Origin of the sequence: Marinobacter sp. MMG032 (assembly GCF_040112695.1) — a bacterium.
In the GTDB taxonomy this organism is placed as follows: Bacteria; Pseudomonadota; Gammaproteobacteria; order Pseudomonadales; family Oleiphilaceae; genus Marinobacter; species Marinobacter salsuginis.
The window spans coordinates 4,178,298-4,227,153 of the sequence record NZ_CP157802.1 but is presented as its reverse complement, the minus strand read 5'-3'; the positions used below and the strand labels follow the sequence as shown (position 1 = coordinate 4,227,153).

Genomic DNA, 48,856 nt, shown 5'->3' with positions numbered 1-48,856 from the left:
ATCGGAGTGATTCCCCGTATTTTAACAGTTTACAATTCATTTTTTTCCACATGGAAATTGAATCCAAATTACTCTAAAAATGATCATGTATTTTACAAAAGTTGTTTAAGTAAGCTTGATTATTTGGATGACGAGAATCTAGCGGGCAAGTATTATTCCAGCGCTTGGCTAGTCGCTGAAATATATCGACCTTTTTATTTCTTCAGTGCATTCAAGAAAAATCCAAAATCACTAAAATACATCAAAGCATTGATTAACAGCATCGCAAGAGTGGCATTCGTTACCCTACTAAATGACCGAACCAAAATAAAAAAAAGCCCGAAGTTAAAATAATAGTCGTAGCACCCGATATACAAATGCAATTCGTAACTATTAAAACTGTTATTTTTCAAAAGGCTATTCAATCTACGAAAAGTCATCGTCCACAGGGACGAACATTGAAGTAAAAATAGAACGGACTCAGTATGATGATAATTATAAACTTCAGACTTAAAAATGACTTGAGCGCGACTGCTAACCCACTCTAAAACCCGGCAAAGGACCGAATTAAGTAGTTAGGCAGCTGCCCAACCTAAAAACCGCACTGACAACGTAAAGGACCGTACAAACAGTCACTTCCTACACATTTTAATAACCTATGCCAAGCCCTTTCAGCCGTTAGAACAGACGAAAAAAGCGAACGTTGCCAGTGCTATCTAATTAGTTACTCTACTCAACACTAAGATCAGCTGGTGCATTTGGTCTCGTGCGTGATGGAAAAAGGTCGAAAACGAGAACGATAGGCAATGGGTCATAATTAGATTGCAGCCTATCCGCACCTTCAAGAACAATATATAACTTGTTATCTGGAGACATAGCGGCGCCAGCAATTAGATTTTCTGCGTAAGAACCGTCTTCTGAACTTTCAAAGGGCATTTCAATTTTTCCGTAATAATAGGGCTTTATCTCGTGTGGCTCGATTTCACCATTAAGCGATGCAATGAGATCGTTGACATCCCAAAGCCAAACATAATTATATTGATCAGTATGGTCGAACGCACAGAACCCGCCACATTGACGACCATTGGGCTGCGTAATCTTATAACCAACACCGGACTCATGGCCTGCACTGTTACCAATCGTCATATATGTTCGTGTTCCTGGAATTATAAAGCCATAGTGAGCCTCTGAAAGCTCAGTCCATAAGTCATTCCCCCCTGATAAATTCTGAAGGTCTTCAGCTAGAGGATTGCCTATACTAAAATCAAGTAAACGAAAACTTTCGATATATTCTCCTGGTCTCGAGGAGAGAATCGCGTCCGAGTCGACCAGAAAAGCAGACGGCCCCATACTTTGCCGAGCATTTATAGAGAGGTTACTCGCGTTACCAGCAATATAGTCATGGCCGAAAACAGATTGGTACTCGGTAGGAATCGGTGAAACCCAACCTGCAGCATGAACCAGACCTTGAAATTTCATGAAACCGCGCACGTCGGAGGAAGCCAAATTCTCTGAATTTTCAACAATTAATGTTGTATCCTGATTGTCCGCAGCCCCATCATAGTATCGCGCTGCGTTGATCACGAGCTTCCCGTCTAAATGAAGCATCCCTACTATTTGATCAATACCATCCATGTTTTCTGTTTGAGTGCGATCCATCACAACGCTGAAGTCTTGAATAGGCGCATCAATAATTGGAACCTCTGCGAGCCTATCAGAGTTTGACACTACCGACGGTACAGGAAATTCAGCAACGGCTTGGTGACCAGCACCAGTGAGAAAAAACGACTTTCCATCCCTGTTCATCGTGATGGTGCCACGCCCCCAGGCAACTTGGGACTCCCCAAATTCTCCTTTTGGAAGCCGAAATGCTCCCTCGTAAACCAAATTGGAAAGGTCATACCGCGGATTCGTTGAAGTGTCCGCAAGCGACGTGTACGGCACTGACGTTAACAAAGAGGTAAACACGGCTAGAGAAAAAAACCCTAATTTTTTCATAACACTATCCCCACAAATTTAAGACAGAAAATCTAGATCCTTTAACGCGACCTCTTGTTCTGCCCCACTCCTCCGATACTACACACGCCGTCTCAACCCTACATTAGCTCATAAACCTAATCTGTGACAAATCTCGCCTTTCAGAAATTAATGAAAATTTCGAAGAAAACTACCCCTTTCTGAGCGGGCTAAACTTTTGGATAGAATTCTGCTCCCTTGTTGATGCAAAAACAATGTACCAAACTGCAAACATTACTAATACTATAATCATATCGATCAGAGTCAGCACAAATAATTGAAGAAAGACGCCTAACTGTTCCAAAAAACCTTCGTTGAAACTGAGGAGCGTCAAAATGCAGATTGTCGATGGCAAAAAAGAAGTTATGCAAGTTATTAAAGAGACATTTCCGAAAACTTTCTTTGTCGCGTAGCAGTAGAATAACACAGACATGATCGATTCAAACGAAATCCGGAACAATGCAAAATTTTCGACGTTATTGATTGGTAACAACAAAAGGGACGCTCCTATCAAAGCAGTGCAAAATAATTCATACATAAATATTTGTTTGGTAAAACTCTTCACCATCAACATCCGTGAAGACTGTGAGAACAATATAAATGGTATAATCATTAAACCAAAATACGAAAAAACGTTATGGTACTTAACCCACTGGTCCCCAAGAACTAGTGAGACAATTGGTTCTGAACAGACGAAAAACATTGAGGCGAATGGTGCACCAACAAAACTCAAAAGCTTTATTGCAATATCCGATTGAAATCGCATTTCAGATCGGCAGTTTTGAACCTTTCCCATCTCTGCGTGCAAAGGTTCTGCCAGTGGAGACAAAATCTGCAACATCGGGATTGAAGCAAAGTACTTTAGATTATTGTACGCCCCCAAATCAGATGGTGAAAACCGATTACTCACAACAACCGTATCTACTTGGTTTCGAAAATAACCAAGTAATGATTGTGGGATTATCCACTTAGAAAACTGCCACTGAGCTAAAATGTGATCCCGATTTAAACTTGGGCGAAAATCACAGATTTTATAGGATAAAACCGTCTTGATAGCAACTGACGTTAAATGTCCCGCAACAATAGCCCAAAAACTCTGAAGGTAGAATGCCAAAGGTATTGAAACAAACACCCCAGAAACTTTTCCTAATACTGTTATTTTGACAATACCAGAATAGCTTTGTTCACGACTCAACAACCAAATCCCGGGATTTCTTATTGCTACTAATGGCAACGTGAGTGCAACGGCACATACAACATATCCTACAGAATAGTTCTCTTGTAATATGGCTACCGCAGGGGCAGACAAGATTATTAATAAAAACGATAAACTCTTCAGGATTAGGTCTAATGTCCACGCCGAATTCAACTCTTCAATGCTGACAGATTTTTTTTGAATTATATACGCAGAGGTTCCTGCGTTTGAAAGAGCTTCTGTGAACCAGAGTATCAGCATCGCGATTGCGATGATGCCAAAATCGTCTGGTGTGAGTAGTCTCGCTAGAACGAGCGTGCTGATAACGCCGAGAGCTCTCTCAGCTAGACGCTGCAGCACCAAGAGAATAGAGCTCGAAATAACTTTATTCATCTTTTTCCATCATAGCCTGCCGCTCCCTATTTTCCAATCTTTTATACGCTAAAATATTAATTATCATAGCGATATAAAAAGGTTCAAATATTATTAAATCAAGAAACAATGAACAAACGAAAAATCCGATTATACTTATACTTGATGCAACGACAGCGAACGAACTAAGGTCAGCTAATGATGTAATAATTTTTTTTGCTCTTATTAACCGCCTAAATGCGATGTAATTCAAAGCTAGGAAAATAAGCCCTGTGAGCAAACCTGTATTAGCTGAAAAATTTAGAAATGTATTGTGAGCAACATGCGGTGTCATTCCTGGAAAATGACTTGTAGCAGCCGCCTCGAACATCTGCACACCAACTCCGAATAAGGGGTATTCTGGAATAAGTTTTAGCCCTGCCTCCCACGAGATGAGTCGTGGATTGATCGCTCCTTCCGTCTGGACGTTGTCTTCAGCAACAGTACTCGCCGCGCGATCAAGAAGCAACGCTCCCTGATAAACCATAAAGCAACAAAATGAAACTCCAATTATAACCTTTATCTTTCTAGAAGATATCATATAGCCAGAGACTAACAACGTAATTGCCGATGCCAAAAATGCGCCACGGGAGCCAAATAATACCAGTGCGTGCCAGACCGCAGGCACGGTCAGGATTATTGCAGTTCTAAGTAGGAAATTTTTAACTCTGAAATACAAAAAAATTATAAACGGAATGCACATTACTAAAAGGGTGGACAACACGTTGCCATCTTGATACGGGCTTCGATACGGACCGTTTAACCGGTTGTTAGTGAATCTATACCATTCTTGATTTATATATGCCATGTTGGCCCAATAGGCATAATAGACTCCGATCGCAACGAATATGTAACATAAATAGATAATAGCTGACTCGCTTCTGCAAAGGGAAACCAGCACGAAGTACATGATCAAAATGCTATTAATCGTTGAAAGAACAACATCTGGGCTTACTGACGCTGGTGAACCTTCGAAAGGAGAAAATAAATGCGAAAGGTGCATCCAAAACCAAAGACATAAAATCATTAGGTTTTGATGCTCTCTGTAAACAGAAAAGCTTGCTTTTTTTTGAACTAAGGCAAAAACCAGACCTAAAATTGCCAACGCAGCAGTAATACGAAAAATCGGAATTCCGCTAAATATCCATGGCCAGATATATTGAGGTTGCAAGAGACTGTTCAATACATAGCCGATTCCAGCTATCCATGGCGCGAAAAATAGAGAAACGCCCGTTGCAAATATCAAGAGGTATATAATTAATTTACCCATGAGTGTCTGAAGACCTTTTGCAACACGCTAGATATTGGATCGGAGCTTTTATTATGCTCACTAGGAATGTCTTAATGAATCGTAGATTTTTCGGCTCCCCGATTAAAACCTTGAGCATCGTATAGAGTGCCTTCCCCACAAATCCATTTTGCCAATAATAATTGTATCCAATTAACCAAAATCTAATGTTGGCGACCTGATGATCAACCTCTGTCAATATTGGCCTTATTTTGGTTAGGCGCTTAATTCCTCTAAGAGCCCTACATAACTCAGTTTGCACCAAGACCGCTTTTTCAACATCATTTTTCTTCAAATTGGTGTCCGATATGTTTTCATCGTGGACATTATAAATCACGTGTACATCGTTGATATAGCCGACCCTAAAACCTTTTAGTAGGGCTGCCACTAAAAAATATCGATCTTCACCTATCCGATAATACGGTATTTCGATTTCATTGATAAGTGTGGCTCTGAATACGGAGTTCTGAAATCCTGCGTTAATCGGCTCTTTTAGTTGCATCAATACGAGTTCGTTATTATTTGTTATAAGGTGAGTGTGACCATCGCGCAAGTGATCTAACCGTCGGAAACCAAGGGGTTTATTTGATACTTCATCGAAAAATGTGGATTCGTTAAGAGTTTTTCCTGATTCATGGTCGACTCTTCTGCATGGGCAGTAAACCCAATCCATTTCTTGTATTCTTTCGAGCTCCCCAATCAGCGCCTGAAGATAATCAGGCAACCAGTAATCGTCGCTGTCAAAAAAAGCAACAAATTCCTCATTACAAATTAACTTTTGTCCAGCGGCACGCGCTGAGCCGGGACCTCCATTGTTTTTTTTTAAATAAGTCACCGGCTGGAGAGTTTGATTCGCTAAACTTCTAAGCTCGACAAGCGGATCGTCGGTGCTGCCATCATCCACAACCACAAGCTTCCAATTCTGGAATGTTTGTTGGTGTAGTGACTGGAAAGCCTGTTTTAGGAAATTTCGACGGTTATAAATTGGCATTATTATTAAACAACTCGCTGAATCCCTAGACCTATGATTCAACTGCAATATTTCATTCATATAATTTAGCCCCAGTAACGTCACAGCTCAATATAAATATTTTTAAATTTTTACATTAAATGCAATATCAAAATTCATTTATATCTGCATCTATATAGGCCGCTTTTAGGGAGGCTCTGAATAAGTCTCCAAAATCAGCGATAATACGGCCATCGTCAATCGCATAGGATCGTTGCCAGCATGGATCAGATCACCTTCTCCGAAGCCGAATACCAGACCAAGAAGCGCAAGACCCGTCGCGAGATCTTTCTGGAACGGATGGACAAGCTGATTCCGTGGAAGCAGTTGGAGAAGAAGGTAGCCCGTTATTACCCGAAGGGCCGGAACGGACGGCCCCCTTATCCGCTGCCTGCCATGCTGCGGGTTCACTGCATGCAGTTGTTCTATAACTTGAGCGATCCGGCCATGGAAGACGCGCTGTACGAGATCGAATCCATGCGGCACTTCGCGGGTCTGAAGCTGGACCGTTTGCCAGATGAGACGACGATTCTCAACTTCCGGCATTTCCTGGAGCAGCACGGTCTTGGCAAGGCGCTGTTTAAAGAGGTGAACAAACACCTGGAGAAAAACGGCTTGATGTTGCGTGAAGGAAGCATCGTAGATGCCACCATCATCTCTGCTCCCAGCTCCACCAAGAACCAAACTGGCAAGCGTGATCCGGAGATGCACCAGACCAGAAAGGGCAACGAATGGCACTTCGGCATGAAAATGCACATTGGTGTCGACGACACGTTCGGTCTGATTCATAGCATTGATACCACCGCTGCCAATGTTCACGACATCGTGCCCACCGACAAGCTGCTGCATGGTGAAGAGCAACGAGTCTTCGGCGACGCCGGTTACCTTGGCATTCAGAAGCGGGATGAGCATAAGCACCGCAAAAACGTCTCCTGGTTCATTGCCAAACGGCCTGGCACCCGGAAGACGCTGGATGCCGACAAACTGAAAGCAGAGAAGATCAAAGCCAGTGTTCGTGCCAAGGTCGAGCATCCCTTCCGGTACATCAAGCGGGTCTTTGGTTATGGCAAGGTCCGCTATCGCGGCCTTGCCAAGAACAGCAACCGGTTGCATTTGCTGGCCGCGTTTAGCAACCTGCTGATCGGTGAAAAATACATGCTGGCGTAGGGCCAGTGCGCCTGTTTTCCGCCAAAATGGCGGGAAACGGGCAAAAAACACACAAATAAAGGGAAAATAGTGTCTGAATCTTCGATTTTTTGCCGTTTAAACCCAAGATGGGCAAATATCAGCAGTTATTCAGACCTTCCCTAGAGATTTCCAATATTCTTTTGGATCATTTATGGATTCTGTAAATAGTCTCGCCTTATAGCCTTTCTCCGCGAGATCTTCTTCTTTTATATTTTCAATTATTGTTACCGCTTCGTAATACTCGACCGGATCGATGATCCAACCTGATTGGCCAAAGTTAACGGTTTCCGGCAAACCGCCTACGTTGCTCACGATGCTTGGTTTATAAAAGCCTCCAGCCTCAAGGGGTATTAGCCCTAGAGGTTCTTCGGTTGAAAACATTATTATCATATCAACTGCTTCATAAACTGATGAAATATCATCCCGAAAACCAAGAAAAAGTACTCTTTCAGAAATCTGTTTTTTATCTACCTCGCGGATACATTTTTTAAGATACTGTTGGTCAGGTGAGGGATCATTACCAACTACGAGCAATGTCCAATCATTTCTTTTTAGCCGTGACACTACGTCAATCGCAGTAAGCAAGCCCTTAACTGGAGAAATTTGTCCTATAAAGCCCAGCACCAGAGAATTCGGATCAAGATGAAAATTGGCTCGCGCTACTTTCTTGGTAGTTTCTCGTTCGTTGAACGATTTCTTTTGGGGCCGCTTCACAGGATCAAGCATTTTCACTAGGTTATTATTCGAGGATATTTCAAAGTTTGAGCAAAATTGCTTTTGAATATAGCTGCTTACAAAAATTGATAGGTCCGGAATTCTGGGGAGCCACCATCGTGCTCCTGAGTCAATCGGGTCGCGGAAGTGGCAGATGAGCTTTGCTCGCAAAAGTTTTGCAGGCAAAAGAGCCGCTCGATAGCTCCAAATCTGATTCGAGTGGATTACTTTGACGCCCTTTTTACTTAGAAATATGGTTAGCTTTACCTGTTCGTATAGCCATCGTGTTTTACTATTTACCTTGATCGGATTCAGCTCAACGGAGAAATGACTAATGCCATTATCTTGTGCCCACTTCTTCAGAGGCGAATTTCGGCTGGTGACTAGTACAGGCTGCATTCCATCACTTTTCGATTCAAGCAAAATAAGTTGTAAGCATCGTTCTGAACCACTTAAAAATGGCGCGATACTAAAGAAAGCAATCATAAACAAGATCCTGCCTACTTGGCTCGAACTTTAAGAATGGTACTCTGTTCTCTCTTCGGGCATTCTATTTCGAATATTCTTGTCCAAAATTTCTTTCAAGTCGTTTTTTGACTTTACTTTTTAATATTACGAAAGTTCCCAGTGTTCTAAAGTTTAGTCCTTTCGCTATTACAAGGCTATTTATCTCGTTCATTGTTTTTGGCCACTCAGGAAAAGGAAGAGAATCCAGATGAGGCTCTTGGAGTTGGCCCGTTTTATACCGGCATATTCTATTGATGTATAAACGAATATCCTCTGGCTTCCAAGGTTTCAAACTCTCAAAACAATATCCAACACCGTCCACAAAAGTAACCCGATGCTGATAGTCGTCCTTATGGTATTCTAGATTGTCGTTGACGAGCTTCGTGATCTGTGCGTCAATCCAACTTAGACCAACCGGTAAACGGATCTTCTGTTCCGTCAGTCGTTGAACGAACTCGTTTTTAAGCCCATAGAGATTTCCAAAAAGGCAGGAGTAGCGTTTAGCAAGTTCACTGTATTGCCGGATATTGCGACCAGTCTGGGGTAAGCCGGTAACAGCATTTTTGTCCGTAGAGCTCACAAGTTTTTCAAGCAGCCGAGGGAAAGCTTTTTCAGTAAAGGTCACATCGCTGTCGACAAAAAAGTGGACGTCTGCTTTCGGCAAATGGTGATAAACATACTCGTTCCAGGCATTGCACTTGTCACCGAGAGACAATTCGACCACTTCACAGGGAACCGCAGCGCTTTCCATTGATGTCTTCGCAACCTCAACGGTCTGATCCGTGCAGCCATTGGCGACGACTGTGAGTTTTGTCAAGCGGTCATCGCAATTAACCAGAATACTGCGAATAGTCTGTGCAATGGTTTTCTCTTCGTTATAAGCGAACGTAACCACCGAGTAGGATTCGCTCATAGTGCGCCTCCATGCTGCTGGAATACTGCCTTTGCTCTCTCGGTATGTTTTAACCAGGTCAGGTTTTGCAGAACATGCTGCCTGCAGGCGTCTGGCTGAAAGGCCCCCTGCTCCAGCTCCTTTTTTAACCAGATAACGGCATTCGCAATAGTCTCTGTGCTCGTGCAGTCAACAACAAGTCCTGTTTTGCCCACTTTCATCGTTTCGGCTGTGCCACCGGAGTCACCCGCGATTACAGGCTTACCCGCCGCCTGCGCTTCGACAAGTACCATGCCAAACCCTTCAATGTCGTTGCCGTCGGATCGGTTTGGCAATATGAAAAGGTCGCATTGCTGGTAACAGCGAATCAGGTCCTCATCTTCGATTTCATCCAGGAACTGCACATGCTGCTCAAGGCCAAGTTTCTTTACCTCGGCCATCAGGTTTGGATAGTTATCACCCTGCCCCACGATGGCATAGAGGATGTTAGGTATTTCCTTCTTGATCTCTGGAATAGCCTCGATCATTTTGTCGTGGCCTTTACGCCGCTGGAGGCGACCCACTGTGAGGCAAACAAATCGATCTTCCCAACCAACCTTTTCCCGGAAGGCCAGGTCTGGCTCAGCGGGGCAGAAGGTCTGTTCATCAACGCCCGGATTGATCACTTCAATCTTTTTGGCCGGCACATGCCAATGCTCCTTAAGGAGCGACTTGGTATTCTGGCTGTTGCAAATAAGCCGGTCTGCGCCACGCAAGACTCGATTCACTATCCAGGTAAGCTCCCGGCTTGTGCGGGCCACTTCAATATCCTCACCGTGCACGAAACACAACAGCGGCTTTCGCAATAGTCTGGCCAGAAGGAGGCCTATGAATCCCTCCGGGATGGTGCGCCCACAGTGAATCTGGCTTAAACCATTCGGTTTCAATCGCAGGACACGCATGAGAGTCCGCGCGTAAAAGTACAATCCAGTGGCGCTCAACAGACCCCAGCTTGGTGATGCCATGGCTGTCCTGTGTATGCGCTGGGGGAATTCTGCATCCACCCTTTGGTCAGCCGGATCGGCGTTGTCCTGTGTCACGATGGTTACCGTGCCGGGCTCCAGCCTGCGATAGAGTTCATAAAACCAGCGGCCACTGCCCCCATGGCGGGGCGGGAAAATTTCGCTGAGTAATAATATCGACATTGAATCAATCCAGAGCGTGAGCTGTTAACAGGTGACCAGAGCGGACTGTGTTTCCGGTTGAGGCTTGCACGCCTCGTTACTTGCCATGTAATTCTGCCACCAGAATTCATACATCAGCATACTCCAGAGCACCGGGGAATGATCGAACAATCCTCTCTGGTGCTGGTCCCATATCAATCTTATGTGATCTTTTCGGAAGATCTGGCCAAGGCCCTGCCCTTTTTCAAAAAAATGCGCTTCTGCAATGCCCTTTAATTCTTCCCGGAACCAGGCCGCCAGAGGCGTGGAGAAGCCCATTTTTTTGCGGTTCAGAATCTCCGGGGGTAGTAGCGGCTCGAGCGCCTCGCGCAGCACAATCTTTTTGTCGCCCTTGTTGAATTTCAGCTCCGACGGAAGACGATTGGCGAACTCAATGATGCGATAATCCAGCAGGGGCGAACGCAGCTCCAGCGAGTTGGCCATGCTCATGCGGTCGGCTTTTACCAGTATGTCACCGGGCAAGAAGGTTCGCATGTCGGTATACAGAATCTTTGCCAGATGGTTTTCGGAATCACACTGGCTGTAAACCTGCTCTGTGAGTTCACTGGGATGGTAATCGGCCAGGTCTTTCCGAAAATCCTCGTTCAGCAGCAGTTGCCAGATGTGATCATCGATGAAGGTATTGGTCACGTAGAAGGCCTTCGCCGGTTCGAGGCTCAGGCTGTGCATCAATGAGCTTGCTCGGCGCAGGAACTTTCCGGGTATTTTGCGCAGAGCCGGAGCAAGGTCGCCCATCACCGAACGAACGGAGGAGGGAAATTTGTTCCGTAGCTGGTTCTCGCGCCAGTCGGTGGCGTATTTTTCGTAGCCGGCGAAGATTTCGTCGCCGCCGTCCCCTGTCAGGGCTACGGTTACGTCTTTCTTGGCAAGTTCGGATACCAGAAATGTGGGTACCAGGGATGAATCCGCAAAAGGTTCATCCAGGAACCGGCAGATTTCTAAAAGGCGTTCCGCAACGCTGTCCTCCACCTTGTGTTCCCGATGATCGGTCCGGTACTGGTTCGCCACGGCCTGTGCGAATTCGGTTTCGTTGAAGTCTTTTTCTTTAAAACCGATTGAGCAAGTGGTTACTGTCTGGCCGCCCTTTGCCATCATAGCGACCACACCGCTTGAATCCACTCCGCCACTCAAAAAGGCGCCCAATGGCACGTCACTGATCATGCGCTGCCGGGTGGCATCTTCCAGTAAGTCAAGCAGTTGGCCTTTCGCCTCTTCCATGCTCAGGGACTCGGGCTCGCCCATTTCAGGTGACCAGTATCGGCGTACGGTTGTCTTGCCGTTACGAGTGCGATGTAAGTGGCTGCCCGGTTCCAGTTTGTAAATGTTTTTGAAGATGGTTTTCGGGTCGGGTACGTACTGGTAGGCAAAGAAATCGTAAACCGCATCCGGGCTGATTTCCCGGGGTACATTCGGGCACTGGAGCAGGGCTTTCAGCTCTGAAGCGAACAGCAGTTGGCCGCCCTGCTCGGTGTAGTACAGGGGTTTTTTGCCAACGCGGTCCCGGATGAGATCCAGAGTGCCAGCTTCGTTGTCCCAAAAGGCGATGGCGAACATGCCGTTCAGCTTTTCGATGGCGCCCATGCCCTCTCTTGCGAGTAATGCGAGCACTACCTCGGTGTCGGTCTGGGTGCGAAAATGCACACCCTGGTTTTCAAGTTCTCTGCGCAGGGTTTTGAAGTTGTAGATCTCACCGTTGAACACCATGGCGTATCGGCCATCGTTGGAGACAAAGGGCTGATTACCGGCTTCGGAAAGATCAATAATGCTTAACCGGGCATGGCCCAGCACTGCGCCGTGGAACTGCTGCACCGCCTGGGCATCCGGGCCCCGGTGTCGAATGGCCCCCACCATGGCCTCAACCATATCGAGATGGCTGTCGGACTGATGAGAGGTCGTGAATCCTGCTATGCCGCACACGTTAACAATCCCTATAAACGAATGTGCTTTCGCACAAGTGGCCCGAGAACATTAACCAGTCCCAGGGGAAGGCAGCGCCAGGCGCTCTCGAGCATTGGCCTTATTTTACCCGGTGCACCGGCACCGCCTTCGCTTTCCTCGATCCAATTCTGCCAAGACAGTAAATAGGGCTGAGCACCCCACTGCTTTTTGAACCGGAAAGTGCCCTCCCCAAAGGTGGACCGACCAAAATCAAAGGTTCGGATACCGCTATCACAGCAGTTTGCCAGGAGCTCCCAGTAAAGCAGCATGTTGGGCGCCAGCCGGTTGTATTCGGCGAGCGATGAGGCCCAGGGTATGGCGGCATTCTTGCCGTTTTTCAGCACAATGCCCCCGGCTGCCACTTTGCCTTCAAAATAGGTGACGGCAACAACGGCCTGATCACCAAAGGCTTTAGAAATGATATGGAAGAGATCCTTGCTATGCACGGGCGAACCAAGCGCATGCATGTTACGGCTGAAAACGTGGTAGAAATCCTCAACCAACCTTTCATTGTTGCCAAGTTCTGTGGTGCAGCCGTTTTTCATGGCTTTTTTTATCTGGCTCCGCAACTTCGGTTTGAAAGCGGCGAGCTGTTGCTCACTGCCCGCTTCAAGCTCGAGGATCATATTGACTTTCCGGTTACCGAGCTGCGATGCCAGAGTATCGAAATCAAAGCCCAGGCCTTGCCTTTCTCTCTGGCGAACTTCGAGTTCGCGGGCGGCCATGGAGTCTGCCAACTCCTTCGCTGTTCTGCTCAGTAATTCGACATGGGTCCCGGTGCCTAAGGCTCCGCCGAGATCACAGAAGGGTAAACTCACCAGGGCTTTTTTTCGGGTCAGCGGCTGTTCCATTAGTATTAGAGGCAATACTGCAACAATCTTGCCTTCTTGCTTCACACCAATGGGATAGGGTTTATGACCGTAGGCGGTTTCTATGGATTCCATCCATTCAAATCTGTGATAGGGGGTCGCAGACTCTACGCTGGCAACAAATGCGTTCCAGTTGTCCCGCTCCTGAGAATCGATCAGCACTGCCTCAGCCATGGTCTTTGAGAGCCCCCTCTTCCTTGAGGCGAAGCGCCGCCTCAGTGATGGCCACTGGTTCTACCTCGCATTGTGAACGGAGGAAGCCGACCACGCTCTCTATGCGTTTCATGAGTCGGTTCTTGTCCCTCTCTGACTGAACATAGCGAGTAGAACCCGGCAGAAGGCTGGAACTGTGCAAATACATGTGAATCACCGGGCATTCTGCCTGCAGCATCTCTTTACACAGGGCAATCATATCGCGACTGGTTGAGAGTTCCGGACTGAGGTAGATTTTCCGATGCAGCATCAGCGCCCATAGCACGCCGATCACGTGGAACCGGGCCCAGGCAGGCTGTTCAAGGGTTTTATGCAGGCGTTGTGCCTTGGTAAACGGACGATGATTGAAACCCGCGGTTACCGGCAGCTCGATGAGTTCCGGGTTAGTGCGAAGGTACGACATGGCCAGTGGCCAGCTGTCGTACTCGGCGCAACTGAACCAGTCGTTCTCATAAAACGGGTAAATGCTGGAATCCACCAGGTAGCCCTGTTCCGCCAGCGCCCTGAGGATGTCATCGTTGATACCCCAACGGCCGGAGCGGAACGATGTGGGTTGCCGGCCGGTCAGTTCGGTGATGGTGCTGGTCAGGGATTTTAGTTGTTCGGAAACAATATCGATGGGTAGATTGACAATATGGGAGTCGGCCTCAGATTCAACTGGCACAATGGGTGGCGTTACCCAGGGATGAAGGTGCGAGCCATATTCGATTCCTGGGTTGGCTTGGTAAAGGTCCGCCAGCATATCTCGGGCACGGGGGTTTTCCATTACCGCGTAATCCAGGAAATAGCTGGTTTTGAGGCCCAGATCGTTCAACTGGCCCTGGAACGCCGGAAGATGGTCTACGTTTTCGACAGAGATTACCTTGTTCGGAAATGGGCCATCCCAGTCCCATTCTTCTTCGGTATCGACGCTGAGTACGAAATAGACTTTACGCATTGCTGACCACCTGTTTTGCGCTCAGGTTCTTGAACAAAGCGGCGTACTCCTCCGCCATTGCCGCAGCAGAGAACCTGGAATAAACCCGGGACCGGCCAGCTTCAGCCAGTCTCTTCCTTGTCTCGGGGCTGAGCATCAGTTCACCCCATGCCTTTGCCAGAGAGCGGGTATCACCGAAGGGAACCAGCACGCCGGTCTCTTCATCCTTTACAAGCACGTCCACGCCGGGAATATCGAAGGCTGTTACGCAGACATTGGCCGCCATGGCCTCCATGACGCAACGCGGGATTCCTTCCAAGGATGAGGTAAGCGCAAAGACATCAAAGCCGGGTAGAAGTTGAAGGCGATCATCACGGAAGCCGAGAAAATCCACGGCATCGGACAGTCCCAACTCACTGGCCTGCTCCATCAGGCGCGGTTTTTCCTCACCGTCGCCAATCAATACCAGACGGGCATTCGGGTGGTCGCCATGAAACAGTGCAAACGCATCCAGGGTTGCCGGCAAGTTTTTGCGACTGATTAACTGGCCGATGTAGCCAATGGTGAAGTCGGTGCAATCATGGGGCTTTGGATCAGCGATGGCTGCCTCAACCTCCGCCAGGTCCACGCCGTTGTTAATCAGGCGGACCGATCGTGAATCAACGCCGTAATCGCGGACTACGGTTTTTTCGATATCTTCAGACAGTGGACAAATCTGGTCAAACCAGTGAAAGGCTTTACCACCGAGCCACATGTACGCTCTCAGGCGACTGTCTTCGGCATTTTCGAAGCCATGAGGCGTACATACAGACTTCACGCCCGCCAATTTGGCTGCGGTAGCTCCCAGGATGTCTGATTTGTAGCCATGGGTGTGAATGATGTCTATCTGCTGATCTTTAAGCAGCCGGGCAAGGCGGACTATGGCCAGAAGGTCGAATTTGGACGCCATTTTGAGGCGGTGCTTCTGGCCTTCGGGCAATATTGATCGGGTGAGCACCTCATCTGAGGATTCGGGTTCATCCGTGATTGCGATGTGGTATTCAATAGCATCATCTGTATTCGCCGAGACCAATGCATTAATCCAGCGTTCAGCACCGTAATACCCGGTAGGACAGATGAACTGCAGAACCCTGATACTCATTCCGTGAGCTTCCTCTTCAGCAATAGCCGTGTACCTTTTACAGTACCCGCTGCGCGGGCCAGAAAATAGACTGTATAAAAAAGTAGCAGAAAGGGCAGCGGCTGGTCATTGGATGGCTTGGTATACAATCTTGCGCTGTAGAGGCAGGCCGGAACACTAAGCATGATCGCGCCAGCCACAATCAACGGCCGAGAGTACATGCCCGCGATAAGCACAACGAATCCAAGCACCATCCAGAATGGCAGAAGAATACTGGGCCATTCCCTCAGTGGCACCGTGCGACCGGCCAGCGACAACAGGTTGTATTCAGAGCGCCAGATTTCCTTGGTGAACGTTTGCCGCAGTGATTTATCTTCGCCCAGGTGCACATAGTGAGTGCGTGAGGTGTAATAAAGCTCGCCCAGCCGGGATAGTTGTTCGGTATAGAAATAATCCTCACAGGTTTGCAAATGCTCGGGAAAACCCCCAACCTGCTCGTGGGCCGACCGTTTTACCAAGAGGTTCCGGCCCGGAAGAAACTGGACTGGCTCATCCATGCTGACATTACTGAGCGCAGTTCTTAGGCGTTCCACCCGACCGGCGCTTTTAGAGCTTTTCTGCATGGCGCTGACCAATACCCGATCACTTTTCTCGGCCATCAGGCCGGAGCATACTTCCAGCCAATTCCCGGCCAACCCGATATCTGCATCCAGAAACGCAATCAGCGGCGCTCTGCCAGCGGCTACACCGCGATTGCGTTGTTCAGAAATGGAGGCTGCATCGGGCGCATACAGTATGTTGAGTTTCACATGGGCGTCGAGAGGTAGAGGCTGTTTATTCTTTGTTACCACGGTAATACTTGCCACCCGCTCGATACTGGATTGGGCCAGGATGGAGCGAACGGTTTCCTCGAGCATTTCCGGGCGGCCCATATGGGGGATGACAAAATCAACGATATCCATTCGTCCCCCTCATCGCCCGTTCAGGCGGCCCTTGAGCCACCCGATTTCGTTGGTAATCGAGAAGACCCGAAGGATCTTCCGGATATCTTGGAAAAAACGTTGCCTGATCCCTGATTTACACACCCTTACCTGCTCTAGCGGCATCAACGGGTATGGCGAACTCTCGCCTTCAAGGCACCACTCACGAACACCCAAGTTCTGCGCTACTATCGCCTGGATTCTGGTGGTGTGAGCCTCGGGGGACTCTCTCAGAGTTTTTACACAATAGTCCCAGAACACGTCTGCCCGACGCCTGAAGGCCTCTGCTCTTGCCGGGTTGAAATAGGCCCCGTAGTAAAGCACGTTTGCCTTTCTGATATCCTGTGCCGCCCAGGTATCCGTTGGGAACTCCAGGGCGTCCGGATTGGAAAGGTAGGTTTCCTCGTACTTCAGCACCCATTCGGCGTAGTGCAGGAATGCGTGGCGCGCGTACGCGTAGTGTTGATCTGCCTGTTCGAGTTGCTCTTTCAGTAAGAGGTATCGGGCAAGCGATTGCAGGAATACGATATAGAACCAGTGCTCCTCCACGTTTGCCAGGTCCCGGGCTGCCAGATCATCTTCAGGAGACACCGTTTCGATGATGATGCTATGCATTTCATCGAGTAAACCGGCGTCCTCGTCTATCAGAAACGCATCAATGAGGGCATTCAGGTAGTTGCCTGTGCCACGGTCCAGGGGGTATTTGTAACCCTCCTCTATGAAACCAACGTTGGTCATGGTTCCGGCTTTCAGATCAACCGTGAGTAGCCTGTGTAATCGCCCGAGTAAGGTCGGTGAGCCATTATAGAAACAACGCACCCATTGGCTCAGCCCGATGGCCGAGTGCTTGAGGGTGTCGTCGCCAGACAGCAGGTATCGCAGCGCCAGCCCCGAAGGATAACAATGCTGGCCGCCCGGGCCACCACCGCCCTGATGCCCTTCATAGGCGTACTGATGGTCTTTGGAGTAGGTACGATGGGTGGCGGTAAGGGCAGGCAGGTAATGATCGGTGTGCCAGAAAAGCCCGTTGTTGTACTCGGCTTTGTCCTGATCGGTTTTGTAAATATCGATATCGACCACATGTTGCGCCAGGTCGCTCGCCAGTTGATCCCAGCGTTGGTCTCCGGTGGCCAGGTACCTTAATGAAAATCCCAGTACAGGGTCGTACTGGTTGTTGTAGTGCGACACAAAGACGTCGTCGCTGGGTGAATTCAGGGCTTCATGGTCTGCGTAGAGCTCACCGAAATGGCGCCAGCCGTATTCATCACAGGCTTCACGCTTCTCTTTAAATGAGCCGGGGCCAGAGAGGTTGTTATCCAGCAGATCTGCAAGCTCGTTGGTTGTAACCACCTTGCGCCCCAGAACCACACCAGTGCGGTCTATGTAGCCCGGGTCGTAAATGAAGCTCGCGCAGGTTTCGGTGAACCCGATATCGCATTGCCAGGTTTTGGCTTCACCGGGCTGCAGTTCCGTTTCCCTGGGGAACAACCGCCAGAAAGCCTGCCGTCCGGTCACTTCAAGAGACGATGGAAAATTTTCCCAGAAGTGGCCGGGGACCAGATAACGCCGTGCGCTCGGGTTATCGAACCGAACACGAGGGCTGGCCCGTAAACCCTGGGCCAGATGCCCACCCTCACTATCAAAAAGCTTGAAGCCACGCTCGGGGACTGTCGACCGGCCGCTCTTGTCAACATGAACCGGCGAATTCCAGTGCTTTCCACCGCTGCCATACTGGACCAACACACCCTCGGGATAGGACCGTTCAAAAGCCGGATGCGCTGCAATATCCCTTAGTTCCAACCTGGTATCGGATGCCCTCGGGTTGCTTACTTTCACTGTAAAACTGTCGATATAGAGGCTATTGGGGTCGCCCAGATCCCAGCAACCATTAGGATGCAGACTGGCTCTTCGGTTATGCACCCTTGGGTTGAGCTCAATGTGTCCGGTTCCCGGCACATCGGTCACACGAAGGGAAACCTCCAGATCACGAACGCCTTCAACTTCAAACGCCCACTGATAGTCGGCACTGAGTCTTCTCTGGTCTATCTTGCTTTGGGCAGGCTTCAGGCGCCGCTCAGCACCCTCAACCGAAATCAGCAATTCGACCCTGATGCCGTTACCAAGAGAAAACCGGCATTTGCCATCGGCAAAATCACCGTCGATGGCGGACGCCGGGTGCTGTCTCTCCTGAGGCTGACCGGATGCAACGTCTTGCTGAAGAAAGACGGCACCGGACATTTCTCCGATGACATCCACCAGGACCCATTTAACCGAGCCGTCCTGCCATCGCGTTAAAGCTCTGAATTCGGCATCGATTCTATCCCCGCTTTCGGATGTTAGCCGAAGCGCCTTCGGATCCTTACACACACCTTTCTCAACCGGGAGGCCGAAACGCAGCCACTGCATAAGGTTGTGAGGATTATTTACCGAGCCTACAAACACGCCGAATCCAGCCGTCATGTCGTGGCCCCCTGTGTGGATTCAGCGTATCGGCTCCGAACAACTTTACCGGGATTGCCCGCCACTATTGATCCAGGGGGAATGTCGTTGGTAACCACGGTACCCGCACCGATAATGCAATCTCTGCCAACGTTCGCCATGATGATGGCGCCATTGCCAACCCAGGTGTTTTCACCAAGAGATATTTTGGTGAACTCGCCGCCCTGCAGCCGGATCGGAGTATCCGGGTCATCAAAACGGTGCTGGTTCTTGCCACTCAACAGGTGAACGCCGCTCCCGAGGAGGCAATTACGGTGAATGACAGACAGGCCGATGTTGCACTGAGGTCCGATGTAGATGCCGCTGTGCAATTCGGTATCCCGATGGGAGAACAGTGTGCCAAAACCAATAAAGCTGTCAGTTGCGCAACGGTTCATAGCGCAGCGATAAAAAGCGATTCTGAGGTAACTGCCCAAGAGTCCTGGAAACAGGGACACGGTCTGGGAAAATGCGGCGAACAGGCTATCCTCGCGACTGACAGGGCGTAATAGCCAGAAAAGCACTACCAACGGGCTAACAGCAATGAGTGCCCCGATCCTGATAGTTTTCTTTGCGATTTCCGTAATACCCGTCACGCGCAATCCTTTACTTCTATTGCCCTTGCAAGATCCTGTAGCACACTGTCCCAGCTGTATTCCCGCTGGATGAGTTCTGCGCCGTTCAGCGACAGGCTGTTATAGACCGTTTCCGTTTCAAGAATCTTTTTTGCGGCCTCGAAGAATTCCTGCTCAGTATCGGCTATGAGAATATCTTCTCCCGGCGTTGCGTTGATTCCTTCCAACCCGAGGCGGGTGGTTATGACCGGGAGCCCACAGGCCAGAGCCTGGAGTATTTTATTCTGCACGCCCCGGGCAAGCCGAAACGGCGCAACGAAGATGTCGGCTTTCTGATAGAAAGGCACGATATCCTCCACGAACCCGGTAACGGTAATTCCCGGCCTTCGTCCCAACTGCCGTATTGCGGAACTCGGGTCCATGCCGGCAATAATGAACTCTGCCTCCGGCCAATCTGTTCTTATTCGTTCCCACAGTGCACCGACAAACCAGAGTACGGCATCTTCGTTCGGTTTGTAGTTCATCACACCTGTGAATAAAAACACCGGCTTGTTTCCAACGCTTCCCTGGCGAGCGGGATAAAAAGCGCTGGTATCTATTCCGTTGCCAAGCACCCTGAGTTTACGGTTTTCGGACAACTGCCGGGAGAAAAGGTCGACTTCATTGGCAGAGATGAAAAAACACTCGTCAAACAGCTCGTAGCTTCTCAGCTCTACGCGGTTGATCAGCCTGGCCTCGCGCCCGTAAACCCATGTCATTGGCAACCCGGAAGTGGCCTGATACTGCCGCCATTTATCGGAGTCCAGATCCATAAAATCCATGATCAAACGAAGCGGTGCTGATGTGTCCCGGCCTGTTAATTCAGGATTTCGGAAAACATAAGGCGCCATGGCGGAGCCGGTGCACAGTACTGCATCGTATTCCCCAGAACTCATCAGCCGGTCGAATGCTTTTTGCATCCCAGCGCTGTAAAAATAAGAGAGCGTCAACGCGTTGTTTGTCACCACCCCCCGCGCCAGTCTCAGCCACTTAGGCCGAAGCGGAAACATAATTGCTTTTATTTTAAGGCGCTCCTCCAGCGCTTTGCCGTAGCTGATTTCTTCGGCAAGTTCATAAGGTGCCAGCACCGTTATTTCATGGCCGCAGTCAGCCAGATACTGGATCTGATGAAACGTTCGGATTTTTTCACCCTTGTTTGCGGGGAATGGTATCCGGTGGGACAGAATAACGATCTTCACATCAATTCCCAGCGATTCTTTATGGTTCTTGCGGCTCGTTCAGCGCGGAATTTCCAGCGATCTCTCTGTAGTCCAGCGCGAACCAGGTATTGATGTCGAACCCCCAGTTGGCGCTTGTATCGTTCTTCGCCGCCCATGAAATCATAAAAATCAAAACCTCGTTCCAGGTAATCTTCGACGCAGAGCGCATGGCCAAGCATTCCCGGTTTTAGCCTGTTGTCCGACTCCGACCGAATTCCCGCAAGATAGAAATAAACCCGGTTGCGGTACAGGAAGTTGTAAAAAATTGCGATAATCTCTTCACCGGCCTTGAGAACAATCAGATCAACCCCGCCATTCTTCCAGTTACTCCTGATCAAGTTCTGGTGGAACCGCACGAAATCCGGGTTGGCGAACCCGCTTTCTCCCGGTTTATCGCCCCATCGTGCAAGGTGGTAAGGCGCGATTGAACCCCAAACAAGCTCTGCTTCTTCAAGGGTTTTCGGTCGGTGCAGCTCAACTTCGCCTAGTTGCTCATAAAGCCTGAGACTGCGACGAATCTGGTGCCTACTATTACCAGACAGCGACTCGAGGTAGCTTTGCCCGCCGGATCTGAGTGAGGTCAGGTCGATACCGAAACATGGCGCTTCCCAGCGAATATGAGAAAAAAGACCTGCAGCCTCTGACAGAGATTGAACGTAAATTTCATCTGCCGCTCCGATAACGAATTCATCCCAATCACGCTCTCTTCGCTTAAGATGATCCAGACACGCTACCGCCACGGCGAATTCATACCCCCGGCCTGCAAGAAACCCATTGTATTCAATCCAGATCTGGTCCTCGGACTCCAGGCCGGTTTGATGCAGATAAAGACAACGCGACAAAAAGACCGAATGTCTCCTCTCAGTGGACCGGACCACAATGCCCATACCGACGAGCCGGTTACCATGTTTGACCCTCAGCAATTTGGCTCTCGGTTGGAAAACAGATAACCACACACCAATCCATTGCCACGAAAGGAACACCGTATTGGTAGCCCACTGCTCGAGATCTCGCCATTCTTCAGCAAGAGCATCAGGCTCAATGCTAGCCTCTTCGCAACAAAGATCTGCCAGACTCACAGTCTGCATTAGTGGCTTAACCCCATGCCTATTGCTGACTCCCAGTGCCCATTAGAGAAAAGCCATGGGTTAGGACAAGGCGTAATGTAAACTGCTCTTGATCATTTCGGTCTAGCTTGCTTCGTAGATATGACTGATTGAAATCGACGCTGAATGAGGTGTTCTCCGCCAGCTGCCGGGTCCAGCGGGTATTTAAACTATGGATTTGATCGATGATGGTGCCTTCATCCTCTCCTGCATCTCCCTGCCAGCTATAACCGAAACTCAGCCTTTGCAAAGACGTCAGCTGTATCCCGAGGTTGATCCCCGTTCGGTATTCGTGCGTCTCAGCCCCTGTGATCTGCGACTCGAGCATGGACGCTTCGGCAACCAAGCCAAGTGTACAAATGTCGCAAAGGCGTGCTGTGTTGTGGGTTATCGAAACGGAATCACTGACAACCAGATCCCGGAGTCGAATGGAATCTGGCAAAAAGTCCAGAAACTCCGGAATATTGAGGGACAAGTCCGTGGTGCTGTCTGAGAGACGCCGGTTGTATGCCACCGTGGTTTGCGATTCATCGGAAGCCCACGTGCGGTTCACGAAGCCAGTTTCCGCATCACCATCAGATTCAGAACCGTCTTCAAACTCGGTCTCGGAGCGACTGATTCCGACACCGATGCTGAACGAACCGTTCTCCAGGGTACGGTTGTAAATGACTTGAGCCGAATCGATTATCGTGTCCAGTCCGTCATCATCCGACCAGCTTCTGCTTCCTACCAGGCTTCCCGAGGATCTTTCGGAAAGACGACGGGTAAGATCCGCTGATGCGGTAAACGACTCGCTGCCGTTCGCCTCATCCTCACCGAAGCTTTTTCCAGCTTGGCCAGAGAAACGCAGTGTGGTTAATTCGCCGGGAAAAAATCGGAGGCCTGCGCCAGCGCTCAGCGTATTACGGGTATCGTAACTGGAAGGGTTTATAACGAAACCGGTGTCGTTTCGTACGGAACTCACAGTATGACCAAGATTGAAATCGAAACGGCTGGCTGGATCGAAATGGACAAACCGTGATGCCCCGGTAACGGAACTACTGTCGGTTTGTCCTCCCCCAAAGGTATCTCGCTTGGTTTCGAGCGTTCCACCGTATTGGAGCTGAAGGGAGTTAGCGCCGCTCTCCAGATCACCCCCCAGGCTTCCGGAGAGACCGACACTCGGCTCGGTATTGGAATCTGTTCCAGAGGCAGTGTCTGTTCTGGTGTGGGTCACGCCGGTGAACACTGAAGCAGAGCCGTATATTGCGGTAACTTTTTCGCTCAGCCCCTGCCCTGAAGCGTTCGCGCCCATCAAGCATAAACCGATCAAAATGGGTGCCTTGAGCCGACGTGCCCTGTCCACTCTGAGCTTCATGAGTTTACTCCTGAAAAACCAAACCAGAGAATTTATCGGAATCCAGAACATCTACCGACTCCGAAATTTCCTCTCCGGTCACCTCCCCGAAAGGAACGCCAAAGACAACCTGATCTGCAAATCGCTCCAGAATCCGTGCTTCAGTGTTATCCCGGAAAGGCGGGGCGTTGATGATGATACAACGGTCCGGATAGCGAGCCTTCAGTTCATTCATCAACTCCCGCATACGGACGGCAGCGAATAGTTCAACAGCGGATGACACCTGGGTGCCTGCAGGAATGACTGATAGCCGGTCAACACCACTGGGGTACAAGATGTCTTTGATTTTCAGAGAGGAATCGGCAACGAAGTCAGTAACACCGGAGCTCATCGGGCTGGAAACCAGATTCGCGAGATCTGCATGATAAGGATCGCAGTCTACGAGCAGCGCGGAAGTGTGTGAATCCATGGCAAAGGACACCGCAACATTAAAAGCGGTTAAAACAGAGCCTCCTTTGTCACCCAGGCTGCTGAAGAGTACCGTGAAGTTACCCTCACCGGCCTTATTGCGGAGTTGAATACGCAACTCCCTATAGGCATCCATCACTTCTTTGTCAGGCATGCCGGAGTAGATTATTTTACGCTCGCGAAGCTGATCCCTGCTCCAGGGTTTCGGATTGCCAATAAGAGCCAAAGAGACTGACGAGTCATAGACGGTCGGAGCGTGCTCGCCATCGTCTGTTTCGATTCTTACCCAGTTCGGCTTCAAACGATCAGAACCTGCGAAAGGCCGTTCTTTCCGGAAATTTTCCTCCAGTTTGGCCTCACCGCGCTTCTGCTCGAGTTGGCGCCGCTCTTCCTGACTTTTCAGCAATGCATTGTAAAGCTTGTTTTCGTCCATCAATTGCCCCCAAGACCAGTCAATTCCCTGAATCTCTCGACCAGTTGGTCAGGCGCAATACCCATAACACTGAACAGCAGCACGGCAAGGTAACCAACCATAAACACCACCAGGATGAACAAGATAAACAGAACATCTTTTCTCAAAAGGCGGTCTTTCCATGTGCTCCGGTAATGAGGAATGGTTGTGATTACGGGTATGGTCTCTGGCAGTGCTAACTGCAAAGCCCTGGGAGACCGCACCCGTTGATCAAACATCACCAGCATTGTCAGCAAACCAAGGACGGCGGCACTGCCAAGAAAAGGACCGGCGATACCAACCTGATACAGCTGCAGGCCATCCCAGGTGGTGGGATAGGATGCCGGTTCCTGAATTTTGTAACTGACGCCCTCGCCCTGCACATCAAGAGTCATTGACAGGCGGGCCTTTTCCCGCCGTTGCAACATATCTTCGTAGACTCCACGGGTAACATCGTAATCCCGCGTAAGGTCTGACAACTCAGCCTGGTTCTGTGCCACTCGCTGGGACCGCTCGAATGCCTCTTCAAGCAAGCGTTGCAGGGACGCCAGTCGATTCTTCTGCACCTCCAGACGAGTTGTGCTTTCAGAAAGCTGTATTTTCAGGTTCTCGTAGACCGGATTCTCCAGAACTTCGGTAACCGCACCCTCGCGGGTTTCATCACCTTCGTTTGATTTTTGCCGCTCAAGGTCTGCGATCTGGTCTTTGATGCTGACTATGTCGGGGTGTTTCTCGTGGTATTTCAGCAGCAGCGAATCCAGCTCCTGGTACAAGGCTGACAACCGCCTTTCGATGGAGGACTTACCCGGATCGACGGTAATTCGTCGTACGGGTTCCTCTTCCTCCAGTTGAGCGCGGGTCAGGCGAACTTCCGATTCGGTCTGCTGGATTTCAAGTTTGAGGTTTTCGATATCCCGGCGAAGCGACTCGATCCGTCCCTGCACACTGCCTTCCGTACCGTCCTGATTGGCGGCCTTGAACTCCTTCAGCCTTTGCTCTGCTTCCTCGAGCTGACGCTGGTAGGACTTGACTTGCGAATCGATGAACTCAAACGCACCCTGGCTTTCTGACCGCTTCTTCCGTACCGTTCTCTCGACAAATCGATTCAGAACTGAGCTCAGCACTCGGAAAGACTCATCGGGATCGCCACTGGTGTAACGCAGCTCCAGGAAGTTGCCGTTGGTCACACGCAGACGGATCTGGTTTCTAAGCTCGGAAATAATGCCGTTGCGTTTCTGGTCCGTTTCTCCACCCATTATCAGGCCAGTGTCGAGACCAACCTGCTCGAGAAAAGACCGACTCTGGAGCATTTCCCGAGCTTCGTTTATGCGATCGATCTGGGTAACTTCGGCCTGCCCTCTCAAAAGCGGCTGCAGGATATTCGATTGATCCGCATATAAAACGGCCTCCGAGGTGTACTGTTTGGGCATGAGATAGCCAAACGTCAGAACACCGGCGGTGACCAGCATAAAAATAACAACTGCAGCCACACGTTTGCTGTATAGCTCGAGCTTCACTGCCCGCAAAATATCCAGAATGAACTGGATGTCCATCAGAGCTCACCTCGGAAGAGATCTTTTCTTGGTACGCTAATGACGTCCCCTGGTTGCAGCGGGTGGTTGGTGCGCATGTCACCATCACTCAGGATCGCATCCAGGTCGAGCGAGTAGCTCTTGTATTCGCCATCAATCTGCCGATGAAGAATCGCCCGTCCACCCGCTCCAAAATCGGTAACGCCGCCAGCCATCAGGACTATGTCTAATACGGTCATGCCAGGCTGGAATGCAACGGACTGCGGAGATGCGACCTGACCGGTCACCCGGATGCGATTGCGGAATTCTTTACTCGCCGGGCTGGTAACCATGATGGTCACCTCAGGCGTGCGGATGTATTCGCCTAGTGCGACACTGATTTCAGAAGCCAGAGCCTCCGGTTCTTTTCCTTCAGCTTTAACATCTCCCATCAAAGGCATGGAAATGAACCCGTCAGGTCGCACAACGATAGACTGGCCTAGCTCCGGATTACGCCAGACATGAATGGAAATGGTATCTCCAACGCCGATCTGATAAGGCTCGGGCTCCAGCTCGGAAACCGGCGGCATTTCAGATGAGGACGGAAGACCGGAGCACCCTCCCAGAACGAGGACGAGCATTACTACCACTACCTGCCGCAAGTAACTGAACGTACACATAAATCTTCTCCAAATCCCTGTTGTTATACTGGCCTACTTCAGCGCACACCCTTTCCGAGGAGCACTACCTCAACGGTTTGAATCATGATCAGAAAATCCATCACCAAACTGTGATTCTTTGAATAATAGAGGTCGTATTCAAGTTTGCCCTTTGCATCCTCCACCGAGGCGCCATATGGGTATTTAAGCTGCGCCCAGCCCATTAATCCAGGCTTCACGTAATGCCGCGTGTCGTAGAACGGTATTTTTTCCTTCAGCTCAGAGACAAATTCCGGCCGTTCCGGGCGCGGCCCTACAATGCTCATTTCTCCCTTAATGACATTATAGATCTGGGGCAACTCATCAAGCCTGGTGTTTCGGATAAAGGCGCCGACCTTCGTAACACGGTCGTCGTTGGTAGAGGCCCAGCGGGCCTTGCCGTCTTTCTCAGCGTCCTGTCGCATACTGCGAAATTTGTAGATCCGGAACTCCCTGCCAAGCATGCCGACGCGTTTCTGGCTGTAAAGAATCGGCCTTCCGGTCTCGATGAAAACCGCCACAGCGGTAAGAACAATGAAAGGGAACATCACTACCAGTAACGTGAGACTAATAGTGAGATCGAGAAGGCGCTTGGCCAAGGCTCTACTCTTTGAGGCTTTGAACCCCTCGGAGAACACGATCCAGGAGGGATGGACCATGTCCAGCTTTGCCTTCTTGAGTTCTCTCTCGTAAAAGTCGAGGCCGCTGGTTACTGCAACACCCCGAAGCTTGCACTCCATCAATTCGGGAACCGGAAGCCAGCCACCCTCAGCCCGCCGGCGCTCTTGCTGCACCACAACAATCTCGGAGATCTTATTCTGACAGCAGAACTTGTAGAAGTCCTGGGGCGTTGGAAGAAGTTTTTCGTCCGAGACCGAGCAAGTGGAAGTGTCGGCGATGCAACCAATAATCCGCACGCCCAGAGCCTTCATGTTAGTGTCGTATTCCTCGAGCAGCGATGCTGCGAATTCTCCCGCACCGAAAATCACCACACGGCGCACAACCTGCTCTGAGTCCACAATCCGCAGGAATGCAAGGCGAAGCAGAATTACGGCCATGGATGCAATAATCACGGCCCAGAACAGGTTGGCACTGCCGGGATCGGCAGAGGGCATAACCGTGTAGAGCAAGGTTAGCCCGATCCCACCTACAAAGCAGTAGGCTACGAGAGTACGGAAGAACAGGGAGGAGAGGCTCTCACGGACCATGGCGATATACCCCCCCATAGCAAGCGTGCCACTGCTGAGAATAACGGCGAAAAGCAGCGCAGAGACGAGATCAACCGACATCGGGGCGTGATCGATACCCGCGAGGGTCAGAAAAGAGTAAGTAGCGAAAAAATTGCGAAGAGGACCCCGAACTCAAGTAGTGCGAGTACCAGGTAAGGTAAGTGCAGGTAATGTTTACGGAACCGTATATATGACACGCTGAACTTCCTTGTCGTCTGTTTGACAATCAGCGACAGACGGACTTCGAATTCTCCCGGCAGCAATCCACCCTGGCCGCCGGTACCTCTACTTATCTACTGTGCATTCTGCGCTCAGCACAAAGCAATCTCAACACGATTGTATCTTTATGTAACACACTTTTACATTCTTTTATCTTTCAGTGTATTTTTGGGCAAAGCCTCGATTGTAATTGCCACGCTGCTGAGTAAGAATGATGCTCTGGTGAAGCTTTGGGAAGGAGTACCCATGACGAGCCCGGACGCAAAATCACCTCTGCATGCAATGAGCGTCGATGTGGAGGATTATTTTCACGTTGCCGCATTGTCCAGCGTCATCCGACCAGAGCAATGGAACTCCCTGCCCAGTCGCGTTGAACAGAACACTGAGCGCCTGCTTGAGCTCTTTGCAGAACACGACGTAAGAGCGACCTTTTTCGTGCTTGGATGGGTGGCTGAACGGTTTCCGGATTTGATAACAAAACTTTCAGCGCAGGGGCATGAGATTGCCTCCCACGGGTACAGTCACCAGCTTGTTTATAATCAGACGCCGGAGACCTTCCGCAAAGAAACCTACCGCTCGAAACACCTGCTCGAAGACATTACTGGCAAGGCTGTGCAGGGTTATCGGGCGGCAAGCTATTCGATAACCCGAGAATCTCTTTGGGCATTGGATATCCTTAGCGAAGCAGGTTTCACCTGGGACTCCAGTATTTTCCCCATTAGACATGATCGCTACGGCATCCCCGACTCGCCGTCAGCCCCCTACTCCATTGAAACGCATAACGGAAATATCATTCGGGAGTTCCCGTTGTCCACTGCCCACGTGGCGGGCATGTCGATACCTGCGGCTGGAGGGGGTTATTTCCGACAGTTTCCCTATCCGGTTTTCAGATACCTGTTTCGCAATGCCTCCGGGTTCGGGCAACGCCCACAGATGTTCTATCTCCACCCTTGGGAGATCGACCCTGATCAGCCAAGGTACAAGAACGCCAGCTGGTTCTCGCGCTTCCGCCACTATACTAATCTAGACCGATGCTACGGCAGACTGGAACGGCTACTGCAAGATTTCAGGTTTGGGACGGTGAGCGAGAGCTATAACGCCTATGAGCCTGACAAAACACTCCTGCGTAGTAATCAAATGATCCGTATGGCCTAGGCGAAGCATAGGAACTGACGATGTATCTTGAATTTTTCGGTCTGCATAGACACCCGTTTCGAATTACGCCGGAAGATGATTTCATCTACATGAGCCAGCAGCACTCAAGGGCTTATGTCTATATGTCTTCAGCGATCTGGAGCTCCGAGGGTTTTGTGGTGATCAGCGGAGAGATCGGTTCTGGCAAGACGACTCTGCTGAAGAAAACCATCCGGAACCTCGAAGGCGATTTAAAGCTTCTGAACATCTCCTACACCAATCTCGAATCAAAAGATTTGTTTGGTCTTATCCTTCGAAAAGCTGGCCTGAAGATCGAAGACGACAGCAAGGTGGCGATGCTGTTCCAGATCACGGAGTATCTGGAACGTATGGCCGCCGCCGGGGCGCCAGTGGTACTGACCATTGACGAGGCCCAGAACCTGAGCCGGGAGAATCTGGAAGACATCCGGATGCTGACGGGGATGGAGAGCATGGGGGGGCCTTCCATGCGTGTCATCCTCCTGGGCCAGCCAGAGCTTAAGAAGGCAGTGAGTGACATTCCCCAGCTTTCGCAGAGGGTGAAACTGTTCTTCCATTTGGAGGGGCTAACCGCCGCCGAAACTTCCGAGTATATCGATTATCGACTCCTCGTATCCGGCCATGGTGGCAACAAGCTGTTTGATGACGATACGGTGCAAGAAATTCACAAGCTCAGCAAGGGCATACCCCGCCTGATAAACAAGCTTTGTGACGGTATGATGATGTGCGCCTATTCGGAAGATCGGCCGTTCATCGATCCATTCGATCTCAAAGGGATTCGGAGAGACTTGTTGGGTGAAGATACATCCACAGAGGCGCCGCGAAAACGCTCCTCTCAGCGCCAGGCAGGCGGGAATGCGGAGAACAGAAGACCACCACCTAGCCCCGGGGTGCCTTCGCATGACGCCCTGTCGCGAATTGCTTCTGCACTGGAGAGTATTGACACTCGCCTGGCGCAGCTCACTTCAAAATCTACCAAGGATTCCAGGGAGCCCGCGAGACACCCGGACAATGTGAAGCCACTATCGCCAAATCGGAAATAATTTCTCCTAGAATTTTCCGATATAAGCTCCGACTCGAAATTCTAAATCAATCCATCACAGCGGTGGCGACGCCTCTACATCCGGCCAATACTTTTTCTGTCTGGAAATAATATTGACGATGGAGAGTCACAATGCCTCGCCACCTGCTGTTCCTCTTAGTTTGTTCCGCTTTGTCCATGGCAGGCTGCCAAACCTGGCCGCCGGGCGACTTCGATGATCTTCCTCCAACCGCTGCTCTTCCCGAGTCCAGTGTGCGAGGGGAGGTACAGATTTACTATTGGGAGAACATCAGTGGTACCGCGATTGGTTCCCTGACAGGCAGTGCCGCTTTTCCGGACGAGCCGGACGAAACAGTCACCGTCAGTGAACTGCGGGGTGTATCGAACCGCGGTGAAAGCTATGGCAGCTTGATTCGAGGATACATTCATCCGCCTATCGACGGTGTTTACACGTTTTACGTAAGCGGCGACGACGAAACGGAGTTCTGGCTGAGCAGCTCCTCGGATCCCGAGCTAGCAGAGAGGATTGCCACAGTACCTGGTTGGACTTCTGAACTCGATTACAACAAGTATGCCGCGCAAAGGTCAGCTGCAATCGAACTTGTTTCCGGTGAGGGCTATTACTTTGAAGTCAGGCACAAGGAAGGTGGTGGCGGGGACCACTTCAGTGTCGCCTGGGAGGGACCGGGCTTCAGCCGACAAATCCTTTCTGGCCAGGATATAGCAAGTTATGCCGGCGAGCCATCCCCCGCAGCAGAACAGCAGAGCGCAGAAGAAGCCTTTCGTCTTGGATACACTGTAGGCTTTTTTGATGCCGGACAGGGACTTGCTTTTTCCCCGACTTATCCGCCGCTCGACGAAGATCAGGACGGTATCTATGACAATTGGGAAACTGTGAATGGCCTCAATCCGTCTGATCCAGCGGACGCAAACTCTGACCCTGACGACGACCTTCTGGTGGCTGCCGATGAATTTCTGCTGGGAACCCGAGAGAACAATCCCGACACAGACGGCGATGGCATTCCTGATGGTGCCGAATTTGCTCTTGCTCTGAACCCCCTTGATCCCGCCGATGCACAGATGGACATCGATGACGACGGTTTCACAAACCTTGAGGAGTACCTTGCCGGAACAGATCTGGCCGATCCGGCGTCAGCGCCAGAGGTTCCTGACACAGGAGCAGGCATTGTCTACGTGGGAGGTTTTGTTGGTCAGTACTTTCAGGGAACATCTTTCAACCAGTTCCTGCTCGCACGAAATGATCCGGATATTGAGTTTCAAGCAGGCTCTGGCGCGTTTGTAGCGGAGCAGCCCAATGATAACTTCAGTGCCCGGTGGTATGGTGTTTTTTCGGCACCGCATACCAGTGGCAACCGTAGTTATACGTTCCGGGTTCGCACCGATGACGGCGCGAGGCTCTATCTGGACGGGGAGCAAGGAATATCTGCGTGGCGCGATCAGGGAGCAACCACGTATACCACAACGGCGTCACTGGAGCCTGACCAAACTGTCTCTCTGATGATGGAGTACTACGAACGAAGCGGCGCTGCTGTCGCTGAGTTTTCTATCCTGGATGATCTGACAGGAACAAACCTGGCCCTGGTTGACGTTGTAAGGTCGCCAGACCTGAGTCAACCCTCTGAAACCGATACGGACGCAGATGGCATACCTGACACCTGGGAGCTCCGCAATGGGCTTTCGCCGTGGAGAGACGATGCTTCGGAGATCAATAACGGTTCAGGCGTTACCAACATCGCTGCCTTTACCTCCTCCCTCAGCCCGTGGACCCTGGAGCCCCTGGCCTCACCGGAAAGCCCCACGGTTGGCGACGGTTCAACCACCTCACCGGCGCCCTCGGAGCCTGAAACCGGCTCTGCCACCTTGAGCTGGACAGCGCCATTGACACGCGTTGACGGCAGTTCGATCTCTCTGAGCGAGATACAGAGTTATGAAATTATCTATGGCAGTTCGCCGGACAGCCTCTCTAACACGGTCACTGTCGATGGGAGCCAGACCAGCGCCGAGGTAACCGGCTTGAGCCCCGGCACCTGGTATTTTGCAATCAGGGTCATCGACACAGACGGACTGACGAGCGAGAACTCGGAAGTACTGTCATATACGGTTCAATAGCTTAGATCGAAAATAGCTGAACGAACTCTTGGACCGGGGTGCTTTCCAGACTCTTTTGTTCTTTGCAAAGCTCGGAAATCACCCCGCATCGCTGCGCAGGGAAGCGGGTTGCCAGGTTTGCCCTGAACTTTTGTTCGAGCAAAGGCATCCCCTCTTTACGGCGTTTTCGATGCCCGATGGGATATTCGACAGCCACCTGGTTGGTGCTTGATCCATCTTTGAAGAATACCTGCAAGGCGTTTGCAATCGAGCGTTTGTCGGGCTCGAGGTATTCCCGGGTGTAGCGCTCATCTTCCACGACTTCCATTTTATCCCGAAGCGAATCGATGATCGGGTTGTTGTCATGGAAATCATCCTCGTAGTGCTCAGCAGTAAGATTGCCAAAGATCAACGGCACGGCCGTCATATATTGAAGGCAGTGGTCCCTATCGGCAGCATTTGCGAGTTTTCCGACCTTGGAAATAATGCGGATCGCGGATTCGTGGGTGGTGATGACAACCCTGTCAATCTCCTCAAGCCGGTCCTTCACCTCTGGATGAAGCGTTACTGCAGCCTCAGCGGCCGTCTGGGCGTGGAATTCTGCGGGAAAGGATATCTTGAAGAGAATATTCTCCATCACATATGAACCGAAACCCTGGGGAATTGTGAACTCTCTTTTACCCTCCGGCTTTAGCTTCTGATCTTTATTGGTTTTGCTGAACAGGACGTCATAGAAGCCCCATTGGGGAGCTGTCAGCACGCCCGGCACCCCCATTTCGCCACGCATTGCTATATCCGCCAGACGGACTGCCCGTGACGTAGCGTCTCCGGCTGCCCAGGATTTTCTGGAACCTGCATTCGGTGCGTGGCGATAGGTTCTGAGAGACTGGCCGTCTACCCAGGCATGGGATAATGCAGACAGCATTTGTTCGCGATTGGCGCCCATCAGCTTGGCTGCGACGGCTGTGGAGGCGACTTTGACCAATACTACGTGGTCCAACCCTACGCGGTTGAAGGAGTTCTCAAGTGCCAGGACGCCCTGGATTTCATGGGCCATGATCATGCTCTCCAGCACGTCTCTCATGGTGAATGGCTTTTTACCCTCTGCAACCCGTTTCTGCGAGAGATGGTCCGCAACCGCGAGAATCGCGCCAAGGTTATCAGACGGGTGGCCCCACTCTGCTGCAAGCCAGGTGTCATTATAATCAAGCCAACGGACAGTACAGCCTATATCCCAGGCAGCTTTGACAGGGTCAAGCCGGTGGGACGTGCCGGGAACGCGCGCACCGTGGGGAACCGTTGTTCCCTCTACCAGCGGGCCCAGGTGTTTGGTGCATTCCGGGAATCTGAGAGCGAGTAATCCACAGCCAATCGTGTCAATGAGGCAGTAGCGGGCAGTGTTCCAGGCCTCCTCACTGGTGATTTCATAGCTGAGAACGTAGTCTGCGATTTTCTGCAGCACTTCGTCGTAGTCTGGGCGTTCGTTGAGATCAAAGGTTGCCATAACTCTCTCCTGCATAGCTTTGAGAAAACAGTAGTTCGAGTTCGGTAAAGGAGCCAGCCGTGGACCTTAACTTATTGTCCTATCGAGCTATCTCCGGCCTACCAAAAGCACTACCTGCGATTCCCATCGCTTTTATCTTGTCGGATATCTTTACACTCTCTCTGAAGAAAAGTTTTCTGGCTTGTCTGTTTTTTGAGCAAAAACAGAGAGAAAGACTATTTATTGATCAGATGGCATTGCTTTTGCTGCTTAGGGATAAGAGCGCTTTCAAGAGTAAAGCTCTCGAAAAGTGATGCCCACGATAAATGTAAATGAGGGACCATAACCATGAATAAGCAGCTTGTCGTCGCAGGTTTTGCAGCGTCAATGTTCACTGCAGCGTCTGCATCCGCGGCACTAATCGATATCAATACCGTTAACGGTTCCTGGATCTCAACGGATCCAGCCGCGCCGGACGTCCAGACGAGTTCCGTAGGGGTTGGTGAAACCGATAACAGAATCAGCTGGGGTGACCCTGCATCCCCTAACACTCAACAGAGTGCCTATCAGTTCAATAGCTTGGCGCCGATCCTAGGTATTGCCGAGGAAACAGCTTTTGACTTTGGCGAGTTTACCCATTTCAACTTTCCAATACTGGCCAGTGGACCGTCTCTCAACTCAGCGACTCTCAGAGTCGTAACCAATCTGACGATTGACGACGGCATTAGCCAGCAAACGCTTGATCTTATATCCTTTTTCGACTTTACACATAATGAGACGCCCAACCAGGCAAGCCCATGCGCTGACGGCGGGTCTGTTGGCTCAGGTGTCAATGTGAATGGCTGCGCTGATTCTGTGTCTATCGATCTGAATGAAGGGATGTCGACCAGCGTTTCCTTTGGTGGAAGGGAATATTTTATTGATATTGCAGGTTTCTTCGCCGGTGATGAGTTGGTTGATACTTTCTGGACAGCAGAAAATCAGGCCAACGAGGCAACTCTGAGAGGCATTGTAACTTCGGTCGTTCCCGAGCCTTCGACCTTCGCCCTTCTGGGCCTGGGTTTGATGGGACTTGGACTCCGCCTTCGTAAGCGCATGTCTTCCTAAAGCAAACAGGGAGCGCGGCTAACGCTGCGCTCCCTGCTTCTCTCAACTGTTAAATAACGTCAAATAAATTTACACCAGTTATTCTACAGCAGGCACCCGAACCCAACCTTCCATCAAAACCCGCGCACTACGGCTCATGATGGCTTTGGTCGCCGTCCACTGACTATCCACTTCTTTCGCTTCTGCCCCCACACGCAAAGTGCCGGACGGATGCCCGAAAGTCACATCAGTACGATCGCCACCACCCGCAGCAACGTTCACCAGGGTTCCAGGAACCGCCGAAGCGGTTGCAATAGCCACTGCAGCCGTGCCCATCATGGCGTGGTGCAGCTTGCCCATGGAGAGCGCGCGAACCAGAACGTCTACGTCCCCTGCCCCGATGTTTTTGCCGCTAGAGGATACGTAATCCGAAGGCTTCGCCACGAAGGCGACTTTCGGGGTGTGCTGGCGGTTGGCCGCTTCCTCGATATTCTGGATCAACCCCATTTTCACCGCACCGTGGGCCCGGATGGTTTCGAACCTTGCCAGGGCTTTGGGATCGGAGTTGATGTCGTTCTGCAGCTCGGTGCCCTTGTACCCGATGTCTTCAGCGTTCACGAAAATGGTCGGGATTCCGGCGTTGATCATGGTGGCTTTCAGGGTGCCCACACCGGGCACTTCCAGGTCGTCCACCAGGTTGCCGGTGGGGAACATGGAGCCTTCGCCATCGGCGGGGTCCATGAATTCCACCTGCACTTCGGCGGCCGGGAAGGTCACGCCGTCCAGCTCGAAATCGCCGGTTTCCTGCACTTCACCGTTGGTGATGGGAACGTGGGCAACGATGGTTTTCTGGATATTGGCCTGCCAAATGCGGACGGTGCAGGTGCCGTTTTCCGGGATCCGCTCTTTGGCAACAAAACCGCTGTTGATGGCAAAAGCTCCGACAGCCGCAGTAAGGTTGCCGCAGTTACCGCTCCAGTCCACAAACGGCTTGTCGATGGAGACCTGGCCGAACAGGTAGTCCACGTCGTGATCCGGCTGCGTGGGATCGGCCAGGATCACCGTTTTGCTGGTGCTGGAGGTAGCGCCGCCCATGCCGTCAATTTGCTTCTGGTAGGGGTCCGGGCTGCCGATGACTCGCAGCAGGAGTTTATCCCGGGCTTCGCCCGGGGTTTGGCACGCCTCCGGCAGATCTTTGAGCCGGAAAAAGACGCCCTTGCTGGTGCCGCCACGCATGTAGGTGGCCGGGACTTTTATCTGGGGAGCGTGAGTCATGTTTCTGCTCTCTTGATGAAGACGGGGTCAGAAGAACGCTTTCTTCTGACCCCTTGTTTGCAAGCTTAGGCGGCGCCTTCGGACTGCAGGAAATCCTCCGCAAACCGCTGCAGCACACCGCCAGCGCTGTAGATGGACACCTCTTCAGCGGTATCCAGGCGGCAGATTACCGGAATGCGTTCGGTGCTGCCGTTCTTCCGATGGATAACCAGCGTGAGCTCGGCGCGGGGCGCCGGGGTGCCTTCCACGTCGTAGGTTTCGGTGCCATCGATGCCGAGCGTCTTGCGTGTGGTGCCTTCCTCGAACTGCAGGGGCATCACGCCCATACCGATCAGGTTGGTGCGGTGAATCCGCTCGAAGCCCTCGGCCACGATGGCTTCGACACCGGCCAGAGCCACGCCCTTGGCGGCCCAGTCACGGGAGGAGCCCTGACCGTAGTCGGCACCGGCGATAATGATCAGCGGCTGCTTGCGCTCCATGTAGGTTTCGATGGCTTCCCACATGCGAACGACCTTACCTTCCGGCTCGATGCGGGCCAGGGAGCCCTGTTTCACGTTGCCGTTTTCGTCCCGGACCATTTCGTTGAACAGTTTCGGGTTGGCGAAGGTGGCACGCTGAGCGGTCAGGTGATCGCCCCGGTGGGTCGCGTAGGAGTTAAAGTCTTCCTCGGGCACGCCCATCTTGTGAAGGTATTCACCAGCGGCACTGTTCATCAGGATCGCGTTGGAGGGCGACAGATGGTCGGTGGTGATGTTGTCCGGCAACACCGCCAGCGGGCGCATGCCCTTAAGGGTCTTCTCACCAACCATGCCACCTTCCCAGTATGGCGGGCGGCGGATGTAGGTGCTCTGCGGGCGCCACTCGTACAGCGGGTTGGTATTGGCCTGGGCATCCCGGGTGATGTCGAACATCGGGATGTAGGTGCTGCGGAACTGCTCCGGCTTGACGCTGGATTTCACGATGGCATCGATTTCCGCATCGTCCGGCCAGATGTCCTTCAGGGTGACAGGGTTGCCATCCTGGTCGTAGCCCAGCGCATCTTTCTCGATATCAAAACGGATCGTGCCCGCGATCGCGTAGGCAACCACCAGCGGGGGTGAGGCCAGGAACGCCTGCTTGGCATAGGGGTGAATCCGGCCGTCGAAGTTCCGGTTACCAGAGAGCACCGCCACGGAATATAGATCCCGGTCGATGATTTCCTGCTGAATTTTCGGGTCCAGGGCACCACTCATGCCGTTGCAGGTGGTACAGGCGAAGGCCACCACACCGAAGCCCAGTTGCTCAAGTTCTGGCAGCAGTTTGGCTTCTTCCAGGTACATCTTGACCGTTTTGGAGCCCGGCGCCAGGGAGGTCTTCACCCATGGCTTGCGGGTCAGCCCCAGCTTGTTGGCGTTACGGGCGATCAGGCCTGCAGCCACCATGTTGCGGGGGTTACTGGTGTTGGTACAGCTGGTGATAGCAGCGATGATACACGCGCCATCCGGCATCTTGCCCTCTTCCTGCTCCCATTCACCGGCGATGCCGCGTTCTGCCAGCTCGGATGTTGGCAGATGCGCATGGGGGTTGGAGGGGCCAGCCAGGGTACGGGTCACTTTGGACAGGTCGAACTTCAGCACGCGCTCGTATTCAGCGTTCTTCATGCTGTCGGCCCAGAGACCGGTTTCCTTGGCGTACTTCTCAACCAGAGCGACCTGCTCGTCTTCACGACCGGTCAGCTTCAGGTAATCGATGGTCTGGCCGTCGATGTAGAACATCGCGGCGGTGGCGCCGTATTCCGGAGTCATATTCGATATGGTGGCACGGTCGCCAACGGTAAGGCTGTCAGCGCCTTCACCGTAGAACTCCAGGTAGGCGCCAACCACACGTTCTTTACGCAGGAACTCGGTGATGGCCAGCACCATATCGGTACCGGTAATGCCAGGCTGCAGCTTGCCCGTCAGTTCAACGCCCACGATATCCGGCAGGCGCATCATGGAAGCACGGCCAAGCATAACGCTCTCGGCTTCCAGGCCGCCTACACCAACGGAAATAACGCCCAGGGCGTCAACCATCGGCGTATGGCTGTCAGTGCCGACACAGGTATCCGGGAAAGCAACACCATCGCGGTTCTGAACCACCGGGGACATTTTCTCCAGGTTGATCTGGTGCATGATGCCATTGCCGGGAGGAATCACGTCTACGTTCTTGAACGCGGTCTTGGTCCAGTTGATGAAGTGGAAACGGTCGTCGTTGCGGCGGTCTTCGATCTGGCGGTTCTTCTCGAACGCGTCTTTTTCGAAACCGGCGTGTTCGACGGCCAGGGAGTGATCCACGATCAACTGGGTCGGCACTACCGGGTTGACCTTCGCAGGATCACCACCCTTCTCTGCGATGGCATCACGCAGGCCGGCCAGGTCCACCAGGGCGGTCTGGCCGAGGATGTCGTGGCACACAACGCGAGCGGGGTACCAGGGGAAGTCCAGGTCGCACTTGCGCTCGATCAGCTGCTTGAGAGAGTCCGTGAGCATCTCCGGATCGCAACGGCGAACCAGTTGCTCCGCCAGGATCTTGGAGGTGTACGGCAGTTTGTCGTACGCGCCGGCCTGGATGTCTTCCACAGCCTGACGGGTATCGAAATAATCGAGGTCGGTGCCTGGTAACGGTTTACGGTATTCGGTGTTCATGGGCGCTCCTCAATCGGTACCCACTTGGCATCCGCCGGGCCTGTGTAATCGGCGCTTGGCCGGATGATGCGGTTGTTGGCACGCTGCTCTTTCACGTGGGCGGTCCAGCCGGATACCCGGGACATCACGAAGATCGGGGTGAACAGTTCGGTCGGAATGCCCATGAAGTGATAGGCCGAGGCGTGGAAGAAGTCAGCGTTGCAGAACAGCTTCTTCTCGCGCCACATAACGGCTTCGCAGCGCTCGGAGACCGGATACAGCACGGTATCGCCCACTTCTTCCGCCAGTTTCTTGGACCACTGTTTGATGATAGCGTTGCGCGGGTCGGATTCTTTGTAGATCGCGTGGCCGAAGCCCATGATCTTTTCCTTACGCTCAAGCATGCCCATCAGGCCTTCCTCAGCCTCTTCCGGGGTCCTGAACTTCTGGATCAGGGCCATGGCCGCCTCGTTGGCGCCGCCGTGCAGAGGACCGCGCAGGGAACCAATAGCACCTGTCACACAACTGTGGATATCAGACAGCGTGGAGGCACACACGCGGGCGGTGAAGGTGGAAGCGTTGAATTCGTGCTCTGCGTACAGGATCAGCGACACGTTCATGACGCGCTCGTGCAGTTCGCTGGGTTTCTTGCCGTGCAGCAGCTCGAGGAAATGGCCGCCAATGGAGTCCACATCACTTTCGGTTTCGATCCGAACGCCTTCGTGGGCGAAGCGGTACCAATAGGTGATGATAGACGGGAATACAGCCAGCATGCGGTCAATCTTGTCGTCCTGCTCACTGAAATCTTCTTCGGTTTCCAGGTTGCCCAGCATGGAGCAGCCGGTGCGCATCACGTCCATCGGGTGCGCGTCTTTGGGAATCTGCTCAAGCACGGTTTTAAGGGCAGCCGGCAGTCCACGCAGGCTCTGGAGCTTCTTCTTGTAGGCGTCCAGTTCCTGCCGGTTCGGCAGTTTGCCGCGCAGCAGCAGGTAGGCGATTTCCTCAAACTGGGCCTTTTCAGCCAGATCGGCAATGTCGTAGCCGCGGTATGTCAGGCCCGCACCGCTCTTGCCAACGGTACACAGGGCGGTTTCGCCAGCTACCTGGCCTCGGAGGCCTGCGCCGCTCAGTTGTTTTGCTTCAGCCATTGTTGTCTCCCATCGTTATCTTGTTTGGGGTGTCTGTCGGATTAACCTTTACTCTGCTGAAACAGTTGGTCCAGCTTCTGCTCGAAATCGTGGTAGTTCAGGAAATCGTACAGCTCCATCCGGGTCTGCATCAGGTCTACCACGTCTTTCTGGTCACCCTTCTCCAGGATGTTCTGGTAAACAGTCAGGGCGGCCTTGTTCATGGCGCGGAAAGCGCTGAGCGGATACAGAACCATATCTGCGCCGGCCTCGGCCAGTTCCTGCCGGTTGTATAAAGGCGTGGCACCGAATTCGGTAATGTTGGCCAGGATGGGCACGTCCAGGGCTTCAGAGAAGGCTTTATAGTGCTCAAGCTCGGTGACTGCTTCGGCAAAGATGCCGTCAGCGCCAGCTTCGATGCAGGCCTTGGCACGCTCAATGGCAGCTTCGAGGCCCTCTTTCTGGAAGGCGTCGGTGCGGGCCATGATGAAGAAGTCTTTGTCTTCACGGGCATCCACAGCGGCCTTGATGCGGTCGACCATTTCTTCCTGGGATACGATTTCCTTATTCGGACGGTGGCCACAGCGCTTCTGGGCAACCTGGTCCTCAATATGGACAGCGGCTGCACCGGCACGTTCCATCTCACGAATAGTACGGGCGATGTTGAAGGCGCCACCCCATCCGGTATCAATGTCGACCAGCAGCGGTACGTCGGTAGCTGCGGTAATACGGCGAACATCCTCGACCACATCGTTCATGGTGGTCATGCCCAGATCCGGCAGGCCGTAGGAGGCATTGGCGACACCGCCGCCAGACAGGTAGATGGCCTGGTGGCCCACTTTGTCGGCCATCATAGCGGCATAGGCGTTGATGGTGCCGACAATCTGCAGGGGCTGGTTGTCTTTGAGCGCCTTGCGGAAGCGGGCGCCGGGGCTGAGTTTGTTGGTCATGGTGTTGGCCTCTTCTCTTTTGGATTCTTGTTGTCGGATTACGCCTTTGGCTAATCCGACCTACGTTAGATGGTGATTTCGCCTTCCTGGATTTTCTTTTCGATGTTTTGTCTGGCGGCATTGATATGTCGTTTCATCAGGAACTCCGCCAGCTCGCCGTCGCGCTGGGCGATGGCTTCCACGATTCGCCGGTGTTCGCCGAGGGCCCGTTTCGGACGCCCGGTGGAGGTGCTTAGCCGGTAACGGTACATGCGCACCATGTAGTAAAGATCACCCAACAGCATCTGGGCCAGTTTGGTGTTGCGGCTACCTGTTGCGATCCGGTGGTGGAAGTCGTAGTCGCCTTCGGCCTGGTAATAGGCCTGGCCCTGGGCTTCGTCGATCATGCGTTCGTGGGTGTCGAGTGTCGCCTGGAGGTCGGCGATTTCCTGATCGGTCATGCGCTCGGCTGCCTGGCGGGCGGCCAGTCCTTCCATGACTTCACGTATGCGGTAGAGCTCCATCAGCTCGGAGGCGCTGACGGAAACCACCTTGACGCCGGCATGGGGGCGGCGCACCAGAAGGCCGCGGGACTCAAGGCGGCCCAGGGCTTCCCGGAGCGGGCCTCGGGTGAGATCGAACCGGGAACAAAGCTCCAGTTCACCGATCTTTTCGCCCGGGGCCAGCTCGCCTTTCACGATTGCCGTTTGCAGACAATCGAAGGCCTCATCGGCGCGGGTGTAGGTAGGAGACAGTAACTCAGACATAGTTTGTCAACAAAACCTGATTGATTTTGAGAAAATCTACGCCTGAGCGGCCATATTGTCAACAATATTGGCTAAATTGAACCTCTGATTGTTTACAATAGATCCAGTCAATCAATAGAGCTTTCGCTCAGCAACCGGTGGCGGGGTGTACTGATAAAGCCAGGTTTCGGTAAGCGCTTCATTGCCCAGCCTGAGGTACAGGCGAATATTGATGGGTTCAACCGAGTCATCCGGCACCAGGTCAAACATGGCCCGGTAACCGTCGATTGCAGACAATGGTCTGGCGGACGTGATTTCAACCTCTCCGCGGCTCACACTGATAACCGGCTCCACATCCGCGTCCTTGCTGAGCATCTCCAGGGCACCGCCAGCAAAATCAACCGCAAAACGCCTTGAAAAATAGGTGCGCTCCTGGCCCACGACACCGCCCAGCCCGGTCCGGGTTGCCTGCACCGTGGCCAACTCAAAGGGCCGCACCGGCGCCTGCTCCCCCCAGTGCAAGCGGTAACTGTAGAGGTACTCCATGCCTGGCATCAGAGGCTCTTCGGGGTGCCAGAAAGCAACGATGTTATCGAAGGTTTCATCCACGGTGGGAATTTCCACCAGGTCAACACTGCCACGTCCCCAATCTCCTCGGGGCTCCACCCAGAGGCTGGGACGCCGATCATAGAACACACCGTCATCCTGGTAGTGGTCAAAATTCCTGTCCCGCTGCATCAAGCCAAAGCCTGCGGGATTGTTATCCTGGAAACTGTTGAACCGGAGGCTGGCGGGGTTCACCAGTGGTCGCCACAACCATTCACCGTTGCCGTTGCGCATAGCCAGGCCGTCGGAATCGTGTATTTCCGGGCGCCAGTCGTAGCCCATGCGATCGTCATTTTCACCCACCTGGTACATGCTGGTCAGCGGCGCGATGCCGGCCCGGGTGATTTCGGTTCTGGGATACAGCGCCACGTCCACATCCATAACCATGTTACGCCCGGGGTCAAGCAAAAACGCGTAGGCGCCCGTGGTGCTCGGTGAATCCAACAAGGCCCAGACCCGCAGCAGCTGGCTATCCGGTGCCGGTTTCTCCAGCCAGAACTCCGAGAAACGAGGGAATTCCTCCTTCCGGTTCATGCCGGTATCTATCGCCAATCCCCGGGCAGAAAGACCATACTGCATCTCCGAGCCCACTGCCCGGAAATAGCTGGCGCCCAGGAAGGCAGCCAGATCCAGGGCAAAGTTGTTGTGGTAGTGAACCCGAAAGCCCGCGTAACCAAGATCCTCGTGCAGATCGCCCAGAGGCTGTTCTCCCCTGTATCGAAAAAGCTCCTGTCGATAGGCCAGTTCATTGGCCTCCCCCTCGACGACTTCATGAATTCTGACCGGCTGCTGAAAGTACAGCCCAAGATGAAACAGCTGAATCTGGAAAGCAGTATTATCGCCACGCCAAAGGGCCTGGTCGGCTCGGAAAGCGATGGACTGGTAATCGTCCCAGGAAATGTTTTTAAGGGTTCGAGGCAACTGGCCTTCGATGGAAACATGAGCCTCGCCTGCCAGCGCCCGAGCTCGGCCCTTTAGCCAGGCATAGCTGAACCCCTGTATAGAGCCGCCTGCCGCACGGGAGATTCCGGAACCGAAAGCTGATAGGGGCAGAGCACCCACACCGAACGCAGAGAGCAGCACCTTTAGCAGTGTTCTTCGCTCTATCATCGCTTCTCTTACCTACGCCTGACCACTTTCGCACCACTCTGGTGCATTATCTGAACCACGCTACAGCTAAACATTAGACGAGATCTCCAGTTTCAAGACTACGAAGCCTTGATATAAGTTACGGCAAAAGCACGCCTTGGCTCATAGTAGGCAACAAATCCATGTAGCCCCCTGCATTTGTGGTATTAACTTGGGTAAACTCGGCACACTTTGTGAAAGTACAACCGTTCATAGGCTTGCGCAGAGGCGTTGAGCAGACTCGAGGGCGTGAAAACGACCATTAAAGGACGAATGATATGATCAGAAAATGCCTGTTTCCCGTTGCCGGCTACGGCACCCGCTTTCTCCCGGCCACCAAGGCGATGCCGAAGGAAATCCTGCCGGTGGTGAACAAACCCCTGGTTCAGTACGGCGTTGAAGAAGCCGCGGAAGCCGGTATCCATGAATTTGGTTTTGTTACCGGCCGGGGCAAGCGGGCTATCGAGGACCATTTCGACATCAGCTACGAGCTTGAGCACCAGATTGCGGGCTCCGGCAAGGAAGACCTGCTGACCTCCATCCGTGATCTGATCGACCACAACAGCTTCGCTTTTACCCGGCAAAATGAAATGAAAGGTCTCGGCCACGCTATTCTCACCGGTCGTAACCTCGTAGGCGATAGTCCCTTTGCGGTCGTACTGGCCGATGACTTCTGCATTGGCCCGGAAGGTGAAGACGGCGTACTGGCGCAAATGGTGAAACTGTATAACCAGTTCCGTTGCTCCATTGTTGCCATCGAAGAGGTTCCGGCCGACGAAACCCACAAGTATGGCGTGATTGCCGGTGAGTCCATGAAAGATGGCCTTTACCGGATTACCGATATGGTGGAAAAGCCGGCCCCGGAAGATGCGCCCAGCAACCTCGCCATCATCGGTCGCTACATTCTCACGCCGGATATTTTCGACATTATCGAGAAGACCCCTGCGGGCAAGAACGGCGAAGTCCAGATTACCGATGCGCTGCTCGAACAAGCGAAGAACGGCTGCGTACTGGCTTACCAGTTCAAGGGACGCCGGTTTGATTGCGGCAGTATTGATGGCTTTGTGGAAGCCACCAACTACGTTTACGAGAACATCTACAAGAAAGCCAAGTAAAGAATCCGGGGCGGTATCAGTTGCCCAGGATCTGACGAATCATTCGCCGGTTTTCTGCGCTTGTCCTGCGGAACCGGCGAAGCAGCTCCACCTCTTCTCCGGTCAGTTGTACCTTCTCAAGTACTTCTTCCAGCTCGGCCACCGATGCCAAAAGCTCATCACTCTTATCCAGGGCAATACCGGGAAGTTCAAGTTGCCCGTGGTCCTCGGGCTTCTCTGGTTCCCAATGCTGCATGGGTTGCGCATGTTGCATGGCCACTTACCTCGTCATCCAAACCGGGAAACCTGTCCCGATAATGCCCTGCGAAGTGAATCAATCCGGAAATGTAACGTACATATAGCTTTGCACACAATCTGCCTATACTAAAGGAGTCTTCGCAGCTCCTGGGCAACAACCAACAGGCTATTTATGGCGGCAAGAACACTGGATATCGACTCGGCATGGGAGTTGGTGCTTAGCGCAGTAAACCGCAGCAATGTGACACTGCCGTTGCCGGGAACCGACAAAGAAGCAGTAAAACTCAATGGCCACGGCGCTTGGCACCTGATGCAACCGGCCACGGGTGAAGCGAAGGATCTGCTCTCGGTGTTTCTTCCCCTGTGTCGGCCAGCGCCAGCGGATGGTCGCCCCAAAGTTATCGGCCAGCTCGGCCAGAGCCTTGATGGGCGAATTGCGACGGTGACGGGCCGCTCGCGCTTCATAAACGGCGACGATGGGATTACGCACCTGCACCGGATCCGTGCGGTATCCGATGCCGTGATCGTTGGTGCCGGCACCGCCGCCACCGACAACCCCCGTTTGACCGTGCGGCGCACCAACGGTCGCAACCCGGTACGCGTGGTTATTGATCGTCATCACCGCGTGCCGGACAGCCATCACCTGTTTACCGATGGTGCGGCCCCTACCCTGCGATTGGTGGCCGGGAGCTATGACAAAGACAGGAATCCGTCTATTGAATCCGGTGTTAGCGAAATCCCCTGTCTTGGAGATGCGGACGCCCAAGCCCCCGTGGATCCGAAGCTGATTCTTCAAGTTCTGGCGGATTTCGGGCTCAAAAAGGTGTTCGTGGAAGGCGGCGGCGTCACTGTCTCCTCGTTCCTCAACGCCGGCTTGTTGGACCGGCTTCACGTGATGGTCGCGCCCATGATCATCGGCAGTGGGAGGCCCGCCTTCTCGCTCCCGGAAATCGATTTCCTGGACGATGCGCTGCGGCCAAGAGCGCAGCTGGTCAACCTTGGCAGCGATATGCTCTTCGACCTGGATTTCTCCCGAGAGGCATAGGCCGGTTTAGCGACTGGTGAACAAAAACACCACCCCGGGCAAGCTCGAAACCAGCACCAGCGCCCCGTACCCCACACTCAGCGCCACCCCCTGCTCCGCTGGCAATCCGGCCATGGGCCAGATCAACGCTGCGGCGCCCTCCCTGATTCCCCAGCCGGCAACCGTCAGAGGTATGACCATGCTCAGAAGCAGAATACTGCCCAGGCCGACAATCAACCCTGCCTCCGCCCAGGTATCAACGTAACCCGCACCCCAGGCCAGGCAGAGAAACACCCCCAGATAGCTCGACAACACCACCAGCGAAGAACCGATCTGAACCGGCAATACTGAGCAATCCAACAACGACAGATACAGATCACTCCGAAGGCGCTGCAGGTAATCGGCAAGGCCCGCTTTCCGTGCTAGCCATGGGGCTATGGCAACAAAGAGAATGCCAACTCCAAGCCACGCCCAGCCATTCCAAAAGCCGGCAGTAAGCTGCCCCGAACCAAACAGCCACGCGATGGAAACTGCGACAACCAGCGCCAGCACCAACTGGCCCGAGAGCCGCTCGATGGCGACCCCGTGGACAGCCGCGAGACGTTTACCGGCACCCTCACCGTGGCGCCATGCCCGGTTAACATCACCAAGCACGCCACCGGGCAGAACCTGGTTCAGGAATGTCGCCAGATAGTACTCTCGCACGGCAACGCCATAGTCCAGGGACAATCCAAGCCTCTTTGAGGTGAAGCGCCAACGCCAGGCAGAGAGCAGCACCTGCACTACGGTGAGTACCAGTGCGGGTATCAGAACAAAAGGAGAAAAGCGGACAAGCTCCTGCCAGAGCGCGCTGGTATCGACAGAGCGAATCACGAATCCAATGACCAAAACCGTGATCAACCACCGGGCCACCAACCGAACCCTCTTTTGACGCACCTCCGTCAAGCCAGCTGCCCGGTTGGCAGAGCCAAAAGGTCGAGATGCCGTACGATGACGTTCAGGCAGCCCTCAGACAACTGATGGTTCCGCGTTTCCAGCCAGAGGTTCAGGCGGTCCCTGTCTCCCGGAGATTGCTCGATCGCCGCCTCGGTCCATCCCTCCATCAGCATCCGGGCCAACGCCTGATCCTCGCTGCCCAGGGTCCAGGGCGATTCCGCCAATTTTACCTGGTAACCGTCTGCATCAAGCAGCCGCTTCAGCATAATGGGAGCCTCGGGCCCAAGCGCCGCACCGGTGCCTTTGTCCCCGTGCTGATGCTGGTTCACCAGGGTTCGAATCAGCTCATCATCGGGATGACCCGGGGACAGTTCAAAATGCCCTGCGTAGCTTAGCGCGATAAGTATTGCTGAATTTCTGCTCGCCGCCGCCTGACTGAGGGCTTTCAACCAAGTCTCGGAAACAAGATCAATCAGTGCTGACGCCGTGATCAGGGACACCTCGGGGGGCAGGTGCTGCTCCATATTCTCCGATGACAATTGCACCGCGCGCGTTTCAAAGGGTACATCCAGCACATTTACCCGTTGCCGGGCCTCGCGCAGCAACGCCGCGTCCTGATCCAGAGCAAGCCAGGCTTGCGGTACCTGTAGTGCACGTACCAGAAACAGGGCGTTGGAACCACGGCCGGTGCCAATGTCGACAATCTGCATGGGGAATGAATTTCAGGCGGCAGGCTATCGTAACGGTCGAGCAGCCACCGGTTCAGTTCCGCGGTCAGTTCTATCGAGCGAGCCCGATGATCTGCCGGTTCCCGGGCTGCCAGCCATTCGCTCTCGAATTCTGAATGCTGGTGCGGGTTTGCAGGAAATCCCCTGAAGTATGCTAATGCCTCGCAAAAATCCCGGGCGGTATCGGCCCATGATCGAACCCGCCTGGATTCCCTCGCAGCCAGTTTGCGCGCATGTTCGAGCTGGTCCGGATCCTCCAGCCAGTTCCTGAGTCGGGCCTCGAGAGCCCTGATATCCCCGGCACAATACTGCACCACGCCCGGTCTGGCAGAGGTTTGCGCCAGGGCGCCGCCATCGGAGGAAATAATCGGCAGTGCTTCCGCCAACGCCTCGTCGATCACCATGCCGTAGCCCTCATAGAGCGAAGGCATGACAAAAAAGTCGGCCTGAGTGTAGAGATCGGCAAGCCCTGAGTCGTCCACTTCACCGACCAGGACAATCCTGTCTTCAAGGCCGGCCGCGGCAACCGCCCGACGGACCTGGTGGCTGTACCCCTGATCACGGCTGTCAGACCCGGCCAGTGTGCAGCGCCACGGTAGAGCCTTCAGTTCTCCCAGCGCTTCCACCAACTGATGCTGGGCCTTTCTCGGGGACAGATGGGCGACGCATAGAATGTGAGGGCCACTGCTTTCAGCGGGCTTGCTCCGGACTCGCGTTGTTTCAGCCCTGGCCACACCCGGCTCAGCAACCCGAATGGCCTCGGTCGGAACATCGTAATCCCCAAGGCGGTCGGCCGTGTGTTGACTGGTGGTAATAACGCCTTCCACGAAGCCGAGGGCCCGCTTCTCGGATTCCAGAAACCATTGCCTGTCTGCCTCGCTGAGGCCGGTTTCGTCAGCAAGCGGATGATGAACCAGCCCAAACAGAGTTAAACGTCGGGAATGCTTTTCCACGATCTCCGGCAGCCCGCCCATGGCGAGGCCATCAAGGACCACAGACGTGCCAGCAGGCAAACCTGCGAGTTTCTGATCCATCGCTTCGCGGGCGACACCGTCCGGACGCGGAAACTGCCCGGCCAAACCGCTCACCCGGGCCGTGCAACCGTCTTTGCAAAGTGCTTCTACCAGCTTACGAACATACCGGTAACCGCCGGTGTTCTGTTCCGGGTCGCCCGGAACGAGAAACTCGACCACTCCCGGTACGTCAGATTCCGGCATGGTAGCTGGCCCAGGCAATGTGAGATTCAGAGAGGGTGACTTTCAGGCTGACAATACCCTTTCCCGTCTCCCCCAATCGGCCCCCATGAATGGCCGCCGCCATCCGGTCGAACACCAGCTTCGCCATAAACTCCGTAGTGGTGTTCCGGCCTCGCAGTTCCGGTAGCTCGTCGAGGTTCTGCATGTTGAACTCTGAGAGAGCATTCTTGAGAAGCTCTGAGGCCAGGCCGATATCCACGATCAGGTCGTCCTTGTCCAGCTGGTGACGCTCGAAGGTCACATCCACCACATAAGTGGCACCATGCACTTTCTGCGCTGGGCCAAAGATCTCTCCATCGAAACTGTGGGCAATCATCATATGGTCCCGGACCGTCAAGCCGAACATAATCTCTCCTTAGCAGGTCATTTTGAATTATCAGTAAACAACGCGATGGCAGAGTGTTTCCCGGCCATCGATCAGAATCC

Annotated in this window: 42 protein-coding genes (1 of these 42 running past the window's edge); 8 read left to right on the top strand and 34 right to left on the bottom strand. The window is 52.7% G+C overall.

Annotation, left to right across the window (positions count from 1 at the left end; translation table 11 throughout):
• Positions 1-708: 708 nt before the first annotated feature.
• From ABNF92_RS19435 to ABNF92_RS19420, 4 genes are all read right to left on the bottom strand, one after another.
• Positions 709-1,977, bottom strand: a complete 1,269-nt coding sequence (locus tag ABNF92_RS19435) for a hypothetical protein (RefSeq protein WP_349343069.1) — start codon at positions 1,975-1,977, stop codon at positions 709-711.
• Between the two features lie 169 nt (positions 1,978-2,146).
• Positions 2,147-3,583, bottom strand: coding sequence for an oligosaccharide flippase family protein (locus ABNF92_RS19430; RefSeq protein ID WP_349343068.1), 1,437 nt, complete (start codon positions 3,581-3,583; stop codon positions 2,147-2,149).
• Positions 3,576-4,871, bottom strand: a complete 1,296-nt coding sequence (locus tag ABNF92_RS19425) for an O-antigen ligase family protein (RefSeq protein ID WP_349343067.1) — start codon at positions 4,869-4,871, stop codon at positions 3,576-3,578. Before ABNF92_RS19425 ends, ABNF92_RS19430 begins: the two co-directional genes overlap by 8 nt.
• The gene (locus tag ABNF92_RS19420; protein WP_349343066.1) at positions 4,864-5,880 is read right to left on the bottom strand and encodes a glycosyltransferase family A protein; all 1,017 of its coding nucleotides are present in this window, start codon (positions 5,878-5,880) and stop codon (positions 4,864-4,866) included. Before ABNF92_RS19420 ends, ABNF92_RS19425 begins: the two co-directional genes overlap by 8 nt.
• Positions 5,881-6,120: 240 nt before the next feature.
• On the opposite strand from ABNF92_RS19420, the gene ABNF92_RS19415 reads away from it, so the two are divergent.
• Positions 6,121-7,065 carry an IS5 family transposase gene (locus ABNF92_RS19415; protein WP_011784145.1) on the top strand — a complete coding sequence of 315 codons (945 nt, stop codon included), beginning with the start codon at positions 6,121-6,123 and terminating at the stop codon, positions 7,063-7,065.
• 129 nt (positions 7,066-7,194) lie between these two features.
• On the opposite strand, the gene ABNF92_RS19410 is transcribed toward ABNF92_RS19415, so the two are convergent.
• The 17 genes from ABNF92_RS19410 to ABNF92_RS19330 all read right to left on the bottom strand — a co-directional run bounded on the left by ABNF92_RS19410 (position 7,195) and on the right by ABNF92_RS19330 (position 27,629).
• On the bottom strand, positions 7,195-8,286 hold the full coding sequence (locus ABNF92_RS19410; protein WP_349343065.1) for a glycosyltransferase family 4 protein: 1,092 nt from the start codon (positions 8,284-8,286) through the stop codon (positions 7,195-7,197).
• A 64-nt stretch (positions 8,287-8,350) separates the two neighbouring features.
• On the bottom strand, positions 8,351-9,220 hold the full coding sequence (locus ABNF92_RS19405) for a glycosyltransferase family A protein (protein ID WP_349343064.1): 870 nt from the start codon (positions 9,218-9,220) through the stop codon (positions 8,351-8,353).
• Positions 9,217-10,383, bottom strand: a complete 1,167-nt coding sequence (locus tag ABNF92_RS19400; protein WP_349343063.1) for a glycosyltransferase family 4 protein — start codon at positions 10,381-10,383, stop codon at positions 9,217-9,219. The genes ABNF92_RS19405 and ABNF92_RS19400 overlap by 4 nt, the downstream gene beginning before the upstream one ends.
• Positions 10,384-10,407: 24 nt before the next feature.
• Positions 10,408-12,339, bottom strand: a complete 1,932-nt coding sequence (asnB, locus tag ABNF92_RS19395; protein ID WP_349343062.1) for an asparagine synthase (glutamine-hydrolyzing) — start codon at positions 12,337-12,339, stop codon at positions 10,408-10,410.
• Between the two features lie 11 nt (positions 12,340-12,350).
• Positions 12,351-13,403: a FemAB family XrtA/PEP-CTERM system-associated protein gene (locus ABNF92_RS19390; RefSeq protein ID WP_349343061.1), complete on the bottom strand. Its 1,053-nt coding sequence runs from the start codon at positions 13,401-13,403 to the stop codon at positions 12,351-12,353.
• Positions 13,396-14,379, bottom strand: coding sequence for a WalW protein (locus tag ABNF92_RS19385; protein ID WP_349343060.1), 984 nt, complete (start codon positions 14,377-14,379; stop codon positions 13,396-13,398). Before ABNF92_RS19385 ends, ABNF92_RS19390 begins: the two co-directional genes overlap by 8 nt.
• Positions 14,372-15,499 (bottom strand): glycosyltransferase, encoded by a 1,128-nt coding sequence (locus ABNF92_RS19380; RefSeq protein ID WP_349343059.1) that lies wholly within the window; start codon positions 15,497-15,499, stop codon positions 14,372-14,374. The genes ABNF92_RS19385 and ABNF92_RS19380 overlap by 8 nt, the downstream gene beginning before the upstream one ends.
• Positions 15,496-16,440 carry a glycosyltransferase family 2 protein gene (locus ABNF92_RS19375; protein WP_349343058.1) on the bottom strand — a complete coding sequence of 315 codons (945 nt, stop codon included), beginning with the start codon at positions 16,438-16,440 and terminating at the stop codon, positions 15,496-15,498. The genes ABNF92_RS19380 and ABNF92_RS19375 overlap by 4 nt, the downstream gene beginning before the upstream one ends.
• Before the next feature lie 9 nt (positions 16,441-16,449).
• Complete coding sequence (locus ABNF92_RS19370) at positions 16,450-18,918, bottom strand: hypothetical protein (protein WP_349343057.1); 2,469 nt, start codon at positions 18,916-18,918, stop codon at positions 16,450-16,452.
• Positions 18,915-19,532, bottom strand: a complete 618-nt coding sequence (locus ABNF92_RS19365) for an acyltransferase (protein WP_349343056.1) — start codon at positions 19,530-19,532, stop codon at positions 18,915-18,917. Before ABNF92_RS19365 ends, ABNF92_RS19370 begins: the two co-directional genes overlap by 4 nt.
• Positions 19,529-20,749 (bottom strand): TIGR03087 family PEP-CTERM/XrtA system glycosyltransferase, encoded by a 1,221-nt coding sequence (locus ABNF92_RS19360; RefSeq protein WP_349343055.1) that lies wholly within the window; start codon positions 20,747-20,749, stop codon positions 19,529-19,531. Before ABNF92_RS19360 ends, ABNF92_RS19365 begins: the two co-directional genes overlap by 4 nt.
• Positions 20,746-21,858, bottom strand: a complete 1,113-nt coding sequence (locus tag ABNF92_RS19355; RefSeq protein WP_349343054.1) for a GNAT family N-acetyltransferase — start codon at positions 21,856-21,858, stop codon at positions 20,746-20,748. Before ABNF92_RS19355 ends, ABNF92_RS19360 begins: the two co-directional genes overlap by 4 nt.
• A gap of 19 nt (positions 21,859-21,877) precedes the next feature.
• On the bottom strand, positions 21,878-23,233 hold the full coding sequence (locus tag ABNF92_RS19350; protein ID WP_349343053.1) for a hypothetical protein: 1,356 nt from the start codon (positions 23,231-23,233) through the stop codon (positions 21,878-21,880).
• 4 nt (positions 23,234-23,237) lie between these two features.
• Entirely contained in the window at positions 23,238-24,113 is an 876-nt protein-coding gene (locus ABNF92_RS19345) for a polysaccharide biosynthesis protein (protein WP_349343052.1), read from the bottom strand.
• A complete protein-coding gene (locus ABNF92_RS19340; protein ID WP_349343051.1) occupies positions 24,113-25,684 on the bottom strand; it encodes an XrtA system polysaccharide chain length determinant in 1,572 nt (523 codons plus the stop codon). Before ABNF92_RS19340 ends, ABNF92_RS19345 begins: the two co-directional genes overlap by 1 nt.
• On the bottom strand, positions 25,684-26,283 hold the full coding sequence (locus tag ABNF92_RS19335; RefSeq protein ID WP_349343050.1) for an XrtA/PEP-CTERM system exopolysaccharide export protein: 600 nt from the start codon (positions 26,281-26,283) through the stop codon (positions 25,684-25,686). Before ABNF92_RS19335 ends, ABNF92_RS19340 begins: the two co-directional genes overlap by 1 nt.
• Before the next feature lie 77 nt (positions 26,284-26,360).
• Positions 26,361-27,629 carry a TIGR03013 family XrtA/PEP-CTERM system glycosyltransferase gene (locus ABNF92_RS19330; protein WP_349343049.1) on the bottom strand — a complete coding sequence of 423 codons (1,269 nt, stop codon included), beginning with the start codon at positions 27,627-27,629 and terminating at the stop codon, positions 26,361-26,363.
• 405 nt (positions 27,630-28,034) lie between these two features.
• On the opposite strand from ABNF92_RS19330, the gene ABNF92_RS19325 reads away from it, so the two are divergent.
• From ABNF92_RS19325 to ABNF92_RS19315, 3 genes are all read left to right on the top strand, one after another.
• A complete protein-coding gene (locus ABNF92_RS19325; protein WP_349343048.1) occupies positions 28,035-28,943 on the top strand; it encodes an XrtA system polysaccharide deacetylase in 909 nt (302 codons plus the stop codon).
• A 20-nt stretch (positions 28,944-28,963) separates the two neighbouring features.
• Positions 28,964-30,004 (top strand): AAA family ATPase, encoded by a 1,041-nt coding sequence (locus ABNF92_RS19320; protein WP_349343047.1) that lies wholly within the window; start codon positions 28,964-28,966, stop codon positions 30,002-30,004.
• 131 nt (positions 30,005-30,135) lie between these two features.
• Positions 30,136-32,133 (top strand): PA14 domain-containing protein, encoded by a 1,998-nt coding sequence (locus tag ABNF92_RS19315; protein WP_349343046.1) that lies wholly within the window; start codon positions 30,136-30,138, stop codon positions 32,131-32,133.
• Position 32,134: 1 nt separating this feature from the next.
• Here ABNF92_RS19315 and prpD read toward each other — a convergent pair whose 3' ends face one another.
• Positions 32,135-33,616 (bottom strand): 2-methylcitrate dehydratase, encoded by a 1,482-nt coding sequence (prpD, locus tag ABNF92_RS19310; RefSeq protein WP_349343045.1) that lies wholly within the window; start codon positions 33,614-33,616, stop codon positions 32,135-32,137.
• Positions 33,617-33,675: 59 nt separating this feature from the next.
• On the opposite strand from prpD, the gene ABNF92_RS19305 reads away from it, so the two are divergent.
• Positions 33,676-33,909, top strand: a complete 234-nt coding sequence (locus tag ABNF92_RS19305) for a hypothetical protein (RefSeq protein WP_349343044.1) — start codon at positions 33,676-33,678, stop codon at positions 33,907-33,909.
• A gap of 34 nt (positions 33,910-33,943) precedes the next feature.
• The gene (locus ABNF92_RS19300) at positions 33,944-34,702 is read left to right on the top strand and encodes a THxN family PEP-CTERM protein (protein WP_349343043.1); all 759 of its coding nucleotides are present in this window, start codon (positions 33,944-33,946) and stop codon (positions 34,700-34,702) included.
• Between the two features lie 78 nt (positions 34,703-34,780).
• On the opposite strand, the gene prpF is transcribed toward ABNF92_RS19300, so the two are convergent.
• The 6 genes from prpF to ABNF92_RS19270 form a co-directional block, all read right to left on the bottom strand.
• Entirely contained in the window at positions 34,781-35,956 is a 1,176-nt protein-coding gene (prpF, locus tag ABNF92_RS19295) for a 2-methylaconitate cis-trans isomerase PrpF (protein WP_349343042.1), read from the bottom strand.
• Between the two features lie 65 nt (positions 35,957-36,021).
• Positions 36,022-38,619 carry a Fe/S-dependent 2-methylisocitrate dehydratase AcnD gene (gene acnD, locus ABNF92_RS19290; protein WP_349343041.1) on the bottom strand — a complete coding sequence of 866 codons (2,598 nt, stop codon included), beginning with the start codon at positions 38,617-38,619 and terminating at the stop codon, positions 36,022-36,024.
• A complete protein-coding gene (prpC, locus tag ABNF92_RS19285) occupies positions 38,616-39,746 on the bottom strand; it encodes a 2-methylcitrate synthase (RefSeq protein ID WP_349343040.1) in 1,131 nt (376 codons plus the stop codon). The genes acnD and prpC overlap by 4 nt, the downstream gene beginning before the upstream one ends.
• 41 nt (positions 39,747-39,787) lie before the next feature.
• On the bottom strand, positions 39,788-40,675 hold the full coding sequence (prpB, locus tag ABNF92_RS19280; protein ID WP_222464645.1) for a methylisocitrate lyase: 888 nt from the start codon (positions 40,673-40,675) through the stop codon (positions 39,788-39,790).
• Positions 40,676-40,740: 65 nt separating this feature from the next.
• On the bottom strand, positions 40,741-41,421 hold the full coding sequence (locus ABNF92_RS19275; RefSeq protein ID WP_069183448.1) for a GntR family transcriptional regulator: 681 nt from the start codon (positions 41,419-41,421) through the stop codon (positions 40,741-40,743).
• Between the two features lie 111 nt (positions 41,422-41,532).
• Positions 41,533-43,113, bottom strand: a complete 1,581-nt coding sequence (locus ABNF92_RS19270) for a glucan biosynthesis protein (protein WP_349344117.1) — start codon at positions 43,111-43,113, stop codon at positions 41,533-41,535.
• Positions 43,114-43,412: 299 nt separating this feature from the next.
• Between ABNF92_RS19270 and galU the strand changes: the two genes are divergently transcribed.
• Positions 43,413-44,249: a UTP--glucose-1-phosphate uridylyltransferase GalU gene (galU, locus tag ABNF92_RS19265; RefSeq protein ID WP_349343039.1), complete on the top strand. Its 837-nt coding sequence runs from the start codon at positions 43,413-43,415 to the stop codon at positions 44,247-44,249.
• A gap of 16 nt (positions 44,250-44,265) precedes the next feature.
• On the opposite strand, the gene ABNF92_RS19260 is transcribed toward galU, so the two are convergent.
• Positions 44,266-44,502, bottom strand: coding sequence for a hypothetical protein (locus ABNF92_RS19260; RefSeq protein ID WP_349343038.1), 237 nt, complete (start codon positions 44,500-44,502; stop codon positions 44,266-44,268).
• A 156-nt stretch (positions 44,503-44,658) separates the two neighbouring features.
• Between ABNF92_RS19260 and ABNF92_RS19255 the strand changes: the two genes are divergently transcribed.
• Positions 44,659-45,531: a RibD family protein gene (locus tag ABNF92_RS19255; protein ID WP_349343037.1), complete on the top strand. Its 873-nt coding sequence runs from the start codon at positions 44,659-44,661 to the stop codon at positions 45,529-45,531.
• A gap of 6 nt (positions 45,532-45,537) precedes the next feature.
• Here ABNF92_RS19255 and ABNF92_RS19250 read toward each other — a convergent pair whose 3' ends face one another.
• The 5 genes in view from ABNF92_RS19250 to ABNF92_RS19230 are tightly spaced (at most 30 nt apart) and all read right to left on the bottom strand, a layout consistent with a single transcriptional unit that may run on beyond the window.
• Entirely contained in the window at positions 45,538-46,422 is an 885-nt protein-coding gene (locus tag ABNF92_RS19250; RefSeq protein WP_349343036.1) for a lysylphosphatidylglycerol synthase transmembrane domain-containing protein, read from the bottom strand.
• A 29-nt stretch (positions 46,423-46,451) separates the two neighbouring features.
• Positions 46,452-47,051: a hypothetical protein gene (locus tag ABNF92_RS19245; protein WP_349343035.1), complete on the bottom strand. Its 600-nt coding sequence runs from the start codon at positions 47,049-47,051 to the stop codon at positions 46,452-46,454.
• Positions 47,024-48,391, bottom strand: coding sequence for a glycosyltransferase family 4 protein (locus ABNF92_RS19240; protein WP_349343034.1), 1,368 nt, complete (start codon positions 48,389-48,391; stop codon positions 47,024-47,026). Before ABNF92_RS19240 ends, ABNF92_RS19245 begins: the two co-directional genes overlap by 28 nt.
• Positions 48,378-48,776: a 6-carboxytetrahydropterin synthase gene (locus ABNF92_RS19235; RefSeq protein ID WP_349343033.1), complete on the bottom strand. Its 399-nt coding sequence runs from the start codon at positions 48,774-48,776 to the stop codon at positions 48,378-48,380. Before ABNF92_RS19235 ends, ABNF92_RS19240 begins: the two co-directional genes overlap by 14 nt.
• Positions 48,777-48,806: 30 nt before the next feature.
• A protein-coding gene (locus ABNF92_RS19230; protein ID WP_349343032.1) for a zinc-binding alcohol dehydrogenase crosses the window boundary here: on the bottom strand, positions 48,807-48,856 show its final stretch. 958 nt of this gene lie beyond the right edge of the window; only the last 50 of its 1,008 coding nucleotides appear in the window; its start codon lies off the right edge, out of view; the stop codon is at positions 48,807-48,809.

Excerpts from the sequence above, each read along its gene's own strand:
- ABNF92_RS19435 (WP_349343069.1), bottom strand. The coding sequence starts at position 1,977 with ATGAAAAAATTAGGGTTTTTTTCTCTAGCCGTGTTTACCTCTTTGTTA.
- ABNF92_RS19430 (WP_349343068.1), bottom strand. The coding sequence starts at position 3,583 with ATGAATAAAGTTATTTCGAGCTCTATTCTCTTGGTGCTGCAGCGTCTA.
- ABNF92_RS19425 (WP_349343067.1), bottom strand. The coding sequence starts at position 4,871 with ATGGGTAAATTAATTATATACCTCTTGATATTTGCAACGGGCGTTTCT.
- ABNF92_RS19420 (WP_349343066.1), bottom strand. The coding sequence starts at position 5,880 with ATGCCAATTTATAACCGTCGAAATTTCCTAAAACAGGCTTTCCAGTCA.
- ABNF92_RS19415 (WP_011784145.1), top strand. The coding sequence starts at position 6,121 with ATGGATCAGATCACCTTCTCCGAAGCCGAATACCAGACCAAGAAGCGC.
- ABNF92_RS19410 (WP_349343065.1), bottom strand. The coding sequence starts at position 8,286 with ATGATTGCTTTCTTTAGTATCGCGCCATTTTTAAGTGGTTCAGAACGA.
- ABNF92_RS19405 (WP_349343064.1), bottom strand. The coding sequence starts at position 9,220 with ATGAGCGAATCCTACTCGGTGGTTACGTTCGCTTATAACGAAGAGAAA.
- ABNF92_RS19400 (WP_349343063.1), bottom strand. The coding sequence starts at position 10,383 with ATGTCGATATTATTACTCAGCGAAATTTTCCCGCCCCGCCATGGGGGC.
- ABNF92_RS19390 (WP_349343061.1), bottom strand. The coding sequence starts at position 13,403 with ATGGCTGAGGCAGTGCTGATCGATTCTCAGGAGCGGGACAACTGGAAC.
- ABNF92_RS19385 (WP_349343060.1), bottom strand. The coding sequence starts at position 14,379 with ATGCGTAAAGTCTATTTCGTACTCAGCGTCGATACCGAAGAAGAATGG.
- ABNF92_RS19380 (WP_349343059.1), bottom strand. The coding sequence starts at position 15,499 with ATGAGTATCAGGGTTCTGCAGTTCATCTGTCCTACCGGGTATTACGGT.
- ABNF92_RS19375 (WP_349343058.1), bottom strand. The coding sequence starts at position 16,440 with ATGGATATCGTTGATTTTGTCATCCCCCATATGGGCCGCCCGGAAATG.
- ABNF92_RS19370 (WP_349343057.1), bottom strand. The coding sequence starts at position 18,918 with ATGACGGCTGGATTCGGCGTGTTTGTAGGCTCGGTAAATAATCCTCAC.
- ABNF92_RS19355 (WP_349343054.1), bottom strand. The coding sequence starts at position 21,858 with ATGCAGACTGTGAGTCTGGCAGATCTTTGTTGCGAAGAGGCTAGCATT.
- ABNF92_RS19350 (WP_349343053.1), bottom strand. The coding sequence starts at position 23,233 with ATGAAGCTCAGAGTGGACAGGGCACGTCGGCTCAAGGCACCCATTTTG.
- ABNF92_RS19345 (WP_349343052.1), bottom strand. The coding sequence starts at position 24,113 with ATGGACGAAAACAAGCTTTACAATGCATTGCTGAAAAGTCAGGAAGAG.
- ABNF92_RS19340 (WP_349343051.1), bottom strand. The coding sequence starts at position 25,684 with ATGGACATCCAGTTCATTCTGGATATTTTGCGGGCAGTGAAGCTCGAG.
- ABNF92_RS19335 (WP_349343050.1), bottom strand. The coding sequence starts at position 26,283 with ATGCTCGTCCTCGTTCTGGGAGGGTGCTCCGGTCTTCCGTCCTCATCT.
- ABNF92_RS19330 (WP_349343049.1), bottom strand. The coding sequence starts at position 27,629 with ATGTCGGTTGATCTCGTCTCTGCGCTGCTTTTCGCCGTTATTCTCAGC.
- ABNF92_RS19325 (WP_349343048.1), top strand. The coding sequence starts at position 28,035 with ATGACGAGCCCGGACGCAAAATCACCTCTGCATGCAATGAGCGTCGAT.
- ABNF92_RS19320 (WP_349343047.1), top strand. The coding sequence starts at position 28,964 with ATGTATCTTGAATTTTTCGGTCTGCATAGACACCCGTTTCGAATTACG.
- ABNF92_RS19315 (WP_349343046.1), top strand. The coding sequence starts at position 30,136 with ATGCCTCGCCACCTGCTGTTCCTCTTAGTTTGTTCCGCTTTGTCCATG.
- prpD (WP_349343045.1), bottom strand. The coding sequence starts at position 33,616 with ATGGCAACCTTTGATCTCAACGAACGCCCAGACTACGACGAAGTGCTG.
- ABNF92_RS19300 (WP_349343043.1), top strand. The coding sequence starts at position 33,944 with ATGAATAAGCAGCTTGTCGTCGCAGGTTTTGCAGCGTCAATGTTCACT.
- prpF (WP_349343042.1), bottom strand. The coding sequence starts at position 35,956 with ATGACTCACGCTCCCCAGATAAAAGTCCCGGCCACCTACATGCGTGGC.
- acnD (WP_349343041.1), bottom strand. The coding sequence starts at position 38,619 with ATGAACACCGAATACCGTAAACCGTTACCAGGCACCGACCTCGATTAT.
- prpC (WP_349343040.1), bottom strand. The coding sequence starts at position 39,746 with ATGGCTGAAGCAAAACAACTGAGCGGCGCAGGCCTCCGAGGCCAGGTA.
- prpB (WP_222464645.1), bottom strand. The coding sequence starts at position 40,675 with ATGACCAACAAACTCAGCCCCGGCGCCCGCTTCCGCAAGGCGCTCAAA.
- ABNF92_RS19275 (WP_069183448.1), bottom strand. The coding sequence starts at position 41,421 with ATGTCTGAGTTACTGTCTCCTACCTACACCCGCGCCGATGAGGCCTTC.
- galU (WP_349343039.1), top strand. The coding sequence starts at position 43,413 with ATGATCAGAAAATGCCTGTTTCCCGTTGCCGGCTACGGCACCCGCTTT.
- ABNF92_RS19260 (WP_349343038.1), bottom strand. The coding sequence starts at position 44,502 with ATGCAACATGCGCAACCCATGCAGCATTGGGAACCAGAGAAGCCCGAG.
- ABNF92_RS19255 (WP_349343037.1), top strand. The coding sequence starts at position 44,659 with ATGGCGGCAAGAACACTGGATATCGACTCGGCATGGGAGTTGGTGCTT.
- ABNF92_RS19240 (WP_349343034.1), bottom strand. The coding sequence starts at position 48,391 with ATGCCGGAATCTGACGTACCGGGAGTGGTCGAGTTTCTCGTTCCGGGC.
- ABNF92_RS19235 (WP_349343033.1), bottom strand. The coding sequence starts at position 48,776 with ATGTTCGGCTTGACGGTCCGGGACCATATGATGATTGCCCACAGTTTC.